Raw genomic sequence first — 46,560 nt, forward strand, 5'->3', positions numbered from 1 at the left:
ACGGCCGCAGGCCGTAACCCAGCAGCATGCCGATCAGCATCAGCGGCAGGATCAGTTTCAGCAGGGTCGGCCAGTGGATGTGCTGACGGTTTCGCCAGGCCAGATAGCCGCTCATGCAGATATTGAGTGGCACCAGCACCGGCAGCATGGCCGGAATGGGCAGCAGCAAGGCGCCGAGCGACAGCGCGATGACGATACTGCCGAAGCCGGTGATCGCTTCGATGGTGTAAGCCAGCAGGATAAACAGCCCCAGCCAGAGCCAGGGATTGAGCAGCAGGGTGTCGAGGGACATGGTGTCTTCTTTTTGTCGCGGGTGTGTAAGGAATCCGGAGAGCGTGCGTGCCCTAACGCGTTGGCGCTGAGCCGGATTCTGCGTCCCGCCGGTGGGTGATCAGCCCAGCTCACCAGCAAAGCGCTTGCGCACCTGACGCAGATACAGCGTCGGGGCAAAGTGCCAGAGCAGGCTGCCAAAGCGGGACACTGGCTCGGGCAGTAGCCAACGTTGCTGCTTTGCCAGTGCCTGGTCAACCAGCCCGACCATCCATTCCGGGGTGCGCATGCCGCCGACCATGGAGCGCGCGTGGCTGGCGGGCTTGCCGTCTTTGCCTAGCGCATTGTGTTCTATAGGCGTGTCGAGAAAGCTCGGGTAGACCATCAGCACGTGGATGTTGTCGCGCTCCAGCTCCAGCCGCAGCACCTCAAAGAACTGGGTCAGCGCGCCCTTGGCCGCGCAATAGGCGGCGCGACCCGGTACTGGCATCCAGCCTGCCATCGAGCCGATGCAGAGAATCTCGCCCTGGCTGGCGCGCAGCAGCGGCAGCGCCGCCATGGTCAGCTCGACCGGGCCTTGCCAGTCCACCGCCATGACCCTGCGGAATACCGCAGGGTCCGTTTGATGCGCCGGTGAGCGGTGGGTGATGCCCGCGTTGTTGACCAGCCGATCAAGGCGACCGAAGTGGTCGCTGGAGGCCTTGATCAGCCGCTGGATATCGCCGGCGTTGGTAATGTCTGCGGTGATCGCCAGCACCCGTTTGGGCGCATTCAACTCCTGCTCGCGCTGCTTGAGCAGCACCTCGTTAACATCAGCCATAACCAGGCTGTGGCCGGCGTCGAACCAGCTCTTGGCCATTGCCCAGCCAAGGCCGGAGGCGGCGCCGGTGATCAAAATAACCTTCATTTGAGCGTCCTGTGGGTTGTTCATTTTTGTGCCTGTAGGGGGAAGGCCTGAAGCTGGAAGCTTGAAGCAGCCCGAGCCGTCTAATCGCTTGGAGTCTGGCTCAGCTTCGGGTTGGCAATAAAAGCTCGATCAGCGCTCGCACTACTTCCAGCTTCCAGCTTCCAGCTTCAAACTTCCGGCCTTCAGCCCTCACGCCTCTGCAAAAAACTCAAAGGTTTCGGCCGACGTCTTTTGCAACTGATAGCCAAACTCCTCTGAGCGTCCAGTGGGTTGTTCACTTTTGGGGGTTGAGGGCCGGAGGCTAGAAGCTGGAGGCTGGAAGCTTGAAGCAGTCCGAGTGGTTTTAAAGGTTCTGCTTCCAGCTCAGCTTCAAACTGGCAAGAAAATCCCAAGTAGCGCTCGGACTACTTCAAGCTTCCAGCTTCAAACTTCCGGCCTTCAGCTTTCAGCCTTCAGCCTTCTAGCTTCTACAAAAAACTCAAACGTCTCCGCCGACGTCTTCTGCAACTGATACCCAAACTCCTCCTTCAGCCGCCGGTTGCTCAGCACCGGGCGGTAGCGCAGGAAGTTGATTTGCTCCGGGCCGGTCGGGCGGCCTAGCCATTTGGCGACCTGCAGCGCGCTTTTCAGAATCCACGGCGAGAGGGTCAGCAGCGGTTTGTTCAGGCGGCGGGCGATGTCTTGAATGCTCAGGGCGCCGTCGCCGGCCATGTTGAAGATGCCCTGGCGGTCGTCACGGATGCCCATCTCCATCGCGGCCAGCACGTCCTGATCCCAGATGAACACGAACGGCGAGTCGCTGCCTTTGATCGCCAGCACGCGCCTGGCTTCGAACAGATTGGTGATCTGGTTGCGGGTCTCGTTTCCGAGCACGGTGCCGGGGCGGAAGATCAGCTGCGTCAGCGCTGGATGTTCACGTCGGTAGCGCGCCAGCAGCTCCTCGATCTGGCGCTTGTGATCGGAGTAGGCGAATTCGCGGTTGCCACGGATGGCGTCCTGCTCGTCGATCCAGCTCGGGTTATCGGCGTAGTAACCGTAGGCAGCGCCGGAGCTGGTCACGGTCAGGTGCTGCACGCCCGCTTCGACACAGGCCTTGAGTACGTTGCGGGTGCCGTTGACGTCGATGTCGAAGTCGCGTTCGCGGTCCTTCGACGCCTGCAGAATGGACGCCAGATGCACCACGTGGGTGATCTGTTCGCGCTTGAGCAGGTCGACCAAACCTGCGTCGCGGATGTCCATGACCTGCACTGGAAAGTCCAGATCATCGCGGCCACGGATGTCGGTACCGATAACGAAGAAGTCCTTGGCCAGGCGGTTGCCCAGCTGGTGACCGATATAACCGGCAGCGCCGGTGATCAGAATGCGTTTGCTCATGGTTACAGGCTCTGCTGGGCGCCGCGGCGGGCGGCGTTTTGTTGTTCTTGTTTTTCTATCTGTTCGGCGCGGCGGCTCTGACGGGCCCAGATTTGCGACAGGGTCAGCCCCGATACCAGGTGCCAGACACCCCAGAACGCGGTGATCAGCATCATGCCGCCCGCCTCTGGGAAGAAGGTGAAGAGGATCACCAGCCCCAGACCGGAGTTCTGAATGCCCACTTCCATGGTCACCGCGCGGCGGTCGGCCAGCGGCAGACGCAGCAGTCTGGCCATGCCGTAGCCCAAACTCAGCGCCAGCAGGTTGTGGGCCACCACCAGCCAGAAGAAGCTGTGGAAGCGCTCGATAAACAGATCAAAGTTGTTGGTGAAGGCAATCGCGACAAAGCCGAGGAACACCAGCAGCGAGATCACCCGCAGCGGCTTTTCACTGCGGGTCACCAGCTTGGGCCAGCGCTTGCCACTGAGCATGCCGAGCACTAACGGCAGCGCCAGCACCAACAGCACAATGACCAGAATGCCGGCCGGGTCGAGGCTGATCTGGGTGAGGTACTCGCGGGTGTGTGGGTTGAGCCAGCCGTAGAAGGCAAAGTTGATTGGCGTCAGCACCGTGGCCGCGAGGCTGGAAACCGCTGTCATGCTGACTGAAACGGCGACGTTGCCGCGGCCCAGCCAGGTCATGACGTTGGAAAAACTGCCACCCGGGCAGGAGGCGACCAGGATCATGCCCAGTGCCAGCTCGGGGTCGATGTTCAGCAGCCAGGTGAACAGGCAGGTGGCCGCTGGCAGCAACAGAAACTGCGCCAACAGGCCGGCCACCGGTGCCACCGGCGTCTTGATGACACGCTTGAAGTCATCCAGCGTCAGGCTCAGCGACACGCCGAACATCATGCAGGCCATGATCAGGTTGAGCATGATCAGGCTTGCCGGGTCGAATTGAATCGGCAGCGCGCCGCTCATGTTGCCGGTACCGCTTGCGGTGCGGCCTGCTCAAGGCCGGCTTCCAGCTCGGCGATGTGCTGGTGCAGCGCTTCCAGATAGGCATCCTTGTTGACGTAGTAGGCCATGCGGGCGAGCTTGATGTAGTCGTAGCCGCCGTCCAGATTGGTGGTCGCCTGCTGTCGTTTGGTGGCGGCAAAACTGGCGGCCTGCGCACTGCCCTGGCGGTGCTGATGGATATACAGCGCGGTCAGACGCGCCTGCAGGTTACGACCTTCCCAGCCGAGCCCTGCAGCCTCGATCATGCCCATCATGAACAGGTTGTTGTATTCGGGGTGGAACACGTTCAGGTACAGCTGCGGTGCATCCAGTGCGGCTGGCCAGTTCAGGTGCTCGCGTTCAATGAACGGGTAGTCCAGCTGATACCCGGTGGCCAGCAGGATCAGGTCGTACTCGGCGCTTTGACCGTCGACAAAGTCGACCCGGTTGCCGTCCATGCTCTGGATGTCGCGGCGCGCGTGAATGTCGCCATGCCCCAGGTGATGCAGCACCAGCGAGTTCACCACCGGGTGCGACTCGTACATGCGGTAGTTCGGATCGGGCAGGCCGTAGTCGGACGGCTTGCCCATGATGAAACGGATCAGCGCCGCATCCACCTTCTGTTTCAGCGCGCGCGGCAGCTTGAATTTGCGGGCGGCGCCGAGGGTGTCGGTCGGTTTGCCTTTGATGAACTTGGGCAGGAAGTAATAGCCACGGCGCAGGCTCATGTCGACCGACTTGGCGTGGTGTACTGCGTCGACCGCGATGTCGGCACCGGAGTTGCCACAGCCGACGATCAGTACGCGCTTGCCCTTGAATACCTCGGGGCTGCGGTACTCGGACGAATGCATGATCTGGCCATCAAAACGGCCCGGCAGGTCTGGCCGGTTGGGGGTGTGCAAGGTGCCATTGGCGATCAGCAGCCCTTCAAAGCGGCGGCTCTGCTGCTGACCGTCGCGTTCGGTAACGATGGTCCACTGCTCGCCCTCGCGCGCCACACTGAGCACCCGAGTGTTGAATTCGTAGTGGCGGCGCAGATCGAAGTGCTTGGCGTAGGCCTGAAAGTAACGGCGCATTTCGCTGTGATGCGGGTACAGCGCCACGCTGTCGTCCATCGGGAATTCGGCGAACTCGGTCATGCGCTTGGAGGAGATCAGGTGCGCGCTGTCGTACATGGTGCTGTGAGGGTTGTCGATGTCCCACAACCCGCCAACGTCGCTGTGCAGCTCAAGGCCGATAAAGGGAATGTCCAGCTTCTGCAGGTTGCGAGCAGTGGCCAGACCCATAGGGCCGGCGCCGATGACAGCGTACATGGGGATACCTCAACTTGTTCTTGTCGTTGTTATGAACCCTGCTCACCGTGCGTTACACGGCGACGGCGGCAAGGTTATGATCACGAGTCTAGCCAAACGCCCCCCCGCGGTATCGGACAAAACGGGACAGGAATCCGGCAATTCAAGCCATGTCGAGCGTCGATCACAGCGTCACTCCCCTCTATGCCCAAGCGTTGCTGCAATCCGCGCAGCGCCTCGGCATTGCCCTGCCCGCCGAGCTGTTAGCCCGACTGCAGGGCAACGAGCGGATTCCGCTGGCACTGCAGGATGAGCTGTGGGACAGCTATTGCCGCCTCAGCGGTGACCCGCTGGCGGGCCTGCGTCTGGGGCTTGAGGTCCAGGTGGGCCACCTGGACAGCGCCGGCATGTTGCTGGTGACCTGCGACACCCTGGGCGAGGCGCTGGCAGAGCAGGTGGAATACGCGCCGGTGATTGGCGGCGGCGGCGGCTTTGAGCTGCTGCACGAGGGGGACCAGGTGGCGCTGGACTACCGCCCGCAGCTCAACGTGCGACAGGCCGAGCGGGTGGAAGCAGTGCTCTCAGGCCAGCTCAATCTGACCCGTTGGGCCACCGGTGGCCAATTCCGCGCCAGCGGTATCTGGCTGGCGCACGCACCGCTGGCGGCACTCGCCGAGTATCAAGCGCTGATCGATTGCCCGCTGCACTTCGAAGCAGGCTTCAACCGCATCACCTTCTCTGCAGACCAGCTCGACTTGCCGCAGATTCAGGCCAACAGCGCGCTGCGTGATCACCTGCGGCAACTGGCCGATCAGACCCTGGCCAGCCTTGGCCAACATAGCCTGGCCGCCGAGGTGCAGGCGCAGGTGCGCAGCCAACCGCGCTGGGGCAAGGAACGCATCGCCGAGCAGCTGGGCCTGAGCGGCCGGCACCTGAACCGCAAGCTGGCCGAAGAAGGCCTGTCGTTCAAGACCCTGCGCGAGTCGGTACTGCAGGAGATGGCCTGCCAGGCGTTGCAGCAGGGCCGCCTGAGCGTGGCGCAGATCGCCGAGCAGCTCGGCTTTTCCGACGAGAACGCCTTTGTCCGTGCGTTTCGCCGTTGGCAGGGCGAGACGCCTGCTCGGTATCGGGCATCCCGCCACGGGGTGTGAGTTCAGGGCTCCTTGCCGACCGCGTTGAAGCTCAGGCAGGTGTAGTCGAGAAAGCGTTCTATCAAGGTCATCGCCTGCGGAGTCAGGCTGACCAGCCGTATGCGGCGGTCGGTGGCGCAGGGCGCCTCGTTGAGCATGCCGTGCTCGATAGCGTGCTGCACATACTTCACTGCGGTCCGGCGGCTGATATTGGGCATCAGCGGGTACAGCTCTGTTTTGGGTTGTGGCGGTTGGTCGCGGATCAGCCAGAGATGGGTAAACAGGTCGCAGTAGTTCAGGTCGCTGGTACCTGAGGCCGCGAAGGTCTGTGCCCAGAAGGCGTCCATGTCCAGAATCGCGCGGCTGGCCAAGGCGCGCTGGATATTGCTGTATTTCCTGCTCATCCGTTTGTTTCGCTCTGCTCATCATGGGGCGTCTGATGCCCGTTTGCACCAGTTAAGCGCATGCGGGCACAGGGCTCCGATTCGATTTACATGTCGAGGAGCATGTAAATCAGCAACATATGCAACTTTGCACATATATGGCATGGCACTTGCTTTGTTCTGCTCAGCTAATGATACGAGCGGAGAAGCAGCATGCAATGCGATTTGTTCAAGACACTCTGGGGCCATCAGGGATCGTTCGAGAGTGCAGCCCTGTTGGCCAGCGCAGCAGGTTTCAGTGGCATCGAGGCACCTGCGCCCGAGCATGATGACCAGCGTACCGAGCTGGCACAAGTGCTGCGGCATCATGGCTTGAGCTACATCGCAGAGATCTGCACCGCCGGCAGCTATGTGCCGGACCGCCACGCTACCCCGGATGAGCACTTGCAGTCGTTGGAGCAGAAGATCCAGCGCAGCCTGCCGCTGGAGCCGGTGTTCTTCAATGTCATGGGCGGCTGCGATGCCTGGCCGCTGGATGTGCAGATCGACTTCTTTGGACGGGCACAGTCCCTGGCGGACCGGCTGGGCGTGCTCTGTTCCTTCGAGACCCATCGTGGCCGCTCTTTCTTCAACCCCTGGGTAACCCGTGATGTCCTGCGCGCCCTGCCCGAGCTGCGCATTACCTGCGACTTCAGCCACTGGGTGGTGGTTTGCGAGCGGCTGATGGACAGCGAGTGGGAAACCATCCTCGAAGTGGCCGAGCGCGCCCATCACATCCATGCCCGTGTGGGGTATGACCAGGGTCCGCAGGTACCGCACCCTGCTGCGCCGGAGTACGCCGAGGCGCTGGCCTCGCATGAACGTTGCTGGCAGGCAATCTGGGCCTCGCAAGCGCGGCGTGGCTTCCAGCGCACCACCATGACCCCCGAATTTGGCCCAGATGGCTACCTGCATACCCTGCCCTTCACGCACCAGCCGGTGGCGGATCTGTGGCAGGTCAACAGCTGGATCGGCAAGCGCCAGCAAGACCAATTTTTGCGCTGGCTCGATGCTCAGCGCGCTGCTGCTGCAATCGAGGAGTGAACTGATGTCTGCTGCAAAAAGCATCTGGCGTGACGAGCAGGGCACGCTGCCCAACGTGCTGGCCATCGCGTATATCCTGCTGACTTATCTGGGCGGCTGGTACGCCATGTGGATGGCCACCTGGTGGAGCTGGCCCCTTGGTGTGTTGGCGGCTGCCCATGGCATGACCATCGCGGCCTATTTGCTGCACGACTGCGGGCACAACGCGATCTTCCGCAAGGTCGAGCACAACACCCGACTGGGGCGCTGGTTGAACGTGATCGCCGGTGCCAACTACGGCACCTACGAAGACGTGCGTTACAAGCATATGCGCCATCATGTTGATAATTGCGAGCCGCTGAGCTTTGACTATCGGGCCTGGCTGCTTGCTCGCCCGCGTCTGCACAAGCTGGTGCGTGCCCTGGAGTGGGCCTACATTCCGGCGGTAGAGCTGTTGATGCACGGCATGCTGATCGCCGCGCCCTTCTACATGCAGAGCAAGCGTGATCAACGTGGCCGGGTCATCCGCGTGACGCTCGTGCGCGTCGCGCTGTTTGCTCTGGTGGCGTACCTGGCGCCACTGGCCGCGCTTGGCTATGTGCTTGCCTACTTGCTGTTCCTTACCTTTCTGCGCTTCATGGATTCATTCCAGCACAACTACGAAATCGTCTACACGCTGGATGAGTCCGGTCAGCCGGCGCCCTACAAGGGCAATCGTGAGTACGAAGAGGCCAACACCTACAGCAACCTGATCTCCCAGCGCTGGCCCTGGCTCAATCTGCTGGCGCTGAATTTTTCCTACCACAACGCGCATCACACCCGGCCAACCGTGGCCTGGCATCGGCTGCCGGCCTATCACAAGGAACTCTACGGTGAGGATTGCCCGCAGCTATTGAGCTTCTGGGGGCAGGTGAAGTGCTTTCACCGCCACCGCGTCGAGCGGGTGCTGGCTGAGGAGTACGGCACTGCTGATGTCCGCGAGACGGTGCGTAACGGCGAGGCTGTAGGCGTTAACGGTTTGTCATTCCTGACGGCGTTCTGAGAGGTGCTCATGGGGCAATGGCTGATACGCGTTGGCGACCTGTTCGAGTTCAAGCAGCCGGTTGCGCCGAGCACGAAGGTGGTACTCGGGATTGCGGCCTGGTGTCTGCTGCTGCTTGGCTGGCATTGGGCTGCAACCTGGGGCGGCGAGGTGAGCCCGCTGTTCCCGGGGCCTTTGCAGGTGCTGGGGGCCTTGAGAGAGCTGTTCTTTGAGCGCGGCTTTGCCAGCGACGTGTGGAGCAGTCTGACGCGGATTGGCATCAGCTTTGCGCTGGCGGCGCTGATCGCTATTCCGCTGGGGGTGCTGATGGGGAGCTTTGCCTCGGTATCGGCGTTCTTCAATCCGCTGGTGTCTGCATTCCGCTATCTGCCGGCACCTGCGTTCATCCCGCTGCTGTTGATGTGGCTGGGCACCGGTGATGAACAGAAGATCGCCCTGCTGATGCTGGGGGTTATCTGGTTTTTGATCACGCTGGTCAGCGATGTCACCAGCCAGGTGCCGCAAGACTTTATCGAGACCTCGAAAACCCTCGGCGGCTCCAAGCGCATTGTGCTGTGGACAGTGGTCGTGCGTTCGGCCTTGCCGGGCATTGTTGATACCTGCCGGCAAATGATGGCAGTGAGCTGGACCTATCTGGTGATCGCCGAGATCGTTGCCGCGACCGATGGCATCGGGGCCATGATGATGCGCGCCCGGCGCTTTGTGCACGTGGACGAAATCATGGCCGGCATCGTGGTGATTGGCGTGCTTGGCCTGCTCTGCGATCTGGCGTTTCGGGCGTTGCACTGGTGGTGGTTTCCCTACCTGCGGCGGCGCGGTAATTAGGACCTGACGAGTGTGAGACCGGCAGGCCTGTTGGCGTTGCCGGAAGCGGTTAACCATGGGGAGAGACAACATGCAGTTGAGCAACTGGAGCAAAGCGTTCAAGGGGTGTGTGCTGGGCGCCGCGCTGATGGGGGCCGCCGGCGTCGTGCAGGCAGTCGAGAAGGTTAACGTGTCGCTGTTCTCCTGGCCGGGCTATGCCTTCTGGTATATCGCCAAGGAGAAGAATCTGGTGCCGGATCTGGACCTGCAGATCAGCATCATTGAAGACCCGTACGAGAGCTTTGCACTGATGAGTGCAGGGCAGCTGGATGTGACTTCCAGCACCGTCGAGTACGGCCCTATCGCGGTCGACAAGGATGTGCCGGTTCGGCTGGTGACCTATACCAATCCGTCCTATGGCACCGACAAGATTATTCTCGCGCCGTCGATTTCATCGCCAAGCGAGTTGAAGGGCAAGAAGGTCGCCGTGCTGGAAGGCGGGCTGACGCAGATCTTCATGGGTATCTGGCTTGAGGAGAAAGGAGTCGGAATTGATGAGGTTGAGTTCGTCAACGTGATCATGGACGAGGCCGCAGGGGCCATGCTGGGCGGCACCGTCAGCGCGGCCGAGTTCTGGGAACCCTTCGGCAGTCAGGTACTGAAGAACATGCCCGGCTCCCGCGTCATGGCCACCTCCAGCGAAGACAAGTGGATCAGTACCGCGCTGCTGGGCGACGGCATGTACATGAGCGAGGCCTTCCTCGAACAGCGCCCGGAAGCGGCGGCGATGGCGATGGATGCTTACTTCAAAGCCGTGGAGTGGTGGAAGGCCAATCCGGAAGAAGGCAACCAGATCATTGCTGATGCCATTCAGTTCCCGGTCGATGACGTTGAAATGGTCATCGGCGCCGACGGTGAGATTCTCAAGGGCGGGATCATGGTGTTTGATCGTGAGCAGGCCGGCCGCTTTATGGGGGTCGTCGAGGGTGAACTGCCGCTGGGCATGAAAAATGGCCAGATCGTCGAGCACTGGAACACTACCAACAGCTGGTGGCAGAAGTTCGGTCAGGTGGATGCGCTGCATGACTGGAGCACGGGCGTAAACCTGGAGCCGCTGCGCACGGTATTGCAGGCTGAGCAGCCATGAACGCGGCAGTCGAGGCGGTTCCGCTCACGGTCGGGCAGGCGCTGCGAGTCAGCGAGCTGAGCAAGTCTTTTCGTGACCGCGGACGCGAGGTGCTGGCGGTAGATCGGGTGAGCTTTGATGTTGCAGCTCATCAGGTCTGCATCCTGCTGGGGCCGTCCGGCTGCGGCAAGTCCACCGTGCTGCGCATGATGGCCGGGTTGGAGCGCCCCAGCAGTGGCGAGATCACACTGGCCGGTGAACCGGTGCGCGGGCCGCACCGGGATCGCGGCATGATCTTTCAGGGGTACACCTCGTTCCCCTGGTTGACCGTGCGCGAGAACGTCGCCTACGGCCTGAAGATCAATGGCGATACGCTGGCGCTGCGTGAGGGCACGGTCGATTACTTTATCGACCGGGTCGGCCTGCGGCGCTTCGCTGATGCCTACCCGCACGAGCTGTCCGGTGGCATGCGCCAGCGCGTGGCGCTGGCCCGTGCGCTGGCCAATGCGCCCAAGGTGCTGCTGATGGACGAGCCCTTTGGTGCGCTGGACGCCGAAACCCGCTGGCAGATGCAGGAGCTGCTGCTGGATGTGGTGCGCAAGGAGCGCATGACGGTCGTCATGGTCACCCACGATGTAGAGGAAGGACTGCTGCTGGGTGATCGCATCGTGTTCATGTCACGCCATCCTGGGCGCGTGCGCAGCCTGTTGCAGCCGCCCTTCAAGGCCGATGGCAGCATCTCGACTCGCGAGGCCCTGCGCTCGCACCCGCAGTACGCGCAGATGGAGCAGCAGATTCTGGGCATGATGCGTGATGAGGGCAGTCACTAGGACGCATGCAGTAGCATGTGCGATCCGCTGTCGTTGGCAGCCGGGCCGCAGCCCGGCTTGCCTTTAATTTTTGCTGGCGTATGGTGGGGCAGTCTTTGTGATTCTGCTGGAGCCGTGCGCGTGCCCTTCGTTGTCAGCACCCATGCTGTCGCCTTCCTGATCTGAGCCGGGGCGGTTCGTCCGTACCCGGCCTGCGTGTCTATCCCCTTTTCTGTTGTTGGAGATGTCGAGATGGTATTTGCCATGGTCGGGGCAGGTGCGCGCCTGCGTGGTGCGGCGGGCAGCTGGATGATTGGGCCGCACGAGTTGGCCAGTGTGATCGGTAAGCTGGAGTTGCTGGCGCGCGCCGGCAGCGATGATCGGGCGCGGCTCGGGAGTGAGCTGGAGTTGCTGGATTTGCAGAGCCAGGAGCTGCTGCGCCTGCGGCTGGTGGATCGCCGCAGGCTTAGCTGCGAGGTGTCGATCTTCTCGCCGCTGGGCGCACGCCTGCTGGCCGCGCGCCCGGGTGAGGTAGTCAGCCCGCGTTGTGTGGGGCGGGGGTATCGGTTGCTGGTGGTGGCCGTGTTGTCTCAGTAACCGGCCTGAATCACCTCGACACCCTTGTTCAGCACCTCGCGCCAGGCGCGTGCGGTCTCTGCGTTGGCCTGCTTGTCGTGCTGCTCCACGGTGCGAATCAGCGCGTCGATCCAGTGGGTGTAGAGGTGCGGCTGGATGTCGAGCTTGTCACGCGAGTGCGACCTGGCCAATGCCTGCAGTTTGGTGGGTGGCAGGCCACGGGAGAACAGCACCAGATTAAGGATGCCCTGGCGCAGCAGCAGCTTCTGCGCGGGCATGTCGGTGTTGGTGAACTTGGCACGCACCTCGGGCGAACTTTGCAGGAAGCGCTGGTAAAAGTCGTCGAAAAACGTGGCAGAGGCGCAGCAGCGGCCGTAGCTCTGCATGACGATGTCGGGGGCGTTCATGGCGGGTCCTCAGGTGCGGCAGGGTGACGCGGGGCGCAGAGTGTAGCAGGTTCTGCAACACCGCTCGCTGCTGGCAATGTGCCCTTTTGCCGCTCTAGGACGCGGGTTGTAGTCCGACCGCTCTAACCCGCGCCCTGACGCACTCGTCAATACGCCTAAAGTTGAAAGCGCTCCATCTAGTCGGCTACCAGTTCGACAAAGCCTGGCCGTCGCCGCAGAGCCTGCGGACGGGCGACGGTCAGGGGGAGATGGGGGGCTGCGTTGTGGGCGGCTCAGGGCGAGGCGCCGGCAGCCCCTTGAATCAGTCTTTCCAGAAGTCTTCGTGGACGCGGATGGACTCTTCTTCCAGCAGCGGGCCAACGACGTCGACCTTGCGCTGGCCAGCCTCGAATACCGTGCGGCATGGCAGATCCAGCGTCGGGTTTTCCGGGTGGTTGCCGGTCATGTCTTTAAGGCGCTTTTCGCTGGCGCCGTAGACCACGCGACCCACGCCGGCCCAGTACACCGCGCCGGAGCACATGGCGCAGGGTTCGGCGCTGGTGTACATGGTGCAGCCGGCCAGTACGTCCTGGCTGTAGGTGGTGTTGGCGCGGGTCATCAGTACCCGCTCGGCATGGCCGGTCATGTCGTGATCGGGCAGAAAGGCGTTCAGTTGTTCCATCAGCACGGTACCGTCGGCGTCGACCAGAATGGCCGCGAACGGGTGGATGCCTTGCTTGCCGGCTTCTTCAGCCAGCCGGAAGCTTTCACGCAGAAAGTGGATATCGCGTTCGGTATGACTCACAAAAGTGTCCTTGCTTACAGCTTGAGGTCCGGCGGCGCGCAGGCCGCCGGTAAGGGGTTACTTCTTCTTCGGCAGACTCCAGGCGAAGAAGATCTGTTGGGTCCATTGCACCGACTTGAACAGCAGCAGGCTGACAATGGCGAGGAAGAACAGTCCGGCAAAGGCCTGCGGAATCTTGAAGAACGAGGTCGAGAACTGGATGAAGTAGCCCAGCCCTTCTTCTGCCGCGACGAACTCCGCCACCACCGCACCGATGATCGCCAGGGTAATTGCCACCTTGAGGCCGCTGAAAATGTGCGGGATCGCGTAGGGAATGCGGATCTGCCAGGTTTCCCGGCGGGTCGGCGCATCCAGCGAGCGGCTCAGCTCGATCAACTCGGCCGGCGTCTCGTTGATCCCTGTTGCGGTCGAGACCACCAGCGGGAAGAAGGTCAGCAGGCAGGTGATCAGCACCCGTGACGGATCGTCCGAGCCCATCATCACGATGATCAGCGGCGCAACGGCAACCACCGGAGTGGATTGCACGACTACCAGCATCGGGTACAGGGTGCGTGAGAGAAACTCCGAGCGCATCATCGCAATGGCCAGCGGAATGCTGATCACGATCGACAGCGCAAAGCCCATCAGCGCCACCCGCAGGGTAGCCCACAGGTGCATCATCCAGCGGCTGAACTCGACGTCGAAGAACGCCTTGCCGATCTCGCTCGGCGCCGGCAGCACGTAGGTCGGCAGCTCAAACACGCGGCAGACCAGCTCCCAGAGTACGATCAGGCCGATAAAGAACAGCCACGGCGACAGGTTCAACAGCAGCGCGCGACGCGCTGCGGCGTCAGTGGGCTTCTGGCTCATAGATATGCTTCCTTATGCGGTCAGTCAGCTCACTGAAACGGGCATGCTTGATGGTGTCCGAGCTACGCGGGCGGGGCAGATCGACTTCGATCAGGTCCAGCACGCTGCCCGGGCGTTTGCTCATCACCAGTACGCGGTCGGCGAGCAGCACTGCCTCGGAGATCGAGTGGGTGATAAACAGCACGGTTTTTGGATTTTCATCCCAGATTTTCAGCAGATCGAAGCCGATCTGCTCACGGGTCATGGCATCCAGTGCCGAGAACGGCTCGTCCATCAGCAGAATATCGGGGTTGAGCAGCAGCGCACGGACAATACCGACCCGTTGCTGCATACCGCCGGACAGTTCATCCGGCATCTTCTCGGCAAAGGCTTCCAGCCCTGCCATGGCCAGCAGTTCATCGGCGCGCTTTTCATCGGCGGCGCCATAGCGGCCAAATTTATGCTTGAGCGGAAACAGCACATTCTTGCGAACGGTCAGCCACGGCAGCAGGGTCGGCTTTTGAAACACGATGCCAACGTCGTCACGGGGGCCGTTTACCTGCTTACCGAATACGCTGACCTCGCCGTCGCTTGGAATCAGCAGGCCCGAGACCATCCGCAGCAAGGTGGACTTGCCGCAGCCGGAGGGGCCGACCACCGCCACAAACTCGTGGCGATGGATGTCGAGGTCGATGCCTTGCACCGCCATCGGACTGCCGGGCGTGGGATCGTAACGATGCCCAACGCCGGTCATCCGCACGAAAGCGCGTTCGCTAGTGTGCTCCATGGGTTACTCCGCTACCGGCATGAAGTCGCGATTGACAATGGTTTCCGGGTCCAGGGAGTCCACGCTCAGTTCATTGGCGCGGGCAACCCAGTCCCAGGTGGTGGCGATACGCTCGGGTGTCATGGCGCCCAGACCGTCCGCTTCGCTGATCTCGTTGAAGGTCAGCGGCATGGAGTCGCCGATCTGCGCGGTGGCAACCGCAGCGTCCACTTCCGGCACCATGGTGTGCAGGTCGGCAGCAGCCAGTTCCGGATGCTCGTGGGTGAAGCGAACCGACCTGTCAAAGGCGCGCATAAAGCGCTTGGCCACATCCGGGCGCTCGGTCAGGAACCTGTCGGCAGCGACCACGGCAGAGCTGTACAGCGACAGGCCGGCGTCGGACCAGCGGATCACGTTGATGTCTTTGCCAGCGGCCGCAGCCTGCTGCTTGAACAGCGCGATGTTGGTGACCCAGGCGATGATGGCGTCGGTGTTGCCGGTGACCAGCATCGGGCCCAGCGCGCCCGGATCAGACTTGGTCAGGCTGACGGCGTCGCCCGGCATGTCGTTGGCTTCCAGCACCAGTGGCAGGAAAGCGTTGGAGGAGGTGAACGGTGAGGTCGCGACTTTTTTGCCGGCGATGTCGCTGAAGCTCTCGATGCCGGAGTCAGACAGCGAGAAGAAGGCGTGCGGGCCCTGGTTGAAGATCATGTAAACGGCGCTGACCGGCACGGTGTCCTGCGCGCGGGCGGCCATCAGGGCGCCGATGTCGGCACTGCCGATGTCAGCCTGACCGGTGGCGATCTTGGTGATGGCGTCGGTGGAGCCACGGCCGCTGGCCACGGTGACTTCCAGCCCTTCGTCGGCGAAGAAGCCCTGCTGGATACCGGCATAGACCGGGGCCTTGTCGCCACCCGGCAGCCAGTCCAGCTGATAGGTAACTTTGTCGGCTGCTGCAGCAAACCCGCTGGCGGACATGGCGATGACCATCGCCAATACGCCGGACGCTTTCTTCAACATAGGTAACTCTCCAGTGTGATGTGCTTGGCTTTTTTATCCTGACCAGTTGGGCAGGTTTTGTTTATCTTGAGCAAATTGCGGGCCAGCTTTTGAAAATCCTGGAGATCGACCGAAAGCCCCGTGTTTTCAGGGTCTTGGAGAGGTGGTCAGCCTGCCGCGAGTAACGCGCTGGAATACCTGACCAGCGCGCCGCTCGCTTTTGGTGCAGCGTGAACCAGAGTCGTGCGTTGTCTCAGCTGGCCGGCGTGGCCTTGGCTGCGGTGCTGCGGTTGCGCAGGGCCTGGCGTCGGTCTGCCAGCCCCACCACCAGAATGCCCAGCGCGATCAGGGCAAAGCCGGCGAGGTCGCTCGGCGTTGGCACTTCACCCAGAAACCAGGCGGCCGACAGCATGCCGACCGCCGGTACCGACGCTGAACTGAGCGACAGGCTGACCGCCGGCAACGAGCGGATCGCCGCCACTTGCGCCGCCACGCAGATACCGGATGCGATCGCACCGCTGAACACCAGCATCCAGACAAAGCTCGGCTCCCAGTCGATCTGGCTCGGGCTCTCCAGCAGCAGCGCCAGTGGCAGCAGCGCCAGCACCGAGGTCAGCAGCTGCCAGGGAATCAGCGACAGCACATCGCCCTGCCAGTGATGCCGGCGCACGTGGATCAGTCCGGCGGTCCAGAGGATGGTGCCGAGCATGATCAGCCCACCGCCGATAAACACGTCGTGATTGGACCAGTCGATGCTCAGCGGGTTGAACACGGTCAGCAGCCCGGCCAAGCCCAAACCCACGCCCATGGCGCGCGGCAGGGTAAAGCGTTCACCGAGAAACAGCGCCGCCGCCGGTACCACCCAGATGGGCGTGGTGTAGGCCAGAATCGCCGCGCGCCCCGCGGGCAGGTACTGCACGCCCAGGGTGACCAGGGTGATAAAGGCCATGTTCTGCAGCACACCGACCGACAGCAGTATCGGCAGATCGCCGCGCCGTGGCAGCCGCAGCACTCCGAGCAGGCCGGCGATGATAAACATCGCCAGCGTGCCCAGTGCCATGCGCATGCAGGTAAACAGCATCGGCGGGCTGAAGGCCAACCCGAGTTTGAGCACCGGAAAGTTCAGCCCCCAGCCCAGCGCGTTGAAGCACAGCAGCAGATAACCCAGGCCAAAGGCGTAGCTGTGACCGCCGGCGGTTCCGGCGGTCGCGTTTTGGGCCACCTCAGTGCTCCACTTCGAGGGCGCTTTCGTGCCAGTTGCGCAGGGCGCGGTCAGACAGCCAGACCATCAGCGCGAACAGCGCGATACCGGTCAGGGTGATCAGCAGCAGTGCGGCGAACATGCGCGGAATCTGCAGGTTATAGCCCGACTGCAGAATCATGTACGCCAGCCCGGCCTTGGCACCGCCGGTGCCGGCGACAAACTCGGCCACCACCGCACCGATCAGCGCCAGGCCCGAGCTGATGCGCAGACCACCGAAGAAGTAAGGCAGCGCGCCCGGAATACGCAGGCGTACCAGCTCTTGCCAGCGGCTGGTGCGGTACATGCGAAACATGCTGAGCAGGTTCGGATCAACGCTGCGCAGGCCCAGCGTGGTGTTGGAGATGATCGGGAAAATGGCGATGATCACCGCGCAAACGGTCAGCGCCCAGGTGGTGTCATCCACCCAAATGATGATCAGCGGCGCGATGGCGACCACCGGCGTTACCTGCATCAGTACCGCGTACGGAAACAGGCTCATCTCGATCCACTTGCTCTGCACAAACAGCAAGGATGCCGCGACACCCAGCACCACCGCGATAAGAAAGGCCAGAAAGGTGACCTTGAGGGTGATGTAGAGCGCGCCCAGCAGCGGCTGCCAACCGTCGATCAGCGCTTTGAAGATCTCGATCGGCCCCGGCAGGATGTATTTGGGCATCTCCAGCGCCTGTACGGCGATTTCCCAAATGAGCAGAAACAGCACGCCCACGGCCAGCGGTGCGGCAACTTTTACGAAGCTTTCGTTCTGGATCAGTGGCGCGCTCATGCCTTGACCTCCTGTGGCTGGCCCATGGCACTGGCGCGTTCCAGCGCCTGCGAGACCTGACGGCAGTAGCCGGCAAACTCGGTCGAGACACGGAAGTCGGCGTTGCGCGGGAAGGGTTGATCAATGCTGATGTCGTCGACGATGCGGCCCGGGCGGGCGGCCATGACCACCACGCGGCTGGACAGGTAAACCGCCTCGTAGACGCTGTGGGTAACGAACACGATGGTCCAGCCGTTCTTCTGCCACAGCTTGAGCACGTCGTCGTTGAGTTTGTTGCGGGTCATCTCGTCCAGTGCGCCGAAGGGTTCGTCCATCAGCAACAGATTTGGCTCGGTGACCATGGCGCGGGCAATCGAGGCACGCATCTGCATGCCGCCGGACAGCTCACGCGGAAAGGCGTTGTCGAAGCCCTTGAGGCCGACCATCTCCAGCGCGTCATCAATCTTGCGCTCGGTCTCTGCCCCGCTCTGGTGTTCCAGGTCGAGCGGCAGACGTACGTTCTTGCGCACCCGTGCCCACGGCATCAGGGTCGCGTTCTGAAATACGAAGGCCAGCTTGCGGCCCTTGTCGCCGACCACGTCGTAACCCTGTTCCCAGAACTTGACGGTGCCGGTGGTCACGTCACCCAGGCCGGCCATGATGCGCAGCAGGGTGCTCTTGCCGCAGCCAGATGGCCCCAGCAAGCTGACGAATTCGCCCTGGCGGATGGTCAGATCGGCGCCCTTGAGCGCCACGGTGCCGTTGGCGTAAATCTTGTTGACGCCTTCGACCTGCAGCACCGGACGCGGATTGCCGTTGCTGTCAGTGTGCGCCTGCTCGGCAGCGCGGGTGTCGACCGGATTGGCCTTGAGCGGCGTCACTTTGGAGCTTGTCATTGGGGTCTCCCGTGAGCGGCCCGGTGCGGGCCGCCAGCTGGTAGGTGAATCAGGGCAGAACGGGTTCGGTGGGCAGATACTCGAGGCTGTAGACATCCTTGATATCCAGGCTGGCATCGACCAGACCGGCCTCCAGCATGAACTTGTGGATCTTCGCCCAGCGTGCGTCGGTCATGACGCCGATACCGCGGGTGGCCGCGTCGCCACCGGTGACCAGACCGTATTCCTGCATCTTGGCGATGCCGTAGGCGATCTGCTCGTCGCTCATTTCCGGGTTGGCTTCTTTGATCAGCGCGTTACCCGGCGCCGGATCCTTGAAGTAGCTGGCCCAGCCTTCCATGCTCGCCTGCACGAAGCGGCGTACCAGATCGGGGTTTTTCTCGATCAAGCCGTCGGTGGTTTCGATGGTGGTGGCGTAAGCCGGGTAGCCGTAGTCAGCCAGCAGGAAGACAGACGGCTGCACGCCGGCCTTTTCCATCGCGAAGGGTTCGGACGACAGGTAGCCCTGTTGCACGATGTTCTTGTCTGCCAGGAAGGGCGCCACACTGAAGGTGTAGGGGCGGATCATGTCATCGGTGTAGCCGTACTTGGCTTTCAGCCAGGGCCAGAAGGTGGTGTTGGCGAAGGCGGCGATGTACACCGGCAGGCCTTCTTCCTTGATCTGCTCTAGCGAGGTGATGTGCGGGTGCGCAATCAGCGCCTGCGGGTCGCCCTGAAAGGCGGCGGCCATGGTTGTGACCGGCATGCCCTGCTCTACTGCCTTGACTGCACCGACGGCGTAGCCCATGGAAAAGTCGCGCTTGCCGGACACCAGCAGTTGCATGCCGTTGACCTGTGGACCGCCCATCTCGATGGACACATCCAGACCGTATTTCTCATACAGGCCGGTGGCCTTGGCCTGATAGAACCCACCGTGTTCGGCCTGGGCATACCAGTTGGTACCGAATACGACTTCGTCCAGCTCGGCCGCCATCAGGGATGTGGACAAACCGCTGGCAAGCACCGCGCCGGCCATGCCGAGCAGTGCAGACGACTTCAGATTCTTGCGGGGGTGGCGCATGTGTTGCTCCTTGCTTGCAGTAGATAGCTGACCAGTTATTCAACATTTCTCCTGCAGCAAGCGCCGTGCCATGTGCCGTAAGTGCCGTTATTTCCATTTCCTGAACAGTTGGTCAGTAAAAACGTGCACCGGATTGCGTCGCAGTGTCGGCGCTCTGCACTGCAACGGCTCAATTTTCGCGAGTCAGTGGCTGCCCGCAGCCAGGTCCACCGAGGCCGGTTCCGGGGTGATCTGCCCGGCCAGACGCGCAACCCGTGCACCGAGGGCGCGGGCAATCGCCTGCTCACCGTCATCTACGCCCAGGGTGCCGTTGAAGCCGGTGACCGCCGAGGCGCCGTAGGGCGAACCACCGCTGCGGGTGTGCACCAGCGCCGGTACGCTGTGCGGCACACCCGCGAGGATCATGCCGTGCTGCAGGAACGGCAGCAGCAGGTTGAGCAGCGTCATCTCGTTGCCCGAGTGCATGCCGCCGGTGGAGGTGAACGCCGCGCCCACCTTGCCGATCAGCGCGCCCTGGCGCCACAGCGGTGCGACCTCGTCGATAAAGGCACGCAGCGGCGTGCTCATCAGCCCGTAGCGGGTCGGCGAGCCCCAGATGATGCCGGTCGCCCACTCCAGATCGGCCATGCTGGCCTGCGGCAGATCACGGTATTCGGCCTGGGCGGCAATAAAATCGGCGCGTTCGGTATCGACGCTGAACTCCGGTTCCGACAGCGCCACCCGGCGCAAACGCACCTCGGCGCCCTCGCTGACGGCGCCTTCGGCGATGGCTTTGGCCAGTGTCAGGGTGGTGCCGTAGCGTGAATCGACGACGACGGTAATGCGTGATGCGGACATAACAGCGTGCTCCTCAAGGGCAACGGATCAAAGACATGCGCCTTGGCATGCAATATGAATACCTGACCAGATGGACAAGTTGATATTTCCCGTCTCAGGAGAAAAACATGACACAGCAGTATGGGGCACAGGCAGCCAACCTGCCGGTGATCGACATCAGCCCGATGGCTGGCGGCAGTGAGCAGAGCAAGGCCGCGATGGCCGACACCCTGCGCGAGGCCTGCGAGCACAGCGGTTTCTTCTACGTCAGCGGCCACGGCATCGACAGCGCGCTGATCGAACAGGTGTTCAATGCATCAAAGCAGTTCTTCGACCTGCCGATGGCCGACAAGCTGCTGGTCGACAAGGCCCAGTCCAAGGCCAATCGGGGCTACGAGCCGCTGCGCGGGCAAACGCTGGAAGCCGGCGCGCCCCCGGATCTGAAAGAAGGTTTTTACATTGGCGAAGAAGTGGCCGCCGATGACGAGCGCGCGCTCACGCGCTTCAACACCGGGCCAAACCAGTGGCCGCACAGCGTCGCAGACTTTCGCCCGGCGATGGAGCAGTACTACGCCGCAATGGAGGCGCTGAGCGCGCGCATCATGGCGGCGCTGGCGTTGTCGCTGGGCCTGCCGGAGGACTTTTTCGCCGACTTCTGCGAGCACCCGCTGTGCACCCTGCGCCTGCTGCACTACCCGCCCCAGCCCGGTAACCCGGAGCCGGGCGAAAAGGGCTGCGGCGCGCACACCGATTTTGGCGGCATCACCGTGCTGCTGCTCGACGACAAGCCCGGCCTGCAGGTCTGGGACGCCGCCGGCGAGCGCTGGATCGACGCCAACCCGATCCCTGGTACTTTCGTGGTCAACCTGGGCGACATGATTGCCCGCTGGACCAACGACCGCTATCGCTCGACCCTGCACCGTGTGGTCAACACCTCCGGCGCAGAGCGCTACTCGGTGCCCTTCTTCTACAGCGGCAACCCCGATCACGAAGTCCGCTGTCTGCCGGTCTGCCTGCAACCCGGTGATGCGCCGCGTTACCCGGTCACTACGGTTGAAGCCCATTTGCAGGAGATGTACCGGAGGACCTATGCCTGAGCAGCAAAAGCCCACCTTTGTGCTGATCCACGGCGCCTGGGCGGGCAGCTGGGTGTGGGATGCGCTCAAGCCTGAACTTGAAGCCGCAGGCCATGCCGTGCTGACGCTCGACATGCCCGGCAACCCGCAGCATCCGGCGGTAGAGGAAGACATCAGCATGGCAGGCTGCATGGCGCATATCGCCGCCGCCTGCGCCGAGATTGAAGGCCCGCTGTTGCTGGTCGGTCATTCCGGCGGCGGCGTGATCGCCACCCAGGCAGCCGAAATGCTCGCTGAACGGGTCGTTGGCGTGGCCTATCTGGCGGGCATGATGCTGCCTTCCGGCTTGGGCTTTGCCGAGCTGAGCAACGCGCTGCTTGCGACCAACCCGGAAGCAGCAGGCATCTGGCCGCATCTGGTCTGGGCCGACGACCGGCAATCCTCCAGCGTGCCACCTGAGGCGGTGTGTGAGGTGTTCCTGCAGGACCTGCCGCGAGACCAAGCCATGGCCGCCGCACAGCGTTTTTGCAGCCAGCCCGAAGGTACCCGTGCACTGGTTGCCAACTGGACCGCCGAGCGCTTTGGCCGCCTGCCGCGATTGTATGTAGAAGCCACAGAAGACCGCTCCGTGGTGCTCGCCGCGCAGCGCAAAATGCAGGCGCTGGTGCCGGGCGCGCAGGTCGTCAGCCTGCCCTGCGGGCATGTACCGCAAGTGGTGCAGATTGCCGCCGTTGCTGAAGCCTTGTTGGCGTTTGCCAGTTGAGGGAAGCAGGGAGCCGCAAGCGGCTCCCCGGTTGGTTTACTCCGCGCCGTACATGGCGTTGACAAAGGTCAGGTCAAACGCCTTCTGCCAGTCCAGGTCGGCTGGCAGGGTGCCGGCTGCGACCATGTCGTCGAAGAAGCCTTTCCAGTGTGCGGTGGTCATGATGCCGTACTGGCCGTCAGCGGCATCCCCCGACAGCAGAATGCCTTCTTCCTGCATCTTGGCGGTGCTGTAGGCCAGCAGTTCATCGGCCATCTCAGGGTTGGCCTCTTTGATCAGCGCGTTGGCCGGGGCCGGGTCGGCAAAGTAGGCGGCCCAACCTTCGGCGGTGGCCTCAACCATGGCCTTGACCACATCCGGGTTGTTTTCCAGCATCTCGGCGGTGGTATCCAGCGTGCAGGCGTAGGCGTTCCAGCCGTAATCGGCCAGCAGCAGACTCTTGGCCGCTACGTTCTCCTTGGCCAGAAAATATCCGTCGTTGGTCACGTAGCCCTGCTGAATGGCCTGCGGATCGGCGATGAACGGGCCAAAGCTGTAGTCGTAGGGGCGCAGTTGTTCGTCGGAGAAGCCGTATTGCGCCTTCATCCACGGCCAGTAGGCAACGCGGCCGGCAGTGGGAATGCGGATGCCCTTGCCCTTCAGGTCTTCGAGGCTGTCGTTACCGGCACCTTCATGCACTACCAGCGATTGCGGGTCTTTCTGGAACCAGGCCGCTACGGTCACCAGCGGGATGTCTTCCTTCACCGCATTCAGCGATTGCAGCGCGTAGCCCATGCTGAAATCGGTTTTGCCGCCCATCAGCAGTTGCACGTTGTTGACCTGCGGGCCGCCCATGTCGATGGTCACGTCCAGGCCGTACTTTTCATAGATACCTGCTGCCTTGGCGGCGTACAGCCCGCCGTGCTCGGCCTGCGCGTACCAGGTGGTTGTCACAGTGACCGGTGTCAGGTCCGCAGCCTGTGCGGTGGCGGCGCTGAAGCCCAGCGCCAGGGCCAGGCCGGTCAGTTTCAGAGAGGTAAATTGCATGGGTAAAACTCCTTGATGGTGAACTCAGTAAGTGGCGTTAAGGCGTTGCAGCAGATGGTCGCCGGCAGAAATCGGGGCGTAGCGCGCGGGGTTGTCGGCGCTGGCGCAGGTGTCGATGCAGGCGATCTCGGCATCCTTGTTCGGGTGGCAGAAAAAGGCGATGGAGAAGCGATCACGGTGTTGCGCCTGGGGCGGCACGTTGACCCGATGGGGCGTTGAGCAGAACACGTGGTTGGTCCAGCGGTGCATCAGGTCACCGGTGTTCACCACCACAGTGCCGGGGATTGGCGTGGCTGCCAGCCACTCACCGGCGCGGGTACGCACCTCCAGCCCGCCAGCGTCGTCCTGAAACAGCAGGGTGATGCTGCCGTAGTCGGTGTGGGCACCCGCGCGGTTCTCGCCATCCTGCGGGGTATAGCCCTCCGGCAGTGGCGGATAATGCAGCAGGCGCAGCGTGTGGTGATGGCGGTTGTGGGCGGTGACGAAAAAGTCGTCCGGCTGCTCAAGCGCCAAGGCAAAGGCTTCCAGCACGCGGTCGGCGGTGGCGATACAGGCCGCCATGAAGTGCTCCATTTCAGGCTGGAAGGTCGGCAGCGCGGCTGGCCACAGGTTGCGTGGGCCGCCCGGTTGCTCCGGTGCCAGGTTGAAGGCTTCTTTCAGGTCGCCGGGCTTGCTGTCATCCAGCCGCTCACGGCGCACGCCAACGTAGCCACGGTTGCTCTCGGCGTTCTGCCAGGCAATGGCCTGTTTGTCGTCGTCGGGCAGGGCAAAAAAGGCCTTGGAGGCAGCAAAAGCCTCTGCCAGCTGGTCGGCGGGCATGCCGCAGCCAGACAGATAGAAAAAGCCCCAGGCGCTGCTAGCCTGGCGCATCTGCTGCGCGACTGCGGCGCGGGCGGCGGTGTCGCCATTGATGAAAGGTGAAAAGTCGATTACCGGTATTGAGTCCGTTGTCATCCGTGTCTCCTGTTGCGAGTGAAGCTCCAGCGCGCGCCGGAGCGCCTGTGGTTTAGTCCTCGCACCTGCAACAGGACGACACGACTCATAACCTGACCAAGTAAGCAGGAATTGGAAAGCAAGGGCTGTGCCAAGCGCTCTGGCATGGGGGTGGGTGCGCGATTACGCGCCAGTTTGGCCGGCGAATGCACTGATGCTGTGCTGCAATGAGTGCCAAGGCACCCAATCTGCGCGGTTTTGCGGCGGCCCCACAATTGCATGCCGCGCGGCAGGAGAAAGTTTGTCCTTCTGGTCAACATAACGAATACCGAGGAACCTTATGTCACCCACCCTGCTGCTCAAAAACGCCCTGGTCATCGCCACCCTGGATGACGAACAACGCGAAATTGCCAACGGCTCCGTGTTCATCCGCGGCAACCGCGTCGAAGCGGTCGGCCCCGCCAGCGAGCTGCCGGACACCGCCGACAAGGTCATCGACATGACCGGCCACGTGCTGATTCCCGGCCTGATCAACACCCACCATCACATGTTCCAGTCTCTCACCCGTGCCCTGCCCGCCGCGCAGGACGCCGAGCTGTTCGACTGGCTGACGGCGCTGTTCCCGGTCTGGCAGAACATCACCCCGGCCATGCAGCGCGCCGCCACCCGCACCGCGATGGCCGAGCTGATGCTGTCGGGCTGCACCACCGCTGCCGACCACGCCTACCTCTACGTCAACGGCACCCGGTTGGACGACAGCGTGCAGGCCGCGCAGGAAATGGGCATGCGCTTTCACGCCGTGCGCGGCGCCATGAGTCTGGGCCAAAGCAAGGGCGGGCTGCCGCCGGATGCACTGGTCGAACAGGATGAAGAGGCGATCCTCAAGGAGATGCAGCGCTTGGTCGAAGAGCTGCACGACGCCACGCCCGACGCCATGATCAAGGTCGCCCTCGGCCCCTGCTCACCCTTTACCGTCACCACCGATCTGATGCGCGAAGGCGCGGCTTTGGCTCGCTCTTACGGCGTTGGCCTGCACACCCACACCGCCGAAAACGCCAAGGACCTCGCCTTCAGCAAGGAGCGCTACGGCATGACCCCGACCGAGTACACCGAATCGGTTGGTTGGGTCGGCCACGACGTCTGGCACGCCCACTGCGTGCATCTGGACGACCCGGGCGTCGCCCTGTTCGCCCGCACCGGCACCGGCGTCGCCCACTGCCCCTGCTCCAACATGCGCCTGGCCTCCGGCATCGCGCCCATCCGCAAGATGCGCGACGCTGGCGTGAAGGTTGGCCTGGGCGTGGACGGCAGCGCCTCCAACGACACCAACAATCTGCTCGACGAAGCTCGTCAGGCCATGCTTTCGGCCCGCGTACGCGATGAAAACCCGACCGCCATGAGCGCCCGCGAAGCCCTCTACATCGCCACCCGCGGCGGCGCCGACGTGCTCGGCCGCAGTGATGTGCTGGGCCGCATCCAGCCCGGCTACTGCGCCGACATCATCGCCTTCCGCACCGACGACATCGCCATGGCTGGCGCCCTCATCGACCCCATCGCCGCCCTCGTCTTCTGCACCCCGCAACGCGTCGGCCACAGCATCATCAATGGCCGACAGGTGATTGAAGATGGCGTGCTGCTGACGCGGGAACTGCCGCTGATTATTGAAGAGCACAATGCTCTGGCGAGGGAGTTGGTGTTAGGGAAATAGGGGCGGTGCGGCTGTTGCCGGGCGCATAACGATACCCACCCACACTCGTCATCCTCGCGCAGGCGAGGATCCATGCGGGCTGGACGTTTCACTGGATTCCCGCCTGCGCGGGAAAGACGTTTATCGTGATCGTGCCTGGCTACTGGCCGCGCTCCGCCGCTCTTTGTGTTCGCTCATCAGCACCTCGACAATCCAGCGGAGATAGCGCAGGAACATGCCCAGCGCGAGTGCAACCGTGGGCACCAACAAAAAGGCCAGCCCAAGCGCAGCATCGGGCGACCCTGTGTTCTCCGGCCTGGATACTGCGCAGAAATTCTGCGCCCACGCCAGGGCCATTGGTATGCCAAGCGCACAGCAGAATATCCAGAACCAGCGCCAGCGTGTGAATAGGACTGGCGTTATCAGAAGCGCAAAACTGATGAGCAAAAACAGCGGTTGTTCCATGTGATCGGATGGCCTGGTGTTGGTTTGGGCGCTTTGGGTCTTGCGTGCATGGCAAGCAACGGGGCCGTGTGTAGCGGGTGGGGAACGCTTGGCCACGATGCCGTAACCCTACGAAAGCCTAGACGCCGAAGGGCATGAACACTGACCTTGGTGAAGCACGGCAACGCCCTGGCCGAGTTGAAACCCGGCCCTTCCAGAATCAGCTGCGAATCAACTGCGCCACCGACTCCTGCACCCGCGCTGTCAGCTCGGTCTCATCCAGCCCGCAGATATCACCGTTGTCCACTGCCGGGCGGCCCTGGATAAAGCTGTATTTAACGCTAGCCGGTTCGCCACACATCAGCGGCGCGGTGAGCGGGCTGTGCACGCCGGCAAAGCGCGGCTGGTTGATGTCGAACAGCACCAGGTCGGCGGCCATGCCCACTTTGATTTCGCCCACGTCGTGCAGGCCAAGCAGCTCGGCGCCGTTGCGGCTGCCCCAGCCGAGTACCTTCTCCAGCGTGGTGGCATCCGGGCCGTGTACGGCGCGGTGGATCAGCCACGCGAGGTTCAGCTCCTGCAGCATGGAGCCGGATTCGGCAGAGGCGGAGCCGTCCACACCCAGGGTGATCGACATGCCCGCCTGCTCCATTTTGATGGCCGGGGCGATGCCGCTGCCCAGACGGCAGTTGGAGGTGGGGCAGTGGGCGATGCCGGTGCCGGTGCTGGCGAGGCGGTCGATGATGTAGTCGTCGCAGTGCACAAGATGGGCAAACCAGACGTCGTCACCCAGCCAGCCGCAATCACCGGCGTAGTCCACGGCGCGTTTGCCGTACTTTTTCAGGGAGGCGACTTCATCAAAGTCCACTTCCAGCAGGTGCGAGTGCATGCCCAGCTTGAACTCACGGGCGTAGGCGGCCTGTTCGCGCAGGCCGTCCGGGTCGCTGGAGTGAATCAGGCTGGTGGGCGCTACCACCAGCTTGCGCATGGCGTCGCCGCCATCCTGGTGATAACGCACGCGGCTGGCGTCCAGCCGCTCGATGATTTGGCCGATGGTTTCCGGGGAGATGCCGTGCTCGATCATGCCGTGGTGGCTGCCGACCGAGGTGGCGCTGCCGCGACACAGTACCAGGCGCATGCCCAGTTCTTCGGCGGCGCGCCAGACGGCATCCTCCAGCTCGGGGCTGGTGCTGGCGTGATACAGGTAGTGGTGATCGGCGCAGGTGGTGCCGCCCGAGCGCAGCAGCTCATACAAGCCCAACCGCGCGGCGTGGTACATCAACTCCGGGGTGACCTTGGGCCAATAACGGTAGGGGACGGAGCCCAACCAGTCGTTGAGGTTCTGGTTCAGGCCGCCCGGCACGCCCTTCATGATCGACTGGGCCAGATGGTGGTGAGTGTTGACCAGGCCAGGCCATGCAACACAGCCACGGGCGTCGATCAGGGTTTCATCGGCGGCCAGCGCCAGGTCACGCCCGAGTTCGGTGATCTTGCCGTCGCTGATGCGGATGTCGGTCGCGTCTGCGGCGGTGGGGGAAAAGACGGCTTGTGCGTTCTTGATCAGGTACGCCATGCAGGTACTGCTCCTCTGTTGCTGCCAAAGAGCAATGTCCCGGAGCCGGGGAAGCACGAATCAATGCCTCACGCCCCTGACCGCTTCTACTCTGTTGCGTTGTGTTGATATGACCGCAGCATGCGGTGCTGTGGTGATGAGTGCAATTTTTTGACCAACCTGCTAGCGGCCCTGCAGCCACCATTTCACCGGGCCTGCAGCGCCTACAGCCTGCTCCAGGCGATCAAAACCAGTGCAGCTGGTCAGCTTTTTGCGCAATGACGGTGCAGCCGCGCAGGTCAGCGGCAGATCTGCGATTGGCGCCACGCCGCACCAGCCGGCGCGTTCGTCGGATTTATCCAAGTTGGCGCAATAACTGCTTGAGTATTCGTGCCTGAGGATTATCCTCGGCAACGTGAGTAGAAGCTGTCAGGGGGCAACACCCCAGGTCATTGCTCAGTAGAAGGAAGCGATGGTTAATTCCACACGCCCTCTGCGAGCGCCCAAGCGGGTAGATGCAAGGCGCGATGTGCAGTCAATAATGGTTCTATTGGCAAGCAGCGCAACGCGGCAGATGCATGCTTGAGCACTCGCCCTGCGGGGCGCTCAGGCGGAACCGCACTCGGTGTTGCGGTCTCTCGACAGGTCCAGACATGCCTTCGAGACCTCGCCTTGATTGCGGCTCCGCCTGAACGCCAGAGGGCATGCGGAATTAGCCATCGATTCCTCCGTCGGACAATGCGCATTGCGCGGTGGACGCCGGACTGACAGGCCACAGCCTCTTTCCGCCTCCCGCCCTGCGTCATTCTCCGCCCCATTTGCCCCCAACGGGACTACTCGGAGATTCAACATGACTACTGCAACAACCCCTGAATACGGCCTGAAAGAACTGCAGCTGGAAACCACCTTCGGCGGCATGGGCAAGGAAACCGTCCGCGACATTCCGCTGATCGACCTGACTGATTTTGAGAACCGCCGCGGCGAGATCACCGATCAGCTGTGGAGCGCCGCGACTGAAGTCGGCTTCTTCCAGCTGGTCAACCATGGTCTGGACGTGAAGCTGGTACAGAGCGCGTTTGAGCTGTCTGAAGCCTTCTTTGCCCTGCCGAACGAAGAGAAAGCGCGCTTTCCGCTGAAGAAGGGCCTCAACGCTGGTTGGGAGTTCATGTCGCAGGTGCGCCCCTCAACCCGCACGGCTGACCAGAAAGAGTCTTACCAGATCACCCTGCCGCATATGGATGACCTATGGCCCAACCAGACCGTGGTGCCGGAGTTCCAGCGCATCATGCTGGATTTTGAATACCGCGCCTGGCGTCTGGGCATGGACGTGCTGTCCTGCTTTGCCGAGCGCCTGGGCTTTGCCCGTGACTTTTTCACCAAAGCTCACGACCGCAGCCTGCCCGACTACCAGAGCACCCTGCGCCTGCTGCACTATCTGCCGATGCCGGAAGACGACCTGGACGCCAGCCTGTGGCGCGCCGGTGCGCACACCGACTTTGACTGCCTGACCATGGTGTTCCAGAAGGAAGGCCAGGGCGGTCTGCAGGTCAGCCCGGGCAAGGACGCCGAAGGCGCCGGCGACAACCGCGAGTGGAGCAGCGTGATCCCGCGTGACGACATCATCACCTGCAACATCGGTGACATGCTCATGCGCTGGAGCGACGACCAGCTCAAGTCCACCCTGCACCGCGTGCGCATGCCCAAGCCGGGCGAGTACCGTGGCCCGCGTTACAGCATGGCGTTCTTCTGCCAGGCCAACAAGGAAGTGATGATCGAAAGCCCCGCCGGCAAATACCCGCCGATCTCGGCGGCCGATTACCTGCTGCAGCGCATTCAGGCAAACTTTGCTGAAGCCAAGAAGTAACCCGCAGCGGTGCTAGACGAGCCCGGCCACTGTGCCGGGTTTGTTGGTTTTGGGCTGTTGATAGGGCCGCGTTCTGGCTCGGCCACGGGGTTGCGCGGCGGTGTGTTGGTCGAGCGGGTGCTTGGCCTTGCCGGGTGGAGCGCGCGGCCACGCCTTTGGCTTAGGCCGCCCTACAGAGTCCGTGCACAAAAAAGCCCGCGCCGTGTGCTGGTGCGGGCTTTTGCGCTGTCTTGCAGCACCCGCCATTGGCGGGCGGTGCGGGGGCAGGCTTACTTCGGAATGGTCGCGGTCATGCCTTCGACGTACCAGTCCATGGTGGCCAGCTCTTCGCGGGTCATGGTGGCGCCTTCGGCTACGCGTTCGGTGCCGCCCTGATCATTGATCGGGCCGGTGAAGGGGTGGAACTCGCCGCTCTTGATGGCGGTGATGACGCCTTCAACTTTGGCGCGTTGCTCGTCGGTCAGCTTAGCGTTGATTTCCTTGATCTGGATAACGTCATCGCTGATGCCGCCCCAGTAGTCAGCCGGCTCCCAGTTGCCATCCATTACGGCCTGTACGGTGTCGATGTAGTACGGACCCCAGTGGTTCACCACTGACAGCAGGTGGGCTTCAGGTGCAAAGTGGCTCATGTCAGACGCCTGACCCACGCCCCAGACGCCGCGCTTTTGCGCAGCCAGCAGCGGAGCCGGGCTGTCGGTGTGCTGGATGATGACGTCAGCGCCTTGGTCCATCAGGGTGTTGGCGGCGTCAGCTTCCTTGGCCGGATCAAACCAGGTGTTGACCCACACGACTTTCAGTTCGATATCCGGGTTAACGGCCTTGGCGCCCAGGTAGGTGGCGTTGATGTCGCGGATCACTTCCGGAATCGGGAAGGAGGCGATGTAGCCCAGTACGTTGCTTTCGGTAACCAGACCGGCTGCGGTACCGGTGACGTAGCGGCCTTCATAGGTCACCGACAGGTAGGTGCCCAGGTTCTCGGCCTGCTTGTAGCCGGTGGCGTGCAGGAAGGTCTTGTCCGGGTAGTCGGCGGCAACGCGCTCGGTGGCGTTCATGAAGCCGAAGGAGGTAGTGAAGATAACGTCGTTACCGGCCTGGGCCAGACGACGGATGGTGCGCTCGGCGTCGGCGCCTTCGTTGACGTTTTCAACGTAGGTGGTTTGCACCTTGTCACCAAAGTGGGCTTCAAGCTCCTTGCGGCCCTGGTCGTGCTGGTAGCTCCAGCCGTGGTCACCGATGGGACCAACGTAAACAAAACCGACCTTCAGTGGGTCGTCGGCAGCAACGGCCTGCAGGGGCAGGGTTAGCGCTGCAGCAAGGGCAAGCGTGCGTTCCAAACTCATGGTACTTCTCCTGGATGTGATCTTGTTGGCGACCGTGCCGCGTCCTTGGACGGCGGCCGATGGTTCCTGATACAGCAAAAAGCTGGCCATCTGTTCAAGAAATCGACGAAATTCTAGCGTTCCTGCTGTCATGCGGCCAGCGGCAGCGCATCGATAGCCGCAAAATTCACGGCAAATGCACAGGGCTGGTGCAACGCCCAGGTGCGTGCACCAGCAAAGCAGCAGGTTTAGTGCTGCGCCAGTGGCAGCACCCCACCGTGCAGGCTGGCCACCTGCTCAAAGCCCGCGCCGCGCAGGATGCCGGTTGCCAGGGACGAGCGCTTGCCCGAGCGACAGAGCGCGACAACGGGCTTGCCCTGCGGCACCTCGGCAACGCGGTCGGCTAGGCTGCCGATCGGGATCTGCACCACGCTATCGAGCTGCGCGGGCAGCGGCTCGTTTTGCCACTCGCCGGGCTCGCGTACATCCAGCAGGGTGACCGCATCGCGGTGCTCCATCAGCCATTGCGGGCCAACCTCGGGGATGCCGGCGTAGGTCATGCGCAGGTCGCTTGACCAGTCCGGCTCGGGCGGCAGCTGGCCGTCTTGCGGGCAGCCGCTGCGCAGGTTGGCCGGCACCGCCTCGGCGATGCGTTTGGGGTGCGGCAGCTTGAGCGCCTGCATGTAACCGACAAAGTCGGCCTCGTTGGCGTTGCCACCCAGGCGCGCGTTGCAGCGGCGCTCTTCATCGATACTGCTGGCGGTGCGGCCGTTGTAGTCGTGGGCCGGATACACCGCGCAGCTGTCGGGCAGGCTGAACAGCTGCTCGACCACCGAGTGGTACAGGGTATGCGGGTTGCCCTGCTGAAAATCGCTGCGCCCGCAACCGCGAATCAGCAGCGCATCGCCGGTGAACACCATGGACTCATCGCTCAGCACATAGCTCATGCAGCCGTCGGTATGGCCGGGGGTGGCCCGTGCTTCCAGCTCAACGCCTTTGACGCCAAAGCGCTGGCCGTGCTGCAGCGGCAGGTCTACATGCTCGGCATTGATGACCGCCGCCGAGGCAATCTGACAACCGGTTTTCTGCTTCAGCAGCCAGGCGGCGGTGACGTGGTCGGCGTGGGCGTGGGTGTCGACCACCAGCTTCAAAGTCAGCCCCAGCTCGTGCAGCAGCGACAGATCACGGGTGCTTTGCTCAAACACCGGATCAATCAGCAGGGCCTCACCGCTCGCCGGGTCGGCCAGCAGGTAGGTGTAGGTGGAGGAAGCAGCATCAAACAGTTGGCGAAAGAGCATGGTCACCTCGCAGCAGGACAGTTAACTTAAACACAATATATAAAAACATATATTGAAGAGGGGCGATCCGCAAGCGTCTGCTCTGCGGCGCGGGGTCGCAGGCCATAAAAGACGAGAAAATGGCGTAATCTGCAGGTTATTGTCCGCCGTGACCCGAGCTAGCGCCTTATAATGCGTGCACTCTTTTTGCCCCCGTTTTTGCCAACTACTTCGCAGGTTACCCATGGATCGCGCCGCACGCTGGATTGCCACAGGTCTTTCGGCCATTGCCCTTACCACTTTGCTGTCTGGCTGCTCCGAGCCGGCCGAGCCGGTGGCAGAAAAGCCCCGCCCGGTGAAACTCTTCACCGTGACCGACCCGGGTGCCGAGCGCATTCGCGAATTCCCGGCCCGCCTCAAGGCGCCGGAAGAAGCGCAGCTGTCGTTCCGCCTGGGTGGCGAGCTGCAGTCGCTCAAGGTGCACGAGGGGCAAGAGGTCAAGCAGGGTGATCTGATTGCCCAGCTGGACGACACCGACTATCGCCTCAAGCTGAGCGATCGCCAGGCCAGCTTTGAGCTGACCCGCAGCCAGCTGACCCGCATGGAGCAGCTGGTTGAGCGGCAGATGGTCTCGCAGGCCGAGTACGACCAGCGCAAGGCGCAGTTCAACTCCGCCGAAGCCGCGCTCAACCTGGCCCGCCAGGAGCTGGCCTACACCCGCATCAACGCGCCCTTTGATGGCGTCGTAGCGCGCACCCACGTTGAGCAGTTTCAGGTGGTGCAGCCCAATCAGCCGATTGTCACGCTGTACAGCAGCGACAGCATGGACGTGGTGTTTCAGGTACCGGAGAACCTGTTCAGCAACCTGCGCCGTGACCTGAAACCCGAAGACCTGCACTCCAAAGTGCGCCTGGAAAACCTGCCCGGCACCCCGATCGAGGCCGCCTACAAGGAGTACGCCAGCCAGCCGGACCCGTCCACGCTGGCCTATGACGTCACCCTGAGCATGCCGATCCCGGAGGGTGTGGTGCTGCTGCCGGGCATGAGCGCCACCGTGATCGTCGACTTTGCCGGCATCACCCGTCACACCCAGATACCCATGGTGGTGCCGGTTGAGGCGGTGTTCAGCCCCGACAGCCAGAGCAGCGAGGCGCGTCAGGTGTGGGTGATCAGCGAGCAGGATGGCGAGCTGCACGTCAGCGCCCGCAGCGTCACCGTGGGCGAGCTGACCCATGACGGCATCGAGGTGCTCAGCGGGCTTGAGGCCGGCGAGCAGATTGTCGCCGCCGGTGGCAACGAGCTGAGCGAAGGCCAGCAGGTGCGTCGCTGGGTTCGCGAGCGGGGGCTGTAATGAATATTGCCGCGTACTTTATCCAGCGTCGGGTGACCAGCTGGCTGGTCGCGCTGCTGCTCGGCATTGGCGGCGTGATCGCCTTTATCGATCTGGGGCGGCTGGAAGATCCGGCCTTTACCCTGAAAATGGCCATGGTCGTCACGCCCTACCCCGGCGCCTCGCCGCAGCAGGTGGAAGAGGAGCTGACCTACCCGCTGGAGAACGCCATCCAGCAGCTGCCCTACGTCGATACCATCACCTCGACCAGCAGCGCCGGCCTGTCGCAGATCATGGTCGAGGTGCAGGCGCAGTACCGCGCCGAGCAGCTGCCGCAGATCTGGGACGAGATGCGCCGCCGCATCAATGACCTGCGCCCCAACCTGCCGCCGGGCGTAAGCGAGCCGCAGATCATGGATGATTTTGGCGACGTGTTCGGCACCTTCTTCATGATCAGCGGTGACGGTTACGACTACCGCGAACTGCGCGATTACGCCGACTACCTGCGCCGCGAGCTGGTGCTGGTCGAGGGCGTTGGCAAGGTCAACCTGGCCGGCGTACCGCAGGAAGAAGTGCACCTGGAAATCTCCCGCGCGCGCATGACCGCGCTGGGCATTGCCCCGCAGGCCATCTATGACCTGCTGAGCAACCAGAACGTGGTGTCGGACGCCGGACGCATGCTGGTGGGCAGCGAGTCCATTCGCTTGCACCCCACCGGCGAGTTTCAGGATGTCAGCGAGCTGGAGCGGCTGATCATCAGCCCGCCGGGCAGCTCCAAACAGGTCTATCTGGGGGATGTGGCGCGGATTAGCCGCGGCTTTACCGAAACCCCCACCAGCCTCTACCGCGCGCAGGGTAATCCGGCGCTGGGGCTGGGCGTGTCCTATGCCGCGCACGTTAACGTGGTGGACGTAGGCAACGCGGTAGCCGCACGCCTGGCCGAGCTGGAGGAGGACCGCCCGGCCGGCATGCAGGTGACCATGTTCTATAACCAGTCCGCCGAGGTAGAAAACTCGGTGAGCGGTTTTGTCTGGAACTTCCTGGCTTCTGTCGCCATTGTCGTGATTGTGCTGCTGATCTTCATGGGGCTGCGCAGCGGCCTGTTGATCGGTCTGGTGCTGGCGCTGACGGTGCTGGGCACCTTTATCTTCATGCAGATGATCGGCATTGAGCTGCAGCGTATCTCCCTTGGCGCGCTGGTGATTGCGCTGGGGATGCTGGTGGACAACGCCATTGTCATTGTCGAAGGCATTCTGGTCGGCCGGCAGCGCGGCCAGACTACCCTGCAGTCAGCCGGCGATATCGTGCGCCAGACCAACCTGCCGCTGCTGGGCGCCACCGCCATCGCCATCATCGCCTTTGCGCCCATTGGCCTGTCGGATGACTCCACCGGCGAGTTCTGTCTGTCGCTATTCCAAGTGCTGCTAGTCTCCCTGACCCTCAGCTGGGTCACGGCGATCACCCTGACGCCGTTCTTTGCCAGCCTGTTCTTTCGCGATCAGCCCGCAACAGATGAGCAGAGCGAGCCGGAAGACCCCTACCGCGGCATCGTTTTTGTGGTGTACCGCAAGCTGCTGGCCACCGCCCTGCACCACCGGGTGCTGACGCTGGTGATGCTGAGCGTGCTGCTGGTGGCCTCCGTGGTCGGCTTCAGCCAGGTGCGCCAGGCGTTCTTCCCGCCGTCCAACACACCGATGTTCTTTGTCGACGTCTGGCTACCCAAGGGCAGCGACATCCGCTACACCCAGCAGGTGGTGGCCGAGATGGATCAGTACGTGCTGGCGCAGGAGGGCGTTACCGAGGTGACCTCTACCATCGGTCAGGGCGCGCTGCGATTTATCCTCACCTACTTCCCGGAGCGTATTCACGCAAACTACGCCCAGCTGCTGGTGCGTACCGAGCAGCGCGACCAAATTGTGCCGCTGATTGCCGAGCTGGATGAGTACTTTAAAACCCAGCACCCCACCGCCAAGGTCAAACTCAAGCAGCTGATGCTTGGGCCGGGCAGCGACAGCAAGATCGAGGCGCGCTTTACCGGCCCCGACCCCGAGGTGCTGCGCAGCCTGGGCGCGCAGGCCATTGCCATCCTCAAGGCCGATCCGGTGGCCGATGCCGTGCTGCACAACTGGCGTGAGCGCACCAAGCTGGTCCGCCCGCAGTTTGCCGAGGCGCAGGCCCGCGAGCTGGGCGTGGACAAGGGCGACCTGGATACCCTGCTGAAGATGAACTTCAGCGGCGTTAACGTTGGCCTGTACCGCGACGGCACGCGCATGCTGCCGATTGTGGCACGCACCCCGGAAGACGAGCGGCTGGACGCCAGCACCCTGAGCGACCTGCTGGTATGGAGCAGCGTGCGCAACGCTTACATCCCCATCACCCAGGTGGTCAGCGGCTTTGTCACCGACTGGGAGGACCCGCTGATTCTGCGTGAAGACCGCAAGCGTACGCTGACCGTACAGGCCGACCCGAGCATCATCAGCGGCCAGACCGCCGCCGAGCTGTTCGCCCGCATCCGTCCGCAAATCGAAGCCATCGACCTGCCGCGTGGTTACAAGCTGGAGTGGGGCGGCGAGTACGAAAGCTCGCGTGATGCTCAGGCCGCCGTATTCGGCAGCCTGCCGCTCGGTTATCTGGCGATGTTCCTGATTACCGTGCTGCTGTTCGACTCACTCAAACGCGCCACCATCATCTGGCTGACCGTACCGCTGGCGGTGATCGGCGTGACGCTGGGCTTTTTGCTCACGGGCATTCCGTTCGGCTTTATGGCGCTGCTGGGCTTTCTCAGTCTGAGCGGCATGCTGGTCAAAAACGGCATCGTACTGGTGGATGAGATTCGCCTGCAGATCGACTCCGGCAAAGAGGCGTATAGCGCCTTGGTGGACTCAGCCATCAGCCGGGTACGCCCGGTCTCCATGGCCGCGCTGACCACCATCCTCGGCATGGCGCCGCTGCTGACCGACGCCTTCTTCCAGAGCATGGCCGTGGTGATCATGTTTGGCCTGGGCTTTGCCACCGTGCTCACGCTGGTGGTGCTGCCGGTGATCTACAGCCTGTTCTTCAAGATTCCGGTCGAAGGGCGGCGGGTATAACCTGCCGCCGCACTGCCGTCGCCGGTAGGGTGGAGAACCGCAAAGCGTTCTCCACCATCGTGAAGCCCGGCCCAACGCTGCCGTTGCACATCGCCCACGGCTGACGCGACCGACGCACTGGAGTAGGCTGCAACAACCTACTCGCAGCCGGAGCGTCGCATGAGCAGCCACCCTGTCAGCGCCCAACGCATCACCGCCCGCAGCGCCGAAATTGGCGGCACCCTGCCGGTCAACCGCGTACTGCCCACCCGCCAGCGCCGCCAGATTGGCGCCTGGTGCTTCCTCGATCACGCCGGCCCTGCCCGCTTTGAGTCCGGCGACGGCATGCACGTAGGCGCGCACCCGCACACCTGCCTGCAGACCTTCACCTGGATGATCGAAGGCGAGGTGCTGCACCGCGACAGCCTCGGCAACCAGCAACTGATCCGCCCAGGCCAGGTCAACCTGATGACCGCCGGCCGCGGCATCAGCCACACCGAAGACTCCACCGACGCCACCACCCGCCTGCACGCCGCCCAACTGTGGATCGCCCTGCCACCGCACATGGCAAACGCCGACCCCGCCTTCACCGATTACCCCGAGCTGCCAGCGTGGCAGCAAAACTGCATCGACTTCACCCTGCTGGTCGGCGACTTTGCCGGCTACACGTCCCCGGTCGAGGTCTATAGCCCCCTGCTCGGGCTGGACATCCACAGCCCCAGCGGCGGCACCTGCGAGCTGACCCTCAACCCCGCCTTTGAACATGGCCTGCTGGTGATGGAAGGCGAACTGGAGCTGGACGGCGAACGCTTTGCCGAAAATGAACTAGCCGCCCTCGACCCCAGCCCCACCACCCTGCACCTGACCCTAACCCCCGGCAGCCGCCTGATCCTCATCGGCGGAGAACCGGCCGAGAAGGTGCTGATGTTCTGGAATTTTGTCGGCTACAGTCGCGAATACATCATCGAAGCAACGCGGGACTGGCAGGCCGAGTCTGCGCGCTTCGGCAAGGTGGCGGGGTTTGATGGGGAGCGGATTGCGGCACCGGCGTTGCCGTGGCGGAGTGCATAGTCGGGCGCTAGCCCGGCGGTAGGGCGGACACAAGTGAAGCGTTGTCCACCAGGCGGTGTATTGGTTCTGCTCCGAGCGGATTGCTCATCTACGCCTTTCGCCTTCACGGCGAGCAGGGGGAAATGCATGGCCATTTCCCCCTGCACCCCAACGGGTCTGCTCACGACCAATCGCGAGCAGACCCGATGCCACCCCGACTACGCGGCCCTTCGGGTTCGCTGCGTTGCTCGGCCTGACGGGGGTGGCCGGCGAGGTGCTGGCAGAACTAGGCTCTGCGAGTCTCAGACATGCTGCCGTCCTGCTTCCCGCCAGCCCTGCGCTACTCGCCGGCGTAAACGGGGACCCAGCGGGTCTGTGCATTGGTTAGAAGTCTTTCTGCAAAGCAGCGTATAGAGCTTTTTTTATCCAAGACTAGATGTTTGGGTAAAAGTAATGGCTGATACTGAGTGTGCTGTTATTTACTTTTGTAGGCATCAGCTACTTCTTTTGGAATAAAAGTGTACTTGGATACTTCGTCAATGATTTCAGGGTATAGGAAAAGTGGGGAATTCTCGGCCATGATTGAACTCTTCATATAAACTTTTTTACGTTTCGATGCTGAATAGTATAGGTTGCACCAGATTAAGTCTGGTCTACTCCTAGAGTCTCGTTTTCTCAATGTTTCCTCGAGAAGCCCACCAGGTACTAGTGTGTTAGTTTGGGTCGGCTTGTCAATGGGCTTTACCTGTTCGTATTTTTCTCGTGATATTGAAGTGAATTGATTTCCAGAGTATTCATATAGCTCGGCATTGCAGTAGCGGCGCAGTTCCCATACTGCTCTATCCAACATTGCAAGCTCACAGTCCCTTATGAACCAAGATACTTCTAGGTATCGAAATCTTGCCCCGAACTCTTCAAGCCTTTTTATGAAGTTTTTGGTTTGCTCTGACAGGGGAATATCTAGCTTCTCAGAGATAAGGTCTAAGCTTCTTTTTATCTCATGCGTTATAGCTAGCTTTGGCTTTGGAATACGGACAAGAATTGCAATGCATTTTGCATATTTTTCAAGGGCATGAAGCGCAGACCAGTGAAACTGCGGGAACAGGTCTGCCCTGTAAGCCATGCGAGCATGGATGTAGTCTCTGTCAGCGGTGTCTCGAAAAGCTCTGAGAGCGAAACTGTTCACCTTTTGCATCATGCTGTGAGGCATACTTACCCTCTAAATTGGCTGGCGTTTGGTTAAGCCGTCAGCTTTAGCCCGCCCCATAAAACGAAACGAACGGTTTGAACCATTTGTTATGTCTGTTTACACGCTTTCGATAGTGATAGTTCTTACTATTTGCCCTAAGAGCACAAGCGCAGCCAATCTATCATTTAACTGATTAATGATAATTGCTCGTGCGTTTTCGGTAGTTAAGTCAGCCTCTATTTCGCGCCATGCAGCGGCTTTTTCTTCTTCCGTATGGTACTGAGTGCCGTTCAGCCATGTTCTAAGTAAAGAACTGTCAAATAGTGGCTGTTCTCCGATGGATACCTGCATGTAAGCGGCAAGTTGTCCATGGTCGAATATATGCTGCAGCTCCTTCAGGCGAGCCGATAAACGCTTGTTCTTGAAGCATCTACCCAAGAGCGCACGAACTGCTCCGAAAGAAGCAGATTCTTTATGGAGGATCAATGGTCGAAGCACATGTAACAGCTCATGCAGTTCGGCGTTGGAATAGCTTGCGGCGTTGAACTTCATTTCACCCGCCTCCCATTTCATGCCGCTTATTCTAGGAACTCCGCGGCGAACAAGGCTGCACTCCATAGCACGGTCAAGGTGAGATACGAATTTGATAAGTATTTTCCAGTCAGACTCGGAAAAATCGCCGCTTAAAGTATCCAAAATCACGCCATCATTGCTTCGCTCTTCAAGACTGATAGTGCGCATGCCGATACCTTAAATTGAGCCAGACGTAACAGTGAGTAGATCCCGCTAGCTTTAATGCGCGGTGTGGCGTCGTATACAGTGGCCTCGTATTCTCTTGTGTTCCGATGGATTGGCCGTGTTCTCGCGCGAGTGCTGAACGTTAAACCGCGCGAGGCTTAATGCTCCACTGGTCGACCGCGAAGGCTTGTGCGCAGGTGAGGGTGCTGACGGGTATTCGAGATGAGAGGAGTCGAGTCTATGTAGCATCCATGCCTCCTGACGGGGCCGCGAGAAGTGCGGTGTTTTGATAGTGCTACTACGCGCCACGTTTGCCAACCCTGAATACGGCTAAAGGCTAGATCAAGTAACGCGGCTTTGCCCGCATCTGCGAACGTGGCGAATGCACGGACTCCAGTCCCGTTTACGCGGGCGAGTAGCGCAGGGCTGGCGGGAAAAAGAGTCATAGGATGTCTGAGGCTCGAAGAGCCGAGTTTTATGACTCCCCGCCAGCCCGAGCAACGCAGCGAACCCGAAGGGCCGCGTAGTCGGGTGCCCGGGGGTATCGCCAAGGGGGGGCCGGGCAAGCGGCCCCCTTTGGCTCGCCGGAGAAGGCGAAAGGCGAGCAGGACGACGCCGCAAATGTTGAGCAACATTGCGATGGTTGAAGCAGTACGGCCACGGCATGCCGTGGCCCTACGAACGAGGTGGCGTGGGAGCGATCAAAATGTGCCTAAACTCCGCGTTGCGTCAGATGCCGCTTGGTGGACAAGGCTGCGCTTTTCTCTACCCTACGGATGCGCTAGCCCGGGTAGTGCGCCCTGTGCTTGTAGGGTGCTGATAACGTTCAGCATCTCTCGCCGTGCACTTTCCTGACTCACCACCCGCAACCTCACTTTCTGCCCCGGCGCACATTGCGCCAACCGCGCCAGCGACAGCGGTGTGACTGCGCCGAGGCGTGGATAGCCGCCGATGGTCTGGCGGTCGTTCATCAGGATGATCGGTTGGCCGTCTGGCGGTACCTGGACGGCGCCGAGGGGGATGCCTTCGGAGATCAGGGCCTGGCCCTGGTAGCGCAGCGCGGGGCCGGTGAGGCGCATGCCCATGCGGTCGGCGCGTTGGTCAAGGGTCCAGCTTTGGTTGAAGGCGGCGAACAGGCTGGCTCCGGTGAAGGCGGCGATTTGCTCGCCGGGGATCAGGTCGAGCACGACTTCATTGCCCGGATACCAGAGCGCGTCTGCGGGCAGAGTGCGCGGTTCTGCATCGCCGGCCTTGCCCTGCAGACGGTCGCTGTTGTGCAGGCCGCGGCCATTGCCGTGCAGGCCACCGAGCTGTTCGCGCATGACGGTGGCGACGGCGTCCATCACCGGTTCTGCGGCAAAGCCGCCGGGGGTGGCGAGGTAGGCGCGTACGCCGCGTTTGGGGTTGTTGAACTGCAAGGTCTGGCCGTGGCGTAGCTGGAACGCCTGACCGGGTGCCAGTGGCCGATCGTCGAGTTTCGCATCCAGATCGGCACCGGTCAGTGCCAGCCAGCCGCTGGCGTGCGCGCGCAGTTGCAGTCCGCCAAGGGGGATTTCGATCACGGTGGCATCCGCGGTGTTGCCGAGCAGCCAGTTGGCCTGCTGCATGGCGACCCAGTCCAGCGCGCCGCCCTGGGTGATGCCCAGATGGCGCACGCCAAAGCGGCCGCCGTCTTGCAGTTGGGCAAAGCCGAGGCTGTGTTCGACCAGCAGCTCAATCATGTGCTGGCCTCCATGGCCGTGTCGTCGCCGCCCAGGCGGATAAATTCGGCGTGGTCGATGGACACAAAGCGCACCCGGTCGCCTGGCTGCAGCAGGCTGCCGTGCTCGGCGCTGAACAGGGTCACCGGGCAGCGGCCAATCAGGTTCCAGCCGCCGGGTGAGGTCAGCGGGTAGATGGCGGTTTGCCGTTCGGCGATGCCGACGCTGCCCTTGGGCACGCGCGGGCGCGGGGTGGCAAGGCGGGCCGAGGCGAGCGCTTGATCCACCAGCCCCATATACGCAAAGCCGGGCGCAAAGCCGAGGGTGAACACCGGGTAGTCGCGGCTGCAGTGCTGCTCGATCACCTGCTCCGGGCTGAGCCCGGCGCGCTGGGCGATGGTGGTCAGTTCGGGGCCGACGCTCTGGTGATACCAGACCGGGATGGCGTGCAGGGTGCCGGTGTCGGCGGTCAGCGGTTGCAGGTTGTGCAGGCTGCGTTGAATCAGAGCGATGGCGGCATCTTCGCTCAGGGCGTGCAGGTCGTAGTGCAGCAGCAAGGTGGTGTACGACGGCACCAGATCGATCAGCTGCGCGCCGAAGGCCTGGCGCAGCTTCTCTCCGGCGGCCATCAGCCAGGGCATGTTGGCTTCGTCGATCTCATCGAACAGGCGCACCATCAGACTGTCGATGGCTGCGCTTTCGATGCGCAGGTTCACAGCGCGTCCAGTGCGGCGCGGATGCGGGCGACTACGGCGACTGATTCCGCGTTGTCACCGTGTACGCAGAGGCTGTCGGCGCGCAGGTGCAGTTGGCTGCCGTCGCTGGCGGTGATCGGCTCGCCGCGGGCGAAGCTCAGCGCCTGGGCCAGGATGCGCTCCGGGTCGTGGTGCACGGCGCCCGTCTGGTTGCGTGGCAGCAGGTAGCCGTCTGGGTCGTAGCCACGGTCGGCGAAGGCTTCAAACAGCAGGCCGATGCCCTGCTCGGCGGCCAGTTGCTCGGCCTCGCTGTTGTCGCGGCGGGCCAGCAGCATCAGCGGCAGCTGCGGGTTGAAGCGGGCAACGGCGCGCATCACCGCTGCGAGCAGCGCGGGCTGCTTCATCATGTCGTTGTAGAGCGCGCCGTGGGGTTTGACGTAGCTGAGGCTGGCGCCTTCGGCGCGGCAGATGCCATCCAGTGCGCCGAGCTGATAGAGCAGCAGGTCTTCCACTTCTTGTGCGGAGCAGGCCATGGAGCGACGGCCAAAGCCGACCAGATCCGGGTAGGCTGGGTGCGCACCGATACGCACGCCGTGCTGCACCGCCAGCGCGACGGTGCGGCGCATGGTCGAGGGGTCGGAGGCGTGAAAGCCGCAGGCGATGTTGGCGCTGTGCACATGCGGCATCACGGCTTCGTCCATGCCCATGGTCCAGGCGCCGAAGCTTTCGCCCATGTCGCAGTTGAGTTGTAGCGGCTGCATGGTTGCTGGTTGTCCTGTGCTGTCACCGGCGCGGCGAAACTGAACCATTTGCGTCGATTGCTGCCGGATTTACTGTGTATTCATGCTGTCTGGCGCGCGTCCGCGTCACAGCCGTTGGTTCATCGATTGCAGATTGCAGAGAGGAGCGATATGAAGATTCTCATGGTTCTCACCTCGCACGACAAGCTTGGCAACACGGGCAACAAGACCGGCTTCTGGCTGGAGGAGTTTGCTGCGCCCTATTACGTGCTGCGTGATGCCGGTGCCGAAATCACCCTGGCCTCGCCCAAGGGCGGGCAGCCGCCGCTGGACCCCAAGAGCGCCGAGCCGGATGCGCAGACCGAGGCAACCAAACGCTTTGACGCCGACAGCGCCGCCCAGGCGCAGCTGGCGCAAACGGTGAAACTGAGTGAGGTATCGGCAGACGACTTTGATGCGGTGTTCTACCCCGGCGGCCACGGCCCCATGTGGGACCTGCATGACGACGCCGACTCGTTGGCGCTGCTCAATGCCTTTGCCAAGGCGGACAAACCCATCGGCGCGGTGTGTCACGCACCGGCGGCCTTGGTCAACGCCAAGGGTAAGGACGGCGAGGCGCTGGTTGGCGCCAAGCGGGTGACCGGGTTCTCCAACTCCGAGGAAGACGGCGTTGGTCTGAGCGACGTTGTGCCCTTCCTGCTGGAAGACGCGCTGAAGGAAAAGGGCGGCGTTTACAGCAAAGGCGAGGATTGGGGCGAGTACGTGCTGGTGGATGGCCTGCTGGTCACCGGACAGAACCCGGCGTCATCCGAGAAGACGGCGCGTGAGTTACTGACGCTGTTGAAGGTGTTGCCGGGGGTGTGATGGGTTGATTGGTGGTGGGCTCTTAGATGGAGCTGCTGTCGAGTCAGCCTTTCGCCTTTTACGGCGAGCCAAGGGGGGCCGCTTGCCCGGCCCCCCAAAGGGAAGCGCTAACCCAGTTCACATGCCCTCTGGCGCTCAGGCCGGTCCGCAATCAAGGCGTGGTTTCGACGGCATGTCGGGACCTGTCGAGAAATCACAACGCAGGGTGCGGACCGGCCTGAACGCCCCGTAGGGCGAGCGCTCAAGCATGCATCTGACTGCGTTGCGCTGCTTTGCCAATAGAACCACTATTGGCTGCACATCGCGCCTTCCATCTGCATGCTTGAGCACTCGCAGAGGGCGTGTGAAATGGGTTAGCGCTTCCCTGAATCCCCCGGGGCACCCGACTACGCGGCCCTTCGGGTTCGCTGCGTTGCTCGATTTATCGGGGTGGCCGGCGAGGTGAGTCATAAAACTCGTCGCTACGCTCCTCAGACATCCTATGACTCTTTTTCCCGATAAACCTGCGCTACTCGCCCGCGTAAACGGGACGAAAATTAGTGCACACTTCAACATCAGTTAGTGGCACGAAATGCCTTGAGCGTCCGGATGCCTGGTGCCTATTCGTGCGGCTTAGTTGAATCACAGGCTTTGCGACGACACCATCCTTGCAGCTTGCAGCTTGCAGCTTGCAGCTTGCAGCTTGCAGCTTGCAGCTTGAGGCTTCTAGCCGAGAATCATATTAGTCGCGGTGGCATAGGCATACAGCGAGCCGTTCTCGTCCCGCAGGTAGCCTTCGCTGATGATCAGGCGGCGGGTTTTATTGATCACCTTGCCTTCGGCGATCAGGGTTTTGTTGAAGGGCACCGGTTTGCACATCTTCACGTTCAGTTCGATGGTGCCGTAGCCTTCGCCCGCGCCCAGTGTGGTGTGTGCGGAGCAGCCGGTGACCGAGTCCATCACGGTGGCAGCAAAGCCACCGTGCACGCCGCCCAGCGGGTTGGTGTGGCTTTCGTCGGCGGTGGCTTCAAACACCACGCGGCCTTCTTCGGCCAGCTTCACCTGCATGGGAATAGTCTTGGCAATAGGGGCAATTGGCAGGTGGCCGGCTGCGGCGGCTTGCATGATTTGCAGGCCGGTCATGTCTTTCGGGTTCATGCTGTTTCCTTGTGTCGTGGCGCTGCCTGGGCAACGGCCGGATAGTGGGCGAACCAGTCCAGCGCATCGCGCCAGAGCGGTTCGGCGTAGGCGCGGAAGTAACCCATGTGGCCCAGCGGCTTGAGGCCGAGGGCTTTGGGGTCAATGTTCTGGGCCTGATAATCGGCGCCGGTAAAGGCGCTCATAAAGGCATCGCGTGAGGCCGGGCCTGCCCACAGGTCATCCAGCGACACGGCCGCCTTGATGGGGGTGCGCACGGCGGCAAAGTGGTCAGTCAGCCAGGCCATTTTTGGGTCTTCGAAGAAGTAGCGCGGGTAGCGGCACCAGTGCTTCCAGTCGCGGTAGACCCCTTTTGGCAGGTCTTCGCCCATGCCGAGCCAGTTCCAGGCCTGATAGCCCTTGATGGCGACGATCACCGGCAGCACCACATTCCACATGAACTGCACCTTGCGGCGCTCGCCTGCGGGCATCCAGCCGTGCCAGCCCGCGCCGGTGCCGAAGGTGTGCACGGCGGTAATGGCGTCGCGGTTGGGCAGCAGGCCAAAGGCGTGGCCACCGAAGGAATGGCCCACCAGATACAGCGGCAGATCTGACTGGCTGAGGTAGTCCACGCCCGCGGCCAGGTCTTTATCGGCCCAATCCAGATAATCCATCTCAAAGCCCTTGAGGCTGGCCGGGGCCGAGGCGCCGATACCGCGATAGTCCAGCGTCAGGGTGGTGTAGCCGTGGCTGGCCGCGTACTCGGCAAAGCGGCGGTAAAAGCCCTGCGGTACACCGGTGGCGCTGCCGACCAGAATCTGGCCGATGGGTTTGCTGGCCGGATACAGGGTGGCGGCCAGCGGATAGCCGTCGGCGGCGGCCAGCTTGAGGGGGCGCGGAGCGAGTGGGTCAGTGGCCATGGGCGAGTTCCTTCTGTTGCAGGCGAACGTGGCTGAGCAGGGCTCGGAAGGCGCGTTCGATAGGGTCGGTGCTGCCGGCAGCGCGGGCCATCATCAGGCCACCCTCGTAGCTGGTCAGTACCAGTACGGCGAGGTCGGTGGCTGCGTCAGACGGAAAGCCGGCACGGCTGATATGCGCGGCCAACTGATCACGCAGGTTGGTGAAGGCGCCGTGCAGCGCGAGCAGCAGATCGGTGTCGTCGGGTGAGCAGTCGAGCGCGGCAGCGGCCAGCGGGCAGCCAAGTTTGAAGCGGCTGGCGGCGATGCGTTGCAGGGCACTGTCGATCCAGGCGGCGAGGGCGTCCAGCGGGTCATCGAAGCGGGCAAACACCTGCTCCAGAAACCGCGCCATCTCCTGCTCTGCGTTGGCAATGGCGGCTAGCGCCAGTTCTTCCTTCCCGCCGGGAAAGTGGTAGTACAGGCTGCCCTTGGGCAACCCGGCGGTCTTCAGAATCTCGCTCAAACCGACGCCGTGGAGTCCCTTGCTTTGCAAGGCGCTCTGCATGGTTTTGACGAGAATTTTGCGGCTATCTTCTTTGCTCATGGCGCTAGTTATAGACCGATCGGTCTATGTAGTAAAGCGAGAATTAGGATGCTGAGGGAGGGGGCAGAGGTTTTAGCGCTTTTTGGCCACCGCCGAGGCGGACGCGGGGCGTCCGACAGGCATTCCCACGCGGAGCGTGGGAACGATCTTGGGGTGGCGAACAGATTGCCTGCAATCGTGATGAGTGCACGGACCCTCTCCCCGTTTACGCGGGCGAGTAGCGCAGATTTATCGGGAAAAAGAGCCACAGGATGTCTGAGGGGGCAGAGCCCCCGAGTTTTGTGGCTCCCCGATAAATCGAGCAACGCAGCG

At 62.4% G+C, this 46,560-nt stretch carries 45 protein-coding genes (1 of these 45 running past the window's edge); 15 read left to right on the forward strand and 30 right to left on the reverse strand.

Translation table 11 applies throughout. The features are described 5' to 3' along the window. From BM116_RS03555 to BM116_RS03575, 5 genes are all read right to left on the reverse strand, one after another. Nucleotides 1-292, reverse strand: the beginning of a protein-coding gene (locus BM116_RS03555) for a sulfite exporter TauE/SafE family protein (protein WP_083728047.1). It extends 464 nt beyond the left edge of the window; the window shows 292 of its 756 coding nt (coding positions 1-292); its start codon is at nucleotides 290-292; the stop codon falls past the left edge of the window. Nucleotides 293-391: 99 nt separating this feature from the next. Beyond that, nucleotides 392-1,177 (reverse strand): SDR family oxidoreductase, encoded by a 786-nt coding sequence (locus BM116_RS03560; RefSeq protein WP_083728046.1) that lies wholly within the window; start codon nucleotides 1,175-1,177, stop codon nucleotides 392-394. 438 nt (nucleotides 1,178-1,615) lie between these two features. Then, complete coding sequence (locus BM116_RS03565) at nucleotides 1,616-2,551, reverse strand: SDR family oxidoreductase (protein WP_083728045.1); 936 nt, start codon at nucleotides 2,549-2,551, stop codon at nucleotides 1,616-1,618. Between the two features lie 2 nt (nucleotides 2,552-2,553). After that, nucleotides 2,554-3,510, reverse strand: coding sequence for a bile acid:sodium symporter family protein (locus tag BM116_RS03570; RefSeq protein ID WP_083728044.1), 957 nt, complete (start codon nucleotides 3,508-3,510; stop codon nucleotides 2,554-2,556). After that, a complete protein-coding gene (locus BM116_RS03575; RefSeq protein WP_083728043.1) occupies nucleotides 3,507-4,841 on the reverse strand; it encodes a flavin-containing monooxygenase in 1,335 nt (444 codons plus the stop codon). Before BM116_RS03575 ends, BM116_RS03570 begins: the two co-directional genes overlap by 4 nt. 149 nt (nucleotides 4,842-4,990) lie before the next feature. Between BM116_RS03575 and BM116_RS03580 the strand changes: the two genes are divergently transcribed. Next, a complete protein-coding gene (locus tag BM116_RS03580) occupies nucleotides 4,991-5,971 on the forward strand; it encodes an AraC family transcriptional regulator (protein WP_083728042.1) in 981 nt (326 codons plus the stop codon). 2 nt (nucleotides 5,972-5,973) lie between these two features. Here the strand turns inward: BM116_RS03580 and BM116_RS03585 are convergent, their stop codons facing one another. Beyond that, nucleotides 5,974-6,354: a helix-turn-helix domain-containing protein gene (locus tag BM116_RS03585; protein WP_090474990.1), complete on the reverse strand. Its 381-nt coding sequence runs from the start codon at nucleotides 6,352-6,354 to the stop codon at nucleotides 5,974-5,976. 192 nt (nucleotides 6,355-6,546) lie between these two features. On the opposite strand from BM116_RS03585, the gene BM116_RS03590 reads away from it, so the two are divergent. The 6 genes from BM116_RS03590 to BM116_RS03615 all read left to right on the forward strand — a co-directional run bounded on the left by BM116_RS03590 (nucleotide 6,547) and on the right by BM116_RS03615 (nucleotide 11,773). Then, nucleotides 6,547-7,416 (forward strand): sugar phosphate isomerase/epimerase family protein, encoded by an 870-nt coding sequence (locus BM116_RS03590; RefSeq protein ID WP_083728041.1) that lies wholly within the window; start codon nucleotides 6,547-6,549, stop codon nucleotides 7,414-7,416. Between the two features lie 4 nt (nucleotides 7,417-7,420). Continuing rightward, entirely contained in the window at nucleotides 7,421-8,437 is a 1,017-nt protein-coding gene (locus BM116_RS03595) for a fatty acid desaturase family protein (RefSeq protein WP_083728065.1), read from the forward strand. A gap of 9 nt (nucleotides 8,438-8,446) precedes the next feature. Next, the gene (locus tag BM116_RS03600; RefSeq protein WP_083728040.1) at nucleotides 8,447-9,262 is read left to right on the forward strand and encodes an ABC transporter permease; all 816 of its coding nucleotides are present in this window, start codon (nucleotides 8,447-8,449) and stop codon (nucleotides 9,260-9,262) included. A 70-nt stretch (nucleotides 9,263-9,332) separates the two neighbouring features. Further along, entirely contained in the window at nucleotides 9,333-10,388 is a 1,056-nt protein-coding gene (locus BM116_RS03605; RefSeq protein ID WP_211276290.1) for an ABC transporter substrate-binding protein, read from the forward strand. Beyond that, nucleotides 10,385-11,197, forward strand: coding sequence for an ABC transporter ATP-binding protein (locus BM116_RS03610; protein ID WP_083728039.1), 813 nt, complete (start codon nucleotides 10,385-10,387; stop codon nucleotides 11,195-11,197). The genes BM116_RS03605 and BM116_RS03610 overlap by 4 nt, the downstream gene beginning before the upstream one ends. Nucleotides 11,198-11,428: 231 nt before the next feature. Beyond that, a complete protein-coding gene (locus BM116_RS03615; RefSeq protein WP_083728038.1) occupies nucleotides 11,429-11,773 on the forward strand; it encodes a hypothetical protein in 345 nt (114 codons plus the stop codon). Here the strand turns inward: BM116_RS03615 and BM116_RS03620 are convergent. From BM116_RS03620 to wrbA, 10 genes are all read right to left on the reverse strand, one after another. Next, nucleotides 11,767-12,159 carry a globin gene (locus BM116_RS03620; protein WP_083728037.1) on the reverse strand — a complete coding sequence of 131 codons (393 nt, stop codon included), beginning with the start codon at nucleotides 12,157-12,159 and terminating at the stop codon, nucleotides 11,767-11,769. The two genes, BM116_RS03615 and BM116_RS03620, sit on opposite strands and share 7 nt — an antisense overlap. A gap of 301 nt (nucleotides 12,160-12,460) precedes the next feature. Beyond that, complete coding sequence (locus BM116_RS03625) at nucleotides 12,461-12,943, reverse strand: nucleoside deaminase (protein WP_083728036.1); 483 nt, start codon at nucleotides 12,941-12,943, stop codon at nucleotides 12,461-12,463. A gap of 57 nt (nucleotides 12,944-13,000) precedes the next feature. Further along, on the reverse strand, nucleotides 13,001-13,792 hold the full coding sequence (locus BM116_RS03630; protein ID WP_083728035.1) for an ABC transporter permease: 792 nt from the start codon (nucleotides 13,790-13,792) through the stop codon (nucleotides 13,001-13,003). Then, entirely contained in the window at nucleotides 13,773-14,558 is a 786-nt protein-coding gene (locus tag BM116_RS03635) for an ABC transporter ATP-binding protein (RefSeq protein WP_083728034.1), read from the reverse strand. Before BM116_RS03635 ends, BM116_RS03630 begins: the two co-directional genes overlap by 20 nt. Nucleotides 14,559-14,561: 3 nt before the next feature. Next, nucleotides 14,562-15,557 carry an ABC transporter substrate-binding protein gene (locus BM116_RS03640; protein ID WP_083728033.1) on the reverse strand — a complete coding sequence of 332 codons (996 nt, stop codon included), beginning with the start codon at nucleotides 15,555-15,557 and terminating at the stop codon, nucleotides 14,562-14,564. Between the two features lie 232 nt (nucleotides 15,558-15,789). Beyond that, nucleotides 15,790-16,758: a DMT family transporter gene (locus BM116_RS03645; RefSeq protein ID WP_083728032.1), complete on the reverse strand. Its 969-nt coding sequence runs from the start codon at nucleotides 16,756-16,758 to the stop codon at nucleotides 15,790-15,792. 1 nt (nucleotide 16,759) lies between these two features. Next, nucleotides 16,760-17,563: an ABC transporter permease gene (locus tag BM116_RS03650; protein WP_083728031.1), complete on the reverse strand. Its 804-nt coding sequence runs from the start codon at nucleotides 17,561-17,563 to the stop codon at nucleotides 16,760-16,762. After that, a complete protein-coding gene (locus BM116_RS03655) occupies nucleotides 17,560-18,438 on the reverse strand; it encodes an ABC transporter ATP-binding protein (protein ID WP_083728030.1) in 879 nt (292 codons plus the stop codon). The genes BM116_RS03650 and BM116_RS03655 overlap by 4 nt, the downstream gene beginning before the upstream one ends. A gap of 49 nt (nucleotides 18,439-18,487) precedes the next feature. Further along, entirely contained in the window at nucleotides 18,488-19,498 is a 1,011-nt protein-coding gene (locus BM116_RS03660) for an ABC transporter substrate-binding protein (RefSeq protein ID WP_083728029.1), read from the reverse strand. Between the two features lie 183 nt (nucleotides 19,499-19,681). Beyond that, nucleotides 19,682-20,335 carry an NAD(P)H:quinone oxidoreductase gene (gene wrbA, locus BM116_RS03665; protein ID WP_083728028.1) on the reverse strand — a complete coding sequence of 218 codons (654 nt, stop codon included), beginning with the start codon at nucleotides 20,333-20,335 and terminating at the stop codon, nucleotides 19,682-19,684. Nucleotides 20,336-20,442: 107 nt separating this feature from the next. Between wrbA and BM116_RS03670 the strand changes: the two genes are divergently transcribed. After that, nucleotides 20,443-21,411, forward strand: a complete 969-nt coding sequence (locus BM116_RS03670) for an isopenicillin N synthase family dioxygenase (RefSeq protein ID WP_083728027.1) — start codon at nucleotides 20,443-20,445, stop codon at nucleotides 21,409-21,411. Continuing rightward, nucleotides 21,404-22,153 (forward strand): alpha/beta fold hydrolase, encoded by a 750-nt coding sequence (locus BM116_RS03675; RefSeq protein WP_083728026.1) that lies wholly within the window; start codon nucleotides 21,404-21,406, stop codon nucleotides 22,151-22,153. Before BM116_RS03670 ends, BM116_RS03675 begins: the two co-directional genes overlap by 8 nt. Nucleotides 22,154-22,189: 36 nt before the next feature. Here BM116_RS03675 and BM116_RS03680 read toward each other — a convergent pair whose 3' ends face one another. Together BM116_RS03680 and BM116_RS03685 are read right to left on the reverse strand one after the other, a co-directional pair. Next, nucleotides 22,190-23,179, reverse strand: coding sequence for an ABC transporter substrate-binding protein (locus tag BM116_RS03680; RefSeq protein WP_083728025.1), 990 nt, complete (start codon nucleotides 23,177-23,179; stop codon nucleotides 22,190-22,192). Nucleotides 23,180-23,203: 24 nt separating this feature from the next. Next, a complete protein-coding gene (locus BM116_RS03685; RefSeq protein WP_083728024.1) occupies nucleotides 23,204-24,133 on the reverse strand; it encodes an isopenicillin N synthase family dioxygenase in 930 nt (309 codons plus the stop codon). A 319-nt stretch (nucleotides 24,134-24,452) separates the two neighbouring features. On the opposite strand from BM116_RS03685, the gene BM116_RS03690 reads away from it, so the two are divergent. After that, nucleotides 24,453-25,820, forward strand: coding sequence for an 8-oxoguanine deaminase (locus tag BM116_RS03690; RefSeq protein ID WP_083728023.1), 1,368 nt, complete (start codon nucleotides 24,453-24,455; stop codon nucleotides 25,818-25,820). Between the two features lie 120 nt (nucleotides 25,821-25,940). Here BM116_RS03690 and BM116_RS03695 read toward each other — a convergent pair whose 3' ends face one another. Both BM116_RS03695 and BM116_RS03700 read right to left on the reverse strand, forming a co-directional pair. Then, nucleotides 25,941-26,264, reverse strand: coding sequence for a hypothetical protein (locus BM116_RS03695; RefSeq protein ID WP_083728022.1), 324 nt, complete (start codon nucleotides 26,262-26,264; stop codon nucleotides 25,941-25,943). Between the two features lie 199 nt (nucleotides 26,265-26,463). Next, nucleotides 26,464-27,816, reverse strand: coding sequence for an amidohydrolase family protein (locus BM116_RS03700; protein WP_083728021.1), 1,353 nt, complete (start codon nucleotides 27,814-27,816; stop codon nucleotides 26,464-26,466). Between the two features lie 829 nt (nucleotides 27,817-28,645). Between BM116_RS03700 and BM116_RS03710 the strand changes: the two genes are divergently transcribed. Then, nucleotides 28,646-29,659 carry an isopenicillin N synthase family dioxygenase gene (locus tag BM116_RS03710; protein WP_083728019.1) on the forward strand — a complete coding sequence of 338 codons (1,014 nt, stop codon included), beginning with the start codon at nucleotides 28,646-28,648 and terminating at the stop codon, nucleotides 29,657-29,659. A 269-nt stretch (nucleotides 29,660-29,928) separates the two neighbouring features. Here BM116_RS03710 and BM116_RS03715 read toward each other — a convergent pair whose 3' ends face one another. After that, nucleotides 29,929-30,999 carry a BMP family ABC transporter substrate-binding protein gene (locus BM116_RS03715; protein WP_083728018.1) on the reverse strand — a complete coding sequence of 357 codons (1,071 nt, stop codon included), beginning with the start codon at nucleotides 30,997-30,999 and terminating at the stop codon, nucleotides 29,929-29,931. Between the two features lie 227 nt (nucleotides 31,000-31,226). Next, entirely contained in the window at nucleotides 31,227-32,276 is a 1,050-nt protein-coding gene (locus tag BM116_RS03720; protein WP_083728017.1) for an MBL fold metallo-hydrolase, read from the reverse strand. 223 nt (nucleotides 32,277-32,499) lie between these two features. Between BM116_RS03720 and BM116_RS03725 the strand changes: the two genes are divergently transcribed. The 3 genes from BM116_RS03725 to BM116_RS03735 all read left to right on the forward strand — a co-directional run bounded on the left by BM116_RS03725 (nucleotide 32,500) and on the right by BM116_RS03735 (nucleotide 37,724). Further along, nucleotides 32,500-33,606 carry an efflux RND transporter periplasmic adaptor subunit gene (locus BM116_RS03725; protein WP_083728016.1) on the forward strand — a complete coding sequence of 369 codons (1,107 nt, stop codon included), beginning with the start codon at nucleotides 32,500-32,502 and terminating at the stop codon, nucleotides 33,604-33,606. Then, on the forward strand, nucleotides 33,606-36,674 hold the full coding sequence (locus BM116_RS03730; RefSeq protein ID WP_083728015.1) for an efflux RND transporter permease subunit: 3,069 nt from the start codon (nucleotides 33,606-33,608) through the stop codon (nucleotides 36,672-36,674). The genes BM116_RS03725 and BM116_RS03730 overlap by 1 nt, the downstream gene beginning before the upstream one ends. A gap of 159 nt (nucleotides 36,675-36,833) precedes the next feature. Then, a complete protein-coding gene (locus BM116_RS03735; RefSeq protein WP_083728014.1) occupies nucleotides 36,834-37,724 on the forward strand; it encodes a pirin family protein in 891 nt (296 codons plus the stop codon). Between the two features lie 454 nt (nucleotides 37,725-38,178). Here the strand turns inward: BM116_RS03735 and BM116_RS03740 are convergent, their stop codons facing one another. The 5 genes from BM116_RS03740 to BM116_RS03760 all read right to left on the reverse strand — a co-directional run bounded on the left by BM116_RS03740 (nucleotide 38,179) and on the right by BM116_RS03760 (nucleotide 42,786). Continuing rightward, complete coding sequence (locus BM116_RS03740) at nucleotides 38,179-38,889, reverse strand: HEPN domain-containing protein (RefSeq protein WP_175494026.1); 711 nt, start codon at nucleotides 38,887-38,889, stop codon at nucleotides 38,179-38,181. Nucleotides 38,890-39,009: 120 nt separating this feature from the next. Continuing rightward, complete coding sequence (locus tag BM116_RS03745) at nucleotides 39,010-39,633, reverse strand: hypothetical protein (RefSeq protein ID WP_083728012.1); 624 nt, start codon at nucleotides 39,631-39,633, stop codon at nucleotides 39,010-39,012. A 767-nt stretch (nucleotides 39,634-40,400) separates the two neighbouring features. After that, entirely contained in the window at nucleotides 40,401-41,351 is a 951-nt protein-coding gene (locus BM116_RS03750) for a 5-oxoprolinase subunit C family protein (protein ID WP_090474993.1), read from the reverse strand. Beyond that, the gene (gene pxpB, locus BM116_RS03755; RefSeq protein WP_083729488.1) at nucleotides 41,348-42,046 is read right to left on the reverse strand and encodes a 5-oxoprolinase subunit PxpB; all 699 of its coding nucleotides are present in this window, start codon (nucleotides 42,044-42,046) and stop codon (nucleotides 41,348-41,350) included. Before pxpB ends, BM116_RS03750 begins: the two co-directional genes overlap by 4 nt. Next, nucleotides 42,043-42,786, reverse strand: a complete 744-nt coding sequence (locus tag BM116_RS03760; RefSeq protein ID WP_083729490.1) for a 5-oxoprolinase subunit PxpA — start codon at nucleotides 42,784-42,786, stop codon at nucleotides 42,043-42,045. Before BM116_RS03760 ends, pxpB begins: the two co-directional genes overlap by 4 nt. A 150-nt stretch (nucleotides 42,787-42,936) precedes the next feature. Between BM116_RS03760 and BM116_RS03765 the strand changes: the two genes are divergently transcribed. Beyond that, nucleotides 42,937-43,629 carry a type 1 glutamine amidotransferase domain-containing protein gene (locus tag BM116_RS03765; RefSeq protein ID WP_083729486.1) on the forward strand — a complete coding sequence of 231 codons (693 nt, stop codon included), beginning with the start codon at nucleotides 42,937-42,939 and terminating at the stop codon, nucleotides 43,627-43,629. Between the two features lie 705 nt (nucleotides 43,630-44,334). Here the strand turns inward: BM116_RS03765 and BM116_RS03770 are convergent. Genes BM116_RS03770 through BM116_RS03780 form a run of 3 tightly spaced genes read right to left on the reverse strand, consistent with a single transcriptional unit; the run spans nucleotide 44,335 to nucleotide 46,248 of the window. Then, complete coding sequence (locus tag BM116_RS03770) at nucleotides 44,335-44,766, reverse strand: PaaI family thioesterase (RefSeq protein WP_083729475.1); 432 nt, start codon at nucleotides 44,764-44,766, stop codon at nucleotides 44,335-44,337. Then, nucleotides 44,763-45,665, reverse strand: coding sequence for an alpha/beta hydrolase family protein (locus BM116_RS03775; protein WP_083729477.1), 903 nt, complete (start codon nucleotides 45,663-45,665; stop codon nucleotides 44,763-44,765). The genes BM116_RS03770 and BM116_RS03775 overlap by 4 nt, the downstream gene beginning before the upstream one ends. Then, nucleotides 45,655-46,248 (reverse strand): TetR/AcrR family transcriptional regulator, encoded by a 594-nt coding sequence (locus BM116_RS03780; RefSeq protein WP_083729479.1) that lies wholly within the window; start codon nucleotides 46,246-46,248, stop codon nucleotides 45,655-45,657. Before BM116_RS03780 ends, BM116_RS03775 begins: the two co-directional genes overlap by 11 nt. Nucleotides 46,249-46,560 lie beyond the last annotated feature (312 nt).

Source organism: Halopseudomonas pachastrellae, from assembly GCF_900114765.1.
Classification (GTDB): domain Bacteria; phylum Pseudomonadota; class Gammaproteobacteria; order Pseudomonadales; family Pseudomonadaceae; genus Halopseudomonas; species Halopseudomonas pachastrellae.

Excerpts from the sequence above, each read along its gene's own strand:
- BM116_RS03560 (WP_083728046.1), bottom strand. The coding sequence starts at position 1,177 with ATGAAGGTTATTTTGATCACCGGCGCCGCCTCCGGCCTTGGCTGGGCA.
- BM116_RS03565 (WP_083728045.1), bottom strand. The coding sequence starts at position 2,551 with ATGAGCAAACGCATTCTGATCACCGGCGCTGCCGGTTATATCGGTCAC.
- BM116_RS03570 (WP_083728044.1), bottom strand. The coding sequence starts at position 3,510 with ATGAGCGGCGCGCTGCCGATTCAATTCGACCCGGCAAGCCTGATCATG.
- BM116_RS03575 (WP_083728043.1), bottom strand. The coding sequence starts at position 4,841 with ATGTACGCTGTCATCGGCGCCGGCCCTATGGGTCTGGCCACTGCTCGC.
- BM116_RS03580 (WP_083728042.1), top strand. The coding sequence starts at position 4,991 with ATGTCGAGCGTCGATCACAGCGTCACTCCCCTCTATGCCCAAGCGTTG.
- BM116_RS03585 (WP_090474990.1), bottom strand. The coding sequence starts at position 6,354 with ATGAGCAGGAAATACAGCAATATCCAGCGCGCCTTGGCCAGCCGCGCG.
- BM116_RS03590 (WP_083728041.1), top strand. The coding sequence starts at position 6,547 with ATGCAATGCGATTTGTTCAAGACACTCTGGGGCCATCAGGGATCGTTC.
- BM116_RS03595 (WP_083728065.1), top strand. The coding sequence starts at position 7,421 with ATGTCTGCTGCAAAAAGCATCTGGCGTGACGAGCAGGGCACGCTGCCC.
- BM116_RS03600 (WP_083728040.1), top strand. The coding sequence starts at position 8,447 with ATGGGGCAATGGCTGATACGCGTTGGCGACCTGTTCGAGTTCAAGCAG.
- BM116_RS03605 (WP_211276290.1), top strand. The coding sequence starts at position 9,333 with ATGCAGTTGAGCAACTGGAGCAAAGCGTTCAAGGGGTGTGTGCTGGGC.
- BM116_RS03610 (WP_083728039.1), top strand. The coding sequence starts at position 10,385 with ATGAACGCGGCAGTCGAGGCGGTTCCGCTCACGGTCGGGCAGGCGCTG.
- BM116_RS03615 (WP_083728038.1), top strand. The coding sequence starts at position 11,429 with ATGGTATTTGCCATGGTCGGGGCAGGTGCGCGCCTGCGTGGTGCGGCG.
- BM116_RS03620 (WP_083728037.1), bottom strand. The coding sequence starts at position 12,159 with ATGAACGCCCCCGACATCGTCATGCAGAGCTACGGCCGCTGCTGCGCC.
- BM116_RS03630 (WP_083728035.1), bottom strand. The coding sequence starts at position 13,792 with ATGAGCCAGAAGCCCACTGACGCCGCAGCGCGTCGCGCGCTGCTGTTG.
- BM116_RS03635 (WP_083728034.1), bottom strand. The coding sequence starts at position 14,558 with ATGGAGCACACTAGCGAACGCGCTTTCGTGCGGATGACCGGCGTTGGG.
- BM116_RS03640 (WP_083728033.1), bottom strand. The coding sequence starts at position 15,557 with ATGTTGAAGAAAGCGTCCGGCGTATTGGCGATGGTCATCGCCATGTCC.
- BM116_RS03650 (WP_083728031.1), bottom strand. The coding sequence starts at position 17,563 with ATGAGCGCGCCACTGATCCAGAACGAAAGCTTCGTAAAAGTTGCCGCA.
- BM116_RS03655 (WP_083728030.1), bottom strand. The coding sequence starts at position 18,438 with ATGACAAGCTCCAAAGTGACGCCGCTCAAGGCCAATCCGGTCGACACC.
- BM116_RS03660 (WP_083728029.1), bottom strand. The coding sequence starts at position 19,498 with ATGCGCCACCCCCGCAAGAATCTGAAGTCGTCTGCACTGCTCGGCATG.
- wrbA (WP_083728028.1), bottom strand. The coding sequence starts at position 20,335 with ATGTCCGCATCACGCATTACCGTCGTCGTCGATTCACGCTACGGCACC.
- BM116_RS03670 (WP_083728027.1), top strand. The coding sequence starts at position 20,443 with ATGACACAGCAGTATGGGGCACAGGCAGCCAACCTGCCGGTGATCGAC.
- BM116_RS03675 (WP_083728026.1), top strand. The coding sequence starts at position 21,404 with ATGCCTGAGCAGCAAAAGCCCACCTTTGTGCTGATCCACGGCGCCTGG.
- BM116_RS03680 (WP_083728025.1), bottom strand. The coding sequence starts at position 23,179 with ATGCAATTTACCTCTCTGAAACTGACCGGCCTGGCCCTGGCGCTGGGC.
- BM116_RS03685 (WP_083728024.1), bottom strand. The coding sequence starts at position 24,133 with ATGACAACGGACTCAATACCGGTAATCGACTTTTCACCTTTCATCAAT.
- BM116_RS03690 (WP_083728023.1), top strand. The coding sequence starts at position 24,453 with ATGTCACCCACCCTGCTGCTCAAAAACGCCCTGGTCATCGCCACCCTG.
- BM116_RS03695 (WP_083728022.1), bottom strand. The coding sequence starts at position 26,264 with ATGGAACAACCGCTGTTTTTGCTCATCAGTTTTGCGCTTCTGATAACG.
- BM116_RS03700 (WP_083728021.1), bottom strand. The coding sequence starts at position 27,816 with ATGGCGTACCTGATCAAGAACGCACAAGCCGTCTTTTCCCCCACCGCC.
- BM116_RS03710 (WP_083728019.1), top strand. The coding sequence starts at position 28,646 with ATGACTACTGCAACAACCCCTGAATACGGCCTGAAAGAACTGCAGCTG.
- BM116_RS03715 (WP_083728018.1), bottom strand. The coding sequence starts at position 30,999 with ATGAGTTTGGAACGCACGCTTGCCCTTGCTGCAGCGCTAACCCTGCCC.
- BM116_RS03720 (WP_083728017.1), bottom strand. The coding sequence starts at position 32,276 with ATGCTCTTTCGCCAACTGTTTGATGCTGCTTCCTCCACCTACACCTAC.
- BM116_RS03725 (WP_083728016.1), top strand. The coding sequence starts at position 32,500 with ATGGATCGCGCCGCACGCTGGATTGCCACAGGTCTTTCGGCCATTGCC.
- BM116_RS03730 (WP_083728015.1), top strand. The coding sequence starts at position 33,606 with ATGAATATTGCCGCGTACTTTATCCAGCGTCGGGTGACCAGCTGGCTG.
- BM116_RS03735 (WP_083728014.1), top strand. The coding sequence starts at position 36,834 with ATGAGCAGCCACCCTGTCAGCGCCCAACGCATCACCGCCCGCAGCGCC.
- BM116_RS03745 (WP_083728012.1), bottom strand. The coding sequence starts at position 39,633 with ATGCGCACTATCAGTCTTGAAGAGCGAAGCAATGATGGCGTGATTTTG.
- BM116_RS03750 (WP_090474993.1), bottom strand. The coding sequence starts at position 41,351 with ATGATTGAGCTGCTGGTCGAACACAGCCTCGGCTTTGCCCAACTGCAA.
- BM116_RS03760 (WP_083729490.1), bottom strand. The coding sequence starts at position 42,786 with ATGCAGCCGCTACAACTCAACTGCGACATGGGCGAAAGCTTCGGCGCC.
- BM116_RS03765 (WP_083729486.1), top strand. The coding sequence starts at position 42,937 with ATGAAGATTCTCATGGTTCTCACCTCGCACGACAAGCTTGGCAACACG.
- BM116_RS03770 (WP_083729475.1), bottom strand. The coding sequence starts at position 44,766 with ATGAACCCGAAAGACATGACCGGCCTGCAAATCATGCAAGCCGCCGCA.
- BM116_RS03775 (WP_083729477.1), bottom strand. The coding sequence starts at position 45,665 with ATGGCCACTGACCCACTCGCTCCGCGCCCCCTCAAGCTGGCCGCCGCC.
- BM116_RS03780 (WP_083729479.1), bottom strand. The coding sequence starts at position 46,248 with ATGAGCAAAGAAGATAGCCGCAAAATTCTCGTCAAAACCATGCAGAGC.